We start from the raw sequence: 57,671 nt of genomic DNA, 5'->3' as shown, positions 1-57,671 counted from the left end.
GCCCAGGTTCTGCGCCAGCAGGATGCCGTCCGCGTGCGCGACGATGCCGCCCGATACCGTTGCCGACATCTGGCGGCGGCCACCGCCGGTGTAGCTGTAGCTGCCGCCGACATCGGCGAACGGCGCGCGGTACTGGCCGTTGGCTGAAACCGATGAACTGCCCGTGCTGCGGTCGGCCGTTACCCCATACGAGAAATTGTTGTCCGCTCCGGCAGTGCCATACAGCGTGCTCTGGACGGTGTTGCCGCTGCGCTGGTCGCGTGTCGCGTCCATTCTCATCGAGGGCGAATTGGCTTCCCTGCCCAATGGCATCGACAGCGTGAACATGTACTGCGTGCCTGTGCGGCCGGTCGCCAGATCCCGCTGGCGATGCGCCGAGATGGTGTAGGACATGTTCTTCCAGCGGTTGTTGTAGCCGGAGCTGAAAGTCGTCCCCATGCCGCTGCGGTTCCAGTAATCCTGCGACGTGCCGGTTACAAAGAACGTGCCGCCCCGCTCGCCCAGCGACTGCGAGATGGAAAATTGCAATTGGTTGCGCGTACGCTCCACCAGGCTGAGGCTACCGCTTTTTCCAGCCGCTATCGACTTCATCTCCTGAAGCTCTTGCAGGCGCAGGTAACCGCTGCTGGAATAGCGGAATGCCGCCAGCGCGATGTTGGTGCCGGTCTGCTCCAGGTTTTTGTTGTAATCGAGTTTCAGGCTCTGGCCGGTGCGCGTTTCGCCCTCGGAGATGCGGGCATGCGCACGGGTCAGGTTCAGGGCCACCGCGCCCAGCGGCGTGCTGACGGCGCCGCCGCCCACGACAGCCAGGTAGTCGCGCGCCAGGATCGCCCCGCCCGACAGGGTCAGCCAATTGTCCACGCCGCGCTCATACGTTCCCTGCACGAAGCCGGCTGTGGCGGTGCCCGCATCGTAACTGCGTGTACGGCCGGCCGTAACGCTGTAGCGGTGGGTGCCCGGGCGCAGCAGCTGCGCCACCGACGCGTAAGGCACGTCGAAACTGCTGGAGCTGCCGTCGGCCTCGGTCACGATCACGTTCAGGTTGCCGCCGAATCCGGTCGGATACAGGTCATCGATCTCGAAGCGCCCCGGCGCCACGGTGGTCTCATAGATGATGTTGCCGTTCTGGCGGACCTGGACCCTGGCATTGCTGCGGGCGATGCCGCGCACCACCGGCGCATAGCCGCTCTGCGAATCGGGCAGCATGCGCGGGTCGGAGGAAAGCTGCACGCCGCGGTAGGCGAAACTGTCGAAGAGCTGCCCCGATGTCGCGGAATCGCCGACGGTGAGCAGGCCGCTGAGCGGAACGATACTGCGCTGCGCGTAGCTGCTGATGGTCTGGACGCGGGTCTGCCCGTCGGACTGGCGGGTGACGGCGGAAGTATTGCGGAAACGCCAGTCGCCCAGATTGATGCCGCTATTAAGGTTGAGGTAGTAAGAGGTGTCGCTGCGGCCGCCCCCGGTGGTGCTGAACGTGTTGAAGTGATAGCCCAGCATGGCCGCGTTGACGCCCTTGTCCCACAATTCGGGACTGACATAGCCGCGCGCGGAACGGCGCAGCGCAGCCTGCGGAAGCGAGGCGTTGATGCGCAGGTCCGCGCTGTCGAATCCGGCCACGGCATCCGGCACGACATCGTCCAGGCGCAGGCAGCTTTCCGCGCCCGCCTCCAGTACCGCCGCGCGCGCCTCGGCGGACAGCTTGTCAAAGTCGATTCCCATCGCCTCCAGCAGGCTGCGCGAGAAACACGGGCTGGCCGAATCCGTTCCTTGCTCGGCGCGGAAAACCACATCCTGACGGCCGATCCAGCTGTCGTTGACGTAAATATCGACCCGGTACACCCCCGCCGGCAGCGGATTGGCCTGGCTGAAGCGGCTGACGTCGATCTGCGCATCACCGCTGCCGCGGAAGAAATCCGCTCCGAACTCGACCTGGGCCAGATGGGTCTTCTTCTCCGCATTCGCCGAAACGGCCGGGAGCATGGCCGCCACGCCCAGCATGGCGATGCCCAGCCGCTTCATTCGTCCGGTGACGGATTGCGTCTTCATTTCTTTTTCTTGTCGGAAGTGATGGTTCGGATACCGTTCAAAAGCCGATGCGCGCAAAGGTGCGAAGGGATGCGGCTTGTCCGCTTCAATCAGGAAGTTCGGTTTGCTTTTCGACAGAACCGCCGTAGTCGTTCAGATAGGTGTAACGCACCGTGAACTTGCCCGCCGGCGGCGCCTTCATGTCTTTGAGCTTGAATTCCGCTCCCTTGCCAGGCTCGGCCATGCCGCCCTCCTCGCTTTCGTACAAGGCCTTGCCGTCAGCGCCGGCCAGGGCGAGGCCGATCAGGTTGATGTGGTAAGGCGTGGGATTGTCCAGGCGTACCGCGTAGCCGCCATCGGCATCGCGCTTGAGGCTCCATTGCAGGCGTTCGAAGGCGTCTTCGATCTGCCGCGCCGAGTTCAGCGCCTTGGGGCGGAAGAACACTTTGATGCGGGTGCGGAAAGCCATCTGCATGTAGTTCATCCCGGAATCCGCATTGGGCTTGGGGGCCACTTCCAGCAAGTTGAACCAGAACAGCGACTCGCGATCCTGCGGCAACGGCGTGCCGTTGTAGAGCATACGCACGGTCTGCCCCTTGGCCGGGTCCATGCGAAACATCGGTGGCGTCAGGACGAACGGCGTGCTGATCTTGTCGGGCGATGCGTTCGGATCGCCATCGTCCATCCAGACCTGGATCAGGCCTGGCTCCTTTCCCTCGTTGGTCAGGCGCACCGTCATTTCGCGTTCGTCGGAGGGGAATACGACCCGGGTTCCGCTGATGATGACCGATGCTTGCGCACCTGCCGCCGCTCCCAGCAGCGCCAGGCATACAAACTTGTGCATTGTTTTTTTCATTTCCCTCTCCCTGGTAAAAGAAAAAATCCTCCACCAAGCGCAATAGCGCGGGCAGTCATGCGGATGGCGTTTGGTGGAGGGTGGCGCGCAAGAAGAAGCGGCGCCGGAGACTGGCTTACGGATAAGCGATCGTGAACTGGATCGACGAAGTCACTGCGCCGGCAGAGGCGGCGCCGCCAGTGGCGACATACTGGGCCGCCAGTGGAATGGTGGCAGCGCCGGCAGTGGTCGACGTAACAGGCGTAGTCTGCGCCGAGGGTGTCCCAAGGCGAAACGCGGAGGTGGCATTCGGTCCATCAAGCAACGCGATCTGGATGTTGCTGTTCTCGCGAGCCGTATTTTTCAGGCGGCCGGTCGCCAAATCGACGTTGGTCTGGTCGGCAAAATCCAACCGCACCGATTTCAGCGTATTGCCGCAATTACCCAGCGTCACGTTGAAAGGGGTCAGGCCCGCGACGTCGCCCGCCTGCGACAAGCTGGCGGCATTGACTGGCGACATTCCCACGGTCTGAGTGCCATTGGTGCCGCTGGTCAGCACGCAGGTATTGGCATCCACCCGCCCGGTGAAGCTCAGCGTGCCGTCGGCCGCATGGACAAGCGCCGGCGATACGGCTGCGGCAAAAAGAGAAGCGATAAGGATCTTTTTCATTGTTACTCCGGATGGCTCAATCATTTTTCCGGCCGGCTGCCTTGATCATCTGGCCCGGCCAGGCCGGCTACTTGTTACGGGCTCTCCGCATTCCCATGAAAAACGTCATGCGGAAAGAGACCTTCAATTTCGCGGATTGCATCGCCTGTGCGCCAAGAAACGTCATGCATCCTCTTTTCGGACAAGCTTCCACGAACAAGTTGGATGTTATTGAGCGCGCATATTCGTTGATATAAGAAAAGTCTTAAATAAAAAATCGAAGCAATGCGGCAATGTCGAAGCAAAAAAAAAAAAAACAGCGGATATTTCCGCTGTTTTCTTGGGGAGGATTTGCAGGAGGATTTTCTTCGCCTCAGATCATTCCGGTCGAATAGGCATACTTGATCAAGTCGGCATCCGTGCTCAGCCCCAGCTTGCGCATGGCATTGTTCTTGTGCGTGCTGACCGTGCTGGGCGTGCGCGACAGGCGCTCGCAGATATCGGTCAGGCAATTCCCCTCGACGAACAGGCGCACCACTTCCAGCTCCGACAGCGTCAATTCCTTGGTTTGCGAGAAAGCCTCGCCCTGGGCCCAGCTTACTTCCAGCTCGCCGCGCAGCGAGACCGGGAAATACACCTGCTTGCTGCTCTGCGTGGCCAGGCAGGCGTTGATCAGTTCCTCCGGCTTCTCGCGCTTGTTGATCACCGAAAACACGCCCATGCGATACAGGCGCTTGACCACCGCGCTGTTGCCCATGGCGGTATAGACGATCACCTTGCTCGATGGATGGTCGGACTTGATGCGCTTGATCAGCGAGAAACCGTCCGACTCCTCGCGCTCTTCGTTGGGCATGGTGAAGTCGGTAATGACGATCTCGCAGGGGGAGCGCTTGAGCGCGGTGAGCAACGCTTCTCCGGTTTCCACTTCGAGATCGATGCGCACTTCGGGCAAGCGTTTCAACTCGTTCTTGAGTGCCCCAAGCACGACCGGATGGTCGTCGGCGATGGCTACGTGCAGGACTTTGTTCAAATTCATACTACCCCCATTTCGAATGATTAATCAGGCATGGATGCTTACTGCCCGCGATGGCGCCATCCCCTGGCTCATCGCGCAGCAAACATGTGTCCTCGACTAAACGAAACAAAGCTTGGTTCCCGATAATTTTTCTGCATGGGTGTGCGATTACCGAAATTCCCCTATGAAAAAAACGGATAAAAGAGCTTTGAAAAAATAACGAGAGCCATTTGGAAACGTTAACAAAAAGCAACCTTCCAAAAAATATATTCGCATATACTCTCGGATTAGTTCGATGCCGAAATAGAATCGGTACGAGTCTTCACGTGAAAGCATCGCGCCAAAGAGCAGCGACGACGTGAGCCCATGGGAGGGCAACACTCAGGGAGTAACACCATGCGCAACCATTCCTTTTTCCGCCTCGTCAAGCTCGCGTTCTGCTCGGCCTTCTTCGTTTCCGCCGCCAGCCAGGCGGCCGGGGGCACCATCTACTTCCGCGGCGCCATCGCCGAACCCACCTGCTCGGTCAGCGCGGCACAAGCCGGGTTCGATCGCAATGCCATCAACCTCGCGGCGAAGGCGCAAGACGCGTCCAAGGTGGCAGGCGCGCCCATGCAACTGAAAATGAACTGCAATGCAAACCAGACGATGCAGCTGTCGTTTGACGACAAACCGACGGCAAAGCGTGCCGGTTCCGGTTTCGGCACGGGACTGGAAGGAGTGGAAATCGTATTGAGCCGGGCCGGCAAGGATTTGCGCCCCGGCCAGCCCATTGCGGTAGCCGTGAGCGGGAAACAGGAACGCAACATCGACATTGCCACGGCGCTGCGCCATGCGCTGGGGACTGCCGGCAATGCCAACGGCGGCAAGCTCGATGGCGCCATCCTGGTATCGATGAACTACCAGTAATTAGTCATGCCGTGACCGCCAAAGCCGGGGCCACGCCGGCAAACCGGTCACGGGAAACATCCGCACGCGCGGATCACCAATAATCCTCGGTCACGAACTGCCCGCCACCGGTGCGCCGCAACGGCGTCATGCCGCGCTCGCGCAGGATCTCGCGCACCTCGGTGACCATCTCCGGATTGCCGCACGCCATGAAGCGCGACTGCGCCACATCGATCGCCAGGCCGGTGGCCCGCTCCAGGCCGCCGTCGCGCAGCAGCGTGGTGATGCGCCCTGAAAGCACCGTAGCATCCCCGGGTTCGCGCGTGACCGCCTGCAGGTAATGCAGCCTGGCCGGCAACCCGTCGGCCTGGGCCTGCGCGCGCAGGGCCGCGAACTTGTCGGCATAGGCCAGTTCTTCGCGGTTGCGCACGCAGTGCACCACCACCAGGTCCTGGAATTTTTCCCAGACATCCTTTTGCTGCAGGATCGAGAGATACGGCCCCAGGCCGGTCCCGGTGGCCAGCATCCACAGCTGGCTGCCGTCGGTGAAGCGGTCCGCGGTCATGAAGCCGTAGCTGAGCTTTTCCACCCATACCGGGTCGCCCGGCCGCATGGCGTCGAGGCGGGTGGTGAATTTGCCGCCGGGCACGACGATGGCGTAATACTCCAGGGCGTCTTCGGATTCGGCCGAGGTGATCGAATAGGCGCGCGAGACGATCTCGCCGTCGATCTCCAGCCCGAGCCGCGCGAACTGGCCGGCGGTGAAACGGTAGCCGGCCGGGCGCGTGGTGCGGAAAGTCAGCAGCTTGCCGGTCCAGCGATGCACCGACAGCAGGCGCTCGCAACTGGCTTTTTCCGAATAGACGTCGACACTCACCTGCTTCTCCTTCCACTTGCCCTGGCAACCAAAAAACTAAGAAAAATCTGATAAATAGGGCCGCGCACCGCGAAATCGGCGCGATCCGCTCAAATTCGCCGGGGAGCCGCATTACAATGCTCGCTGGCACACGCCGGAACTATCCGCCCTGCCGTCCGGTCTGGCCTGGAATGTGAAAAAAACGCCAGCGCAGCCACAGGCTGCCATCGTACCCGACTTGCACCGCCCCCGCAGCCGATGGCGCGGCCATCCGCACCAACAGAATATGAAATGACGCAATGAACTGGACCTGCCGCCTGGCCATCGCATGCCTATGCTGCGCCGCCGAGACCGCCAACGCCGCCTACAAGGTGGAAATCGATGCGCCCAAGCCGGTGCAGTCGCTGCTCAAGGAATTCCTCGACCTGTCGCGCTACCAGGAGCGCGACGACATCAGCGACGACCAGTTGAAGTTCATGGTCGACACCGTCGGCGACCAGGTGCGCGACCTGACCTCGACCGAGGGCTATTTCTCGCCGCAGACCAAGGTCGAGGTCGGCAGCGAGCGCAGCGCCGACGGCAAGGAAGAGCTCAAGCGCGTGATCGTCCGCGTCGATCCGGGCGAACGCACCGAAGTCGGCCAGGCAGAGATCACCGCCAGCGGGGCCGTGGCGCAGCAGGACGCATCGCGCGTGGACGCGATCCGGCGCGACTGGCTGCTGCCGGCCGGCCAGCCGTTCCGCCAGGAAGACTGGGATAAGGCCAAGGATGCCGGATTGCAAGCGCTGCAGCAAAAGACCTATGCCGCCGCGCGGATCGCCGATTCGCGCGCCGAGATCGATCCCGACGGCCATCGCGCCGACCTCTCGGTGCATTACGACAGTGGCCCCGCCTTCACGCTGGGGCCGTTGCAGATCACCGGCGCCAAGCGCTACCCGGAAAGCATCATCCGCAACGTCAACCCGCTCAACGTCGGCGAAACCTACGATGCCGACCGCCTGCTGTCGCTGCAGCGGCAGATCCAGAACACGCCCTACTTTTCCAACGCCATCGTCGGCATCGACGACGACCCGGAACATCCCGACATGGCGCCGGTGAAGGTGCAGGTCACCGAGTTCCCGACCCAGCGCGTGCGCGCCGGCGTGGGCTACGGCACCGATACCGGCGCCCAGGTCGAAGGCCGCTATTCGCACTACAACGTGTTCAACAAGGCCTACGTCTTCGACAGCCAGCTGCGGCTGGAACAAAAGCGCCAGTACGGCCTGCTCAGCCTGGCCATGCCGCCGGACGAAAAGGCCTTCGTCAACAGCGTCAACAGTTCCTACGACCGCACCACGCTGGAAGGCATCGACCTGCGCAGCCTGCAGACCGGCATCAAGCGTTCCCGCATCGGCGAGTTCTACGACACCACCTATTCCCTCACCTATTACCGCGACCAGTTGACCCAGGAGAACGGCGCCACGCCGCCGGCCAACACCGTGGTCACGCCCGGCAAGCACCAGGCGCTGGTGCCTGGCTTCGCCTGGGCGCGGCGCAACGTCGACAACCCGATTTTCCCGCGCCACGGCAACCTGCTGGCGCTGGAAGCCGGCTTCGCCGTCAAGGGCGCGATGACCGACCAGAGCTTCGGCCGGCTGTACGGTCGCTTCAAGCAATTCGTGCCGGCCGGCCGGCGCGACCTGATCGTGCTGCGCGCCGAACTGGGCGGCGTGTTCACCGCCGGGCGCGCCTCCGAAGTGCCGGCCTCGCTGCTGTTTCGCACCGGCGGCAACGATTCAGTGCGCGGCTACAGCTACCAGAGCATCGGCAACGAGCAGAACGGCACCGTCTATCCGACCAAGTACCTGGCCGTGGGCAGCACCGAATACCAGCGCTGGTTCACCCAGAACTGGGGCGCCGCGCTGTTCTACGACATCGGCACGGCCGCCGACAACTGGAGCAGCAAGACCTTCTTCAGCGGCGTGGGCGCCGGCGCGCGCTGGCGCAGCCCGGTCGGCACCCTCAACCTGGACCTGGCCTACGGCATCCAGAAACGCCAGATCCGCCCGCACGTCTCGCTGGGCATCGCCTTCTAAGAACAGGTTCTAAGGCGGCCGCGGACATGAACACGAGAAACAAGATTTGAACGGCAAGAACGCATGAGCGACCAGCAAGCATCCCCATCCGCACCGGAGCAACCTACCCCGCCGCCCAAGCGGAGGAAAACGCGCTCCCGCAAGCTCGCGCTGTGGAGCGGCGGCACGCTGGCGGCGGCGCTGCTGCTGGTCGCCGGCGCCGGCCTGTACGCCGTCAAGACCGAAAGCGGCACGCGCCTGGTATGGAACGGCGCGCTGCGGGCGCTGGACGGCAAGCTGTCGGGCCAACTGCTGGGTGGCACCATCGCCGACGGCCTGCGCCTGCGCAAGCTGCACTACCAGGACGCGCAACGCATCCTCGACATCGACCGCATCGATGGCGACTGGCAGCTCGCGCCGCTGCAGCGCAAGTTCAGCGTGCGCTACCTGCGCGTGGGCACGGTCACCCTGAAGCAGCAGCCGTCGCCTTCCGAACCCAGCGCCATGCCGGCTTCGCTGGAGATTCCGCTGGCGCTGGACATCCGCGAAATCGCGCTGGACAAGCTGAGCTTCACCCAAGGCGCCTCCACCACCGAACTCGCCAACTTGCGCCTGCATGGCGACTCCGACGGCCGCCAGCACACGCTGGTGCTCGACAGCCTGGCCACGCCCTTTGGCAACGCCGCCGCGCTGCTGCACCTGGACGGCCGCGCGCCGTTCACCATCAGCGGCGGGCTGGAACTGGCCGGCGAATACAAGAATGACAGCCTGCAAGAGAAATACCAGCTGGCCGCGCAACTGTCGGGCTCGCTGCAAGACCTGGGCATCGCCCTGAAGGCCAGCGGCGACAAGCTCAATGGCAGCGCCGACGTGCAAGCCACGCCATTCGCGCCTGTGCCGCTCAAGAGCGCCAGGATCGACCTGCAGCACATCAACCCGCAAGCCTTCAGCGCCGGCGCCCCGCATGCCGACCTGCGCGTGCGCGCCGACCTGGCGCCGGCGGCCGGCGCCGGCGACGACGCCATGCGCGTGGCCGGCAAGATCGCCATCGACAACGCCAAGCCCGGCAGCCTCGACCGGCAATTGCTGCCGCTGCTGTCGGCCAGCGCCGAGGTCGATCTCGACCTGCAGCGCCAGCGCATCTCCGCGCTGGACATCCGCCTGCCGAAAAATGCGCGCATCGAAGGCGGCGGCGAATTCCGCCCCGGCAGCGACGAGGCAGGCAAGAAGCAGGACATGGCCGGCAGCTTCAACTTCCGCATCGCCGGGCTGGACCTGAACCAGATCCACCGCCAGCTCAAGCCCACGCAACTGTCCGGCCCGCTGGACGTGACGCTAGCGCCCGGCGCCCAGCAGATCAAGCTGGCGCTGGACGACCGCGAACTCAAGCTGCGCGTGGACAGCACCATCCATCCCGAGGACGTGGAACTGCACCAGGCGCAACTGGCCGCCGGCAAGTCGCGCCTGGAAGCGGCCGGCACGCTCAAGACCGTGGGCGCGATGGATTATGCCGTCAAGGGCAAGCTGGTCGATTTCGATCCGACCGCGTGGCTGCATGCGGTAACGCCGCCACCGGCTGCCGGCAGCAAGAAAAAGGCTGCAGCCACCACCTCAAAGCCGGTCCAGGCCAGGATCAACATGGACTTCGACGCCAGCGGCGCCCTCTCGCCGGAACTGAAGCTCAAGCTGGCCTTCGGCATCCGCGACAGCAGCTACGGCGACCTGCCCATGAGCGGCCAGGGCGACATCAACCTGGCCGGCACGCGGCTGCTGCCGAGCAAGGCGAACCTGCAGGTGGCCGGCAATACGCTGAACCTGAACGGCAGCTTCGGCAGCGGCAAGGATGCCCTCACACTGAAGGTCGACGCGCCCCATCTGGAACGCCTGGGCTACGGCCTCGACGGCCTGCTGCGCCTGGACGGCCAGTTGACCGGCACGCAGCAGCGCCCCAACCTGCACGCCACCTACCAGACCGAGAGGCTGGCGTTCGGCCCGCACCATCTGGCACGCCTGTCCGGCCAAGCCGACCTGCGCACCGACCTCGCCGCCGGCGTCGCCTCACCCAACAACAAGCTGGCCTTGCGGGTGGAAGGCGAAGGCTACCGCGGGCCGCAGGCGCAATTGTCGAAACTGGACCTGAACCTCAACGGCACCTGGGGCGACCACACGCTGAACCTGCGCAGCACCGGCAAGGTGATGGACCAAACCCTGGACCTGGACTTCGCCGCGCATGGCAAGGTGACCGAGAAGACCAAAGGAAACTACGGCTGGGCCGGCAGCATCGACCGCCTGCAGAACCAGGGCTTCCCGCGCATCGCCCTGGCCAGCCCGCTGGCGCTGCAAGCCTCGGCCGATGCCGTCGAAGCCGGCGCCACCCGGCTTGAGGTCGACCGCATGGCGCTGGAACTCAAGCACCTGTCCTGGCGCCAGGGACGCATCGCCTCGGCCGGCCAGATCCGCGCGCTGGATATCGGCCGCGTGCTGCAGATCGTGCAGGAATTCACCGGCACGCCGGCACCGCTCAAAACCGACCTGGTGCTGGACAGCGACTGGGACTTCTCGCTGGCGGAAACGGCCGGCGGCTATTTCCAGCTGGCGCGTAAATCGGGCGACATGCGGGTCACCGCCAGCAATGGCGAAGCCGCGCTCGGCCTGTCCGAACTGCGCCTGCGCGCCGACCTGCAAGGCCAGCAGGCGCGCCTGGACGGCCGCGTGAACGCCGCCCGGATCGGCACCCTCGACCTCGGCGGCACGCTCGGCCTGCAGCGCATCGACGGCTTGCTGGCGCTGGCCGACGCCTCACCGCTGAACCTCAAGGCGCGGCTGGAAGTGCCCGAACTCAAGCGCACCGGCGACCTGATCGGGCCGCAAGTCAGCCTGAACGGCAAGCTCGGCGCCGAACTCAACGCCACCGGCACACTCGCCCAGCCGAAGCTGTCGGGCGCCATCAACGGCGACAACCTGGCGGTGACGCAATTCGACCAGGGCATCCAGTTGAAGGACGGCATCGTGCGCATCGTCATGGACAACAACGTGATCGACCTGCGCCAGATCGAATTCCACGGCGGCAAAGGCACGCTGCGCGCCCAGGGCAAGGTGCAGCTGGGCGCGGAGAATCCCGACCTCAATGCCACGATCACCGCCGACCGCCTGGAACTGTTCGCCAGCCCGGATCGCCAACTGATGCTGTCGGGCCAGGGCAAGATCGCCAACGTCAACGAACAGTTGCACATCGACGGCAAGTTCATCGTCGACAAGGCCTTGTTCGACTTGCCCAAGAGCAGCGCGCCCAAGCTGGGCGACGACGTGGTGATCGTGCGCCGCGACGGCAAAACCCGTGCCGGCGCCAGCGCCAGCTCGCAGCAGAAGCTGGAGGCCGCCACCGAAAAGCCGGCCGGCAAGTTCGCGCCGGTGATGGACATCGCAGTCGACCTCGGTTCCGACTTCCGCTTCCGCGGCACCGGCGCCGACCTGCTGCTGCGCGGCGGCATGAACGTGCGCAGCGAACCGCTCTCGCCGCTGCGCGCCACCGGCACCATCAACGTCACCGAGGGTACCTACGAAGCCTTCGGCACCAAGCTCAACATCGAGCGCGGCATCATCAACTTCCAGGGGCCGATCGGCAATCCCAACATCAACATCCTGGCCATGCGGCGCGACCAGGATGTGGAAGCCGGCGTCTCGGTGACCGGCACGGCCAACCGGCCGCGCGTGCAACTGGTGTCCGAGCCTAACGTGCCGGACGATGAAAAGCTGTCATGGATGATGTTCGGCCACGGCACCGACAGTTCCAGCATCGGCCAGCGCAGCGCCAGCAGCCAGGCCTTGGCGCTGGTGGGCAACATGGGCGGCAAGCGCATCGCCAAGGACATCGGCTTGGACCAGTTCTCGATAGGCTCCAGCGAATCGGGCCTGACCGACGAACAGGTAGTCAACCTGGGCAAGGCCATCACCGAGAAGATCACGCTGGGCTACGAGCAGAGCCTGCAAGGCGCGGCCAGCGTGGCCAAGGCGACCTGGCAGATCTCGCGCCGCTGGTCGGTGGTGGCGCGGGCGGGAACGATCAATGGATTGAACGTGTTGTTCAACCTGCGTTACGATTAATACCGATCCCAGCCATAAAAAAACGGCGCCTGGTTGCATTACGCATCAGGCGCCGTTTTTCATATCAGCGGGCTACAACCACCCCGCCCTGCGCAACCTGCGCCACAGCAACGAACAACAGGTAACGATTCCTCCCAGCACCAGCGGAAAACTCCACTGCCAGCTCAAGCCCGGCAGGTTGGCGAAGTTCATGCCATACAGGCTGAACACCATGGTCGGAATAGCCAGGATCGCGCCCCAGCCGGCCAGGGTCTGCACAATCTCGTTCTGGTGGATGGTGATCTGGGCCAGGTTGATCTGCACCGCGGACTCCACCATTTCGCGCAGCCGGTCGCCGGTGTCGATGAAGCGCACCACGTGGTCGTAGATGTCGCGGAAATAGGCCTTGCCGTCCTTGGTGATCAGGCCTTCATGGAAGCGCAGCAACTGGGTGCAGACATCCAGCAGCGGCGAAGCCGCCGAGCGCAGGCGGATCAGCTGGCGCTTCAACTGGTACAACTCCTGCAGGTAGGCCTTGCCGGTGCTGGCTGCGGGATCGAACAGCTGGGCTTCGTACTGGCTGAACTTGGCTTCCAGGTCGTCCATGATCGGGCGGTAGTTGTCGACCACGAAGTCCATGATCGAATACAGCACGAAGCTGGGGCCGCGCACCAGGCGCTCGGGCAGCATCTCGCAATGCTCGCGCACCTTGGCATAGCTGCGCGATGCGCCGTGGCGCACCGTGACCACGAAGCGCGGGCCGGTCATGATGTGGGTTTCGCCGAACTGCACCTCGCCGCCACTCAACTGGGCGGTGTGCAGCACCACGAACAGCGTGTCGCCGTATTCCTCGATCTTGGGGCGCTGGTGCGCGGCGTAGGCGTCTTCCACCGCCAGCTCGTGCAGGCAGAACTCTTCCTTGATCTTGTTCATCAGCTCGACGCTGGGCTCCAGCAATCCGAGCCAGACGAAAGTGCCCTCTTCGGCCAGCACGTCGCTGATTTCATCGAGGGTGATGTCGCGCAGCTTCTTGCCCTTCTTGTAGACCGTGCAGTTGACGATCATCTCGGCATCGATCATGTTGGCATTCCTTTTATTAACTAGCTTTAGCCCAACCCGGCAGGCGCTGCTTGAGCATCTGCGCCATCAGCACGCCGGCCAGCGTAATACCGCCGCCGATGGCATGGTAGCCGTGCAAATGTTCGCCCAACACCAGTACAGCGATGATGACAGTAAAAACCGGCATCAGGTTGACGAACGCCGAGCAGTGGCTGGCGCCGAGATGGCTCACTCCCTTCATCCACAGGAACTGCGAACCAATGGAAGCGGCGATGCCCGCATACAGCAGGATCGGCAGGTTGGCGGCCGTCAGCGGCGAATGGTGGCCGAAAAGGAAACCCGGGAACAGCAGCACCACCGCCATCAGCACCTGCATGTACAGCAGTTGCCAGGTGCGCAGCGGCAAGGCCCAGCGGCGCAGCATCACGCCGTACAGGCAATAGGCGATGGTGGCCAGCAGCATCAGCAGGTCGCCCACCACCACGCCCTGGTCGAACAGCGCCAGCGGGTGGCCGCGGCCGATCAGCACCGCCAGGCCGAACAGCGACAGCACGCCGCCGGCGACCGTGCCCACGGTGGGTGGCTCCGACAGCAACTGGATGCTCAGCAGCAAGGTCAGCAGCGGCATCAGCGAAGCGATGATGCCCATGCTGGTGGCCGAGGACGTGGCGGCGGCGAAATACGCCAGGCTCTGGAACAGCACCATGCCCAGCAGCGCCAGTACCAGGATCTTGCCCAGGTAGGGCTTGATCTGGGCGCGCGCGTTCCAGGTCGGGCGCGCCAGGAACGGCGACATCAGCGCGGCGGCCAGCACCCAGCGATAAAAGGAAATGTCTTCCGGCGCGATCACGCCGGCCGACATCTTGCTGATGACGGTATTGCCTGCCCAGATCAGGACGGCTCCCAGCGGGAACCAGACATATTTGAGTTGCATGGACACTTTCAAAAATGAGCGGCTCAAGCCGACTTGGTTTGTACCCGGCCCGACAATTCCGCGCCGGCATTGGGCGACAGGCGGCGCAGCATCAGGATCGACAGCGACGCCACCGCGCCCACCACCAAAAAGGCCGGCCAGAAATCGGCGGCCACCAGCGTGGCGTGGCCCTGTACTTCATTGGAAACCTGCAGCGCGAAACCGGCCAGCACCACGCCCATGCCGATCGACAATTGCTGCGCCACGCTGGCCATGCTGGTGGCCTGGCTCAGGCGCGGGTTGTCGACATCGGCGTAAGAAATCGCATTGAGGCTGGTGAACTGCAGCGAGCGGAAGCAGCCGCCTACCAATAGCACCAGCAGCATCACGGCATATGGCGTGTGCGGCGTGAACAGCGCAATCGACCACAAGCCCAGGATGCCCAGCGTGCCGTTCACCACCAGCACCGTGCGGAATCCGTAACGCTGGAGGAAACGCGATGCGATGGTTTTCATGAACATGGCGCCGGCCGCCGATGCGCAAGTCAGCAAGCCCGAATGGAACGGCGTATAACCGAAACCCAGCTGCAGCATCAGCGGCAACAGGAACGGAATCGCCCCGATGCCGATGCGGTAGAGCGAACCGCCTAACACGCCCGCCTGCAAGGTCGGGATCTTCAGCAACGTCAGGTCGATCAGCGGCGCCGCGGCACGGCGCGCATGCCACACATAGGCAATCAGGAACAACACGCCCAGCACCACGCAGGCCAGCGATATGTCGCCCGACACCAGATGGCGGCCGGCGGTGGACAAGCCCAGCATCAGCAGCGAGCAACCCAGCGCCGACAGCGCGAAACCGGCCCAGTCCAGCGGCGGCACCTGCTCCTCCTTGAGATCGGGAATGAAGCGCGCAGCCAGGTACAGGCCCAGGATGCTGATGGGAATATTGATGAAGAAAATCCAGCGCCAGTGGAAGTAAGTGGTGATGAAGCCGCCCAGCGGCGGCCCCAGCACCGGTCCGAACAGCGCCGGGATGGTCAGGTAGGACAAGGCCTTGACCAGGTTCACCTTCTCCACGCTGCGCAGGATCACCAGGCGCCCCACCGGCACCATCATGGCGCCGCCGATGCCCTGGAAGAAACGCGCCGCGACGAACTGCGGCAGCGTCGACGACACGCCGCACAGGATCGATCCCAGCATGAACACGCAGATCGCCGAGCGGAAGATGGTGCGCGAACCGAAACGGTCGGCCATCCAGCCGGAAATCGGGATGAACACCGCCAGGCTCACCAGGTAGGAAGTCAGGGCCAGTTTCAGCGAGATCGGATCGACCGCCATGTCCAGCGCCAACGCGGGCAGCGAAGTGGAAATGACGGTGGAATCCATTTGCTCCATGAACAGCGCGCAGGCGACGATCAGCGGAACGATGAAAGTGCGTGGAATGGCCATCGGCGATATTGGCAGTTTGATATGAAAATGTCTTGGCAGCGGCTGGCCCGGCAAGCCGACAAGTATACCTTTTACGCTATGATGCTGCCGGACGCCGCCCATGCGCGGCGCGCGCATCCGCCTTATCCCTGGTTTTGCCATGACTCCTTGTTTCGCCCTGCTCGACGACCACCTGGCCACGCCGGCCGAACCGCGCTCGCGCCTGTACACCGGCCACCTGCGCACGCTGGCCTGCGCCGACGCCGCCGGCTTCCTGGCGCTGCTGGCGGAGATGCAAGAGGCGCTGGCCGCCGGGCAACACGCGCTGGCCCTGTGGGATTACGAACTGGGCGCCGCCATGCAAGGGCTGCCGCATAAGCATGCGGGCGGTCCTCTCGCCAAAGTGATGCTGTTCGCGCATTGCGAGCGTCTCAGCGCCGCGCAAGCCGATGATTGGCTGGCGCAGCAAGAGTCCGACGCAACCACCCCGGCCGGCGTCGCCAACGTAACTGCCAGCGTCGGCGAATCCGAATTCAACGACGCCATCGCCCGCATCCGCGACTACATCGCCGCCGGCGACACCTACCAGGTCAACTACACCTATCGCCTGTGCTTCGACGCCTACGGCGAGCCGCTGGCGCTCTACCGTCGGCTGCGCGCGCGCCAGCCGGTGCCGTATGGCGCGCTGGTGTGCTGCGAAGACGGCAGCGCCGTGCTGTCGTTCTCGCCGGAATTGTTCGTCGCCCATGCCGGCGGCATGCTCAGAGCCAAGCCGATGAAGGGAACCGCACCGGCCGCACCCGCCGCCGATGCGGATGCCGACGCCATCAACGCGCGCCGCGCGCTGGCGCTGGCCTCGGATGAAAAGAACCGCGCCGAGAACCTGATGATCGTCGACCTGCTGCGCAACGACCTGGGCCGCATCGCCGCGCCCGGCTCGGTGCAGGTGCCGCACCTGTTCGACGTGCGGCGCTACGGCCAGGTGCTGCAGATGACCTCGACCATCCGCGCCCGCCTGCGCGCCGATGCCACGCTGGCCGATGCCATCGCCGCGCTCTACCCTTGCGGCTCGATCACCGGCGCCCCCAAGCGCCACACCATGGAAATCATCGACGAACTGGAAAGCACACCGCGCGGCCTCTACACCGGCGCCATCGGCTGGTTCGAAGCGCCGCGCGCGGACGGGCATGCGGTCGGCGACTTCTGCCTGTCTGTGCCGATCCGCACGCTGCAACTGCAGGCGCCGGACGGTGGATTGCGCCGCGGCACATTGGGCGTGGGCGCCGGCATCGTGTACGACAGCGATGCCGCTTCCGAATATGCCGAATGCCAGTTGAAGGCCGGTTTCCTGACCGGCCTCGGCCATGCGTTCAGCCTGTTCGAAACCATATACGCCACGCGTTCGGGATGCCGCCATCTGGAACGGCACCTGCAGCGCCTGCACGCCTCCGCCGCAAGCTTCGGCTTCGCCTTCGATGCCGGGGCGATCCGGGCAGCGCTGGACAAGACCTGCGCGGCATTCGACGATGCGACCGCATATCGCCTGCGGCTGGCGCTGGATGCGCAAGGCGGCATCGCCATCCAGCATGCGCCGCTCGCGCCGCTGGGCGACAGCGTGAAAATCTTCCTCGCTGCTCACGCCACCGACAGCCGCGACCTGTTCCTGCGCCACAAGAGCACCCACCGCGCCGCCTACGACGCGGCGTGGAAAGACGCCGAACAACGCGGCGGTTTCGATATGCTGTTCTTCAATGAAAAGGATGAATTGACCGAGGGCGGGCGCAGCAACGTGTTCGTCAAGCTGGATGGCCGTTGGGTGACGCCGCCGCTGGCGGCAGGCGTACTGCCGGGTGTGATGCGCTCGGTACTGCTGGCCGATCCGGCGTGGGATGCCATCGAGCGCCCGGTCAGCCGCGCCGAATTGCTGCGCGCAGAAGACATCGTGGTGTGCAATGCGCTGCGTGGCGCAATCAGAGCGGAATTGACGCCCTGAGTTCAACGCAGCGCCGCGTTGTCCTTCAAAGCTTTCGCCTTGGCTTCGCTCTGCTGCGCCAGCGGCGCCAGGTCCGCCAGGCTCTTCTCATCCCAGCCCCCGCCCAGGGCGGTCGCCAGCAACACGCTGGCCGCCATGCGGCGGTTCAGGATATCCAGCGCACTGCGTTCGGCCGCCAGCGCCGTGGCCTGCGCGGTGATCACGTTCACATAGCTGACCGTGCCGGCCTTGTACTGGTTGGTCACCAGCACCACCGCCTGGCGCGCCGATTGCAGGGCTTCGTCCTGCACCGCCGCTTCCTGCTCAAGGATGCGCAGCGCGGCCAGGTTATCTTCCACCGCCTGGAAAGCGGTCAGCACAGCCTGCTTGTATTGCGCCACGGTGCCGTCATACGCGGCGATGGCCTGGGCGGTGGCGGCGCGGCGCGCACCGCCGTCGAAGATGCTTTGCGCCAGCTGCGGGCCGAGCGACCACACGCGGCCCGGCAGCGAGAACCAGTCGGCGAAACTCGAACTCTGGTAACCGCCCGACGCCGACAGCGTCAGGCTCGGGAAATACGCCGCCTTGGCTACGCCGATCTTGGCATTGGCCGCGGCCACGCGGCGTTCGGCCGCCGCCACGTCAGGCCGGCGCTCCAGCAGCATCGACGGCACGCCCTGCGGGATCGGCGGCGCCACCGCGGCCAGCGGCGCCGGCGGCAACGAGAAGGTGGACGGCGTCTTGCCCACCAGCAGCGCGATGGCATGCTCAAGCTGGGCGCGCGACACGCCGTTGTCCAGCGCCTGCGCCTGCGCCGACTTCAACTGGCTCTGGGCCTGGATCACATCCGACTTGGCGACCGTGCCGGCGGCGTATTGGTTTTGCGTGAGCTGGTAGGAACGCTGGTAGGCGGCGACGGTTTCGTCGAACAGCTTCTGCTGGGCATCCAGCACGCGCAATTGCAGATAGTCCTGCGCCAGGGCCGCCTGCGCCGACAGGCGCGCCGCCGCGAGATCCGCGGCGCTGGCCTGGGCGCTGGCCTGGCTGGCCTCGACGCTGCGCCGCACACTGCCCCAGACATCGGCCTCCCACGACGCGTTCAGCGCAAAGGAGTAGGTGTTGCGCACGCCGGCGCTGCCAGTCGACGAAGATGAACTGCCGGATCTGGAACGCGTGGCCGAAGCCGATGCGTCCAGCGTCGGCGAATAGGCGGCGCGCGCGCTCTGCACCAGGGCCATGGCGCTGCGGAAATTGGCTTCGGCCAGCGCCAGGTTCTGGTTGGAGATGTCGACCTGCTCCACCAGCGCATTCAACTGCGCATCCCCGAACATTTCCCACCACTTGCCGTCGGCCGACAGTTCGCGCGGCTGGGCCGGCTTCCAGTTCTGGCCTTCCTTGAAGACGGCCGGCGCATTGCCCAGTTGCTCATCCATCTGCGGCCGCACATAGTCGGGGCCAACCGAGCAGGCGGCCAGCGCGAAGGATGCGGCCAATGCCAGCAGCAGCGGTTTCGGGTTCAGTCGTTGCGGTTTCATTCTTTTCTCCGTGGCGGCCATGCTCATGCCGCCGATGTTTCAGTGCCGCCCTTGTTCCTGCCGAACTTGCGGTAGGTCCAGGCGCGCAGGCGTTCCATGTACAGGTAGACCACCGGCGTGGTGTAGAGCGTGAGCAGCTGGCTCACCACCAGGCCGCCGACGATGGAAATGCCCAGCGGCTGGCGCAGCTCGGCGCCGTCGCCGTGGCCCATCGCCAGCGGGATCGCGCCCAGCAGCGCCGCCATGGTGGTCATCATGATCGGGCGGAAGCGCAGCTTGCAGGCCTCGAAGATGGCGTCGCGCGGCGACAGGCCGCGGTTGCGCTCGGCGTCGAGCGCGAAGTCGATCATCATGATGGCGTTCTTCTTGACGATGCCGATCAAGAGGATCACGCCGATCAGCGCGATCAGGCTGAAGTCGGTGCCGGTGATCATCAGCGCCAGCAAGGCCCCCACGCCCGCCGACGGCAGGGTCGAGATGATGGTGATCGGATGGATCAGGCTTTCGTACAGGATGCCCAGCACGATGTACACCGCCAGCAAGGCGGTCAGGATCAGGAAGGGCTGGCTCGACATCGAGGACTGGAACGCATTGGCCGTGCCGGCGAAGGTGCCGTGCACGCCGGTCGGTACGCCCAGCGCCGCCATGGCGCGCTCGATCGCCTCCGTGGCCTGCGACAGCGAGACGCCCTCGGCCAGGTTGAACGACAGCGTGGAAGCCACGAACTGCCCTTCATGGCTGACCGACAGCGCGGTGGTGGTCGGCTCGAAACGGGAAAAAGCGGCCAGCGGGACCTGGCGTGAAGGCGCGGTGGAGATGGTCTGCGCCAGGCCGCTGTTGGCATTCAACTTGCCGGAAGCCGACAGCGCCGGCGGCGTCGACAAGGTCGAGGTGGTCGGCGACAGGTTGGAAGAACCGGCCAGGCTGACGTAGGTGTCGCGCAGGATCTCGGGGCTTTGCCAGTATTGCGGCGCGGCCTCCATCACCACGTGGTACTGGTTCATGCCGCTGTAGATGGTCGAGATCTGGCGCTGCCCGAACAGGTCGGACAGCGTCGAGTCGATCAGCTGCGGCGTGACGCCGGCGCGCATCGCGGTTTCGCGGTCGATGGTCAGCGTGGTTTGCAGGCCGTTGTCCTGCTGGTCGGTACTGACGTCTTCCAGCTCCTTCAGGTTCGACAGCGCCAGCCGGATCTTGGGCTCCCACGTGCGCAGCAAGGCCACATCGTCCGACTTCAGCGAATACTCGTACTGCGAGTCGCTCTGCCGCGCGCCGATGCGGATGTCCTGCACCGGCACCAGGAACACCCGGGCGCCGGCCACCTTGGCGGTCTTCATGCGCAGGCGGCCGATCACCTTGTCGGCCGACTCCTTGCGTTCGGCCAGCGGCTTCAAGGTGATGAACATGTTGCCGCCGTTGCGCCGCTGGCCGCCGGTGAAGGCCACCACGTCGGCCACGGCGGGGTCTTGCTTGACGATGTCGATGAATTCGTTGAGCTTGACCTTCATCGCCTGGAAGGAGATCGCCTGGTCGCCGCGGATGCCGCCGATCAGGCGGCCGGTGTCCTGCTGCGGGAAGAAGCCCTTGGGGATGGCCTTGTACAGGTAGATGTTCAGGGCGATGGTGCCCAGCAGGATCAGCATCATCAGCGGCGCCGCGCGCAAGGCCCAGGCCAGCGAACGCTGATAGCCCAGCAGCATGTCGTTGAAGATGTGTTCGGTCTGGCCGACGATCTTCTGCCAGAGGGGATGGCGCCGCTGCCGTTCCCGGCGCTTTTCCTCGTCCGAACGCGGGTCGTGGCGCAGCAGCGCCGCGCACATCATCGGCGTGGTGGTCAGCGACACCACCAGCGAGACCAGGATCGCCACCGACAAGGTGATCGCGAATTCGCGGAACAGCCGGCCGACAATGCCCTCCATCAGCAGGATGGGAATGAACACGGCGATCAGCGAAATGCTCATCGACAGCACAGTGAAGCCGACTTCGCGCGCACCCAGCATGGCCGCCTTGACCGGTTTCATGCCGGCTTCGATGTGGCGCGAGATGTTTTCCAGCACCACGATGGCATCGTCCACCACGAAACCGGTAGCGATCGTCAGCGCCATCAGCGACAGGTTGTCCAGGCTGAAGCCGGCCAGGTACATGATGCCGAAGGTACCGATCAGCGAAACGGGAACGGCGACGGCCGGGATCAGCGTGGCGCGCGCGTTGCGCAGGAACAGGAACACCACCATGATCACCAGCGCCACCGACAGCATCAGGGTGAACTCGGTTTCCTTGAGCGAGGCGCGGATGGTGGGAGTGCGGTCCATCACCACCTTCATGTCGATGGCGGCGGGAATCGATGCCTGCAACTGCGGCAAGAGCTGCTTGACGCTGTCGACGGTGTCGATGATGTTGGCGCCGGGCTGGCGGTTGATGATCACCAGCACCGACGGCTTGCCGTTGGCGGAACCGGCGTTGCGCACGTCGGCCACCGAGTCGCGCACCTCGGCCACGTCGGACACCCGCACCGGCGTACCGTTGCGGTAGGACACGATCAGCGGCGCGTATTCGGCGGCGGTCTTGGCCTGGTCGTTGGCGTAGATCTGCCAGTTGCGCGCGCCGTCTTCCAGGATGCCCTTGGGCCGGTTGGCGTTGGTGGCGGCCACCGCGGTGCGCACGTCGGCGCTGCCGATGCCGTACTTGTTCAGGGCCTTCGGGTTGAGCTCGATGCGCACCGCCGGCTGCGAGCTGCCGCCCACGCTGACCTGCCCCACCCCGCGCACCTGCGACAGCTTCTGCGCCACGATGCTGTCGGCGGCGTCGTACATCTGGCCCTGGGTCATGGTGTCCGAAGTCATCGCCAGGATCATGATCGGGGCGTCGGCCGGGTTCACCTTGCGGTAGGTCGGGTTGCTCGGCATGCCGGTCGGCAGCAGGTTGCGCGCCGCATTCAAGGCCGCCTGCACGTCGCGCGCGGCACCGTCGATGTCGCGGTTGAGGTCGAACTGCAGCGTGATGCGGGTCGAGTTCTGCGAACTGGTGGACGTCATTTCGGTGACGCCCGCGATCGCCCCCATGGCCCGTTCCAACGGCGTAGCCACGGTGGCGGCCATGGTTTCCGGGCTGGCGCCGGGCAGCGAGGCCGAGATCGAGATGGTCGGGTAGTCCACCTGCGGCAGCGGCGACACCGGCAGCAGGCGGAACGCCACCATGCCGGCCAGGGCGATGCCGATGGTCAGCAAGGTCGTGGCGATCGGCCGCTGGATGAAGGGCAGCGAAATATTCATGGCATCACACCGCCGGCGGCAGCGATGAGGCTTGGCCGTCGTGGCCATCGTGACCATCGCCGTCGGCGTTCTTCCGGCCGAAACGCTGGCGCATGCGGCGCGCCAGGCTGTCGAAGCCGAGGTAGATCACCGGCGTGGTGAACAGCGTCAGCACCTGCGACACCAGCAGGCCGCCGACCATGGTGATGCCCAGCGGCTGGCGCAGCTCGGAACCGACGCCGCTGCCCAGCATCAGCGGCAGCGCTCCCAGCAAGGCCGCCATGGTGGTCATCAGGATCGGGCGGAAGCGCAGCAGGCAGGCCTGGTAGATCGCCTCGCGCGGGCTCTTTCCCTCGTGCCGTTCGGCTTCCAGCGCGAAGTCGATCATCATGATGGCGTTCTTCTTGACGATGCCGATCAGCAGGATGATGCCGATGATGCCGATGATGCCCAGGTCGCTGCGCGAGATCATCAACGACAGCAGCGCCCCCACGCCGGCCGAAGGCAGCGTCGAGAGAATGGTGATCGGGTGGATGTAGCTTTCGTACAGCACGCCCAGCACGATATACATGGTCACCACCGCCGCCAGGATCAGCCACAGCGTATTGGACAGCGAAGCCTGGAACGCCAGCGCCGCGCCCTGGAAATTGGTCACGGTAGAGGCCGGCATGCCGATCTCTTCCTCGGCCGCCTTGATCGCCTTGACCGCCTCGCCCAGCGAAGCGCCCGGCGCCAGGTTGAACGAGATGGTCGCGGCCGGGAACTGGCCGATGTGGTTGACCACCAGCGGCGCGGTGCGCTCGGTGACGGTGGCGATCGACGACAGCGGCACCTGCTTGCCGGCCGAGGTCACCAGATAGATGCTGTCCAAGGCCTGCGGGCCGCGCTGGAACTCCGGCTTGACCTCCATCACCACGCGGTACTGGTTCGACTGCGTGTAGATGGTGGAAATCAGGCGCTGGCCGAAGGCGTTGTACAGCGCGTTGTCGATGGCGGCGGTGGTGATGCCCAGGCGCGAGGCGGCGTCGCGGTCGATCTGGATATAGGCCTGCAAACCCTTGTCCTGCAGGTTGGTAGCGACATCGGCCAGTTCCGGCACCTGCTGCAGGCGCTCGACCAGCTTCGGCACCCAGGTGCTCAACTCGTCGGGATCGGCGTCTTCCAGCGTGAACTGGTATTGCGTGCGAGATACGCTGTCTTCGATGGTCAGATCCTGCACCGGCTGCATGTAGAGCGTTACACCCGGCACTTGCTGGGCCAGCTTGGGCTGCAGGCGGCGGATCACGTCGGCCGCGGACAGGTTGCGCTCCTCGCGCGGTTTCAGGTTGATCAGCATGCGGCCGCTGTTCAAGGTGGCGTTGGTGCCGTCCACGCCGATGAAGGAGGACAGGCTCTCCACCGCCGGGTCTTCCAGCACCACCTTGGCCAGGGCTTGCTGCTTCTCGCCCATGGCGCCGAAGGAAACCGATTGCGAGGCTTCGGAAATGCCCTGGATCACGCCGGTATCCTGCAGCGGGAAGAAGCCCTTGGGGATGAACACGTACAGCAGCACCGTCAGCGCCAGCGTGCCCACGGCCACCAGCAGCGTCAGGCGCTGGCGGTTCAGCACCCATTCCAGCATCACGCCGTAGCGGGCGATCACGCGGTCGAAGAACAGCTGGCTCTTGTGATAGAACCAGCCCTGCTCTTCTTCCGGCTGGTGGCGCAGCAGGCGCGCGCACATCATCGGCGTGAGGGTCAGCGACACCACCGCCGAGATCAGGATCGACACCGCCAGCGTGACGGCGAATTCGTGGAACAGCCGCCCCACCACGTCGCCCATGAACAACAGCGGAATCAGCACCGCGATCAGCGAGAAGGTCAGCGAGATGATGGTGAAGCCGATCTGCTCCGCGCCCTTCAGGGCCGCCTGCATCGGCTGCATGCCCTCCTCGATGTAGCGCGAGATGTTCTCGATCATGACGATGGCGTCGTCGACCACGAAACCGGTGGCAATCGTCAGCGCCATCAGCGTCAGGTTGTTGATCGAGAAGCCGGCCAGGTACATCACCGCGAAAGTGCCCACCAGCGACAGCGGCACCGCCACGCTGGGAATGATGGTGGCCGGGATATTGCGCAGGAATACGAAGATCACCATCACCACCAGCGCCACCGCCAGCAGCAGCTCGAACTGCACGTCCGCCACCGAGGCGCGGATGGTGGTGGTGCGGTCGGTCAGGATCTGCACGTCGATCGCGCCGGGCAGGCTGGCCTGCAGCTGCGGCAGGATCTTCTTGATGCTGTCGACCACCGCGATCACGTTGGCGCCGGGCTGGCGCTGGATGTTGACGATCACCGCCGGCTGGGTGTTGGCCCAGGCGCCCAGGCGCACGTTCTCGGCGCCGTCGACCACGTCGGCCACATCGGAGACGCGGATCGGCGCGCCGTTCTTGTAGGCGATGATCAGGTTGCGGTATTCGTCTGCCGAACGCAACTGGTCGTTGGCGTCGATGGTGGAGGCGCGCGTGGGGCCGTCGAAACTACCCTTGGCCTGGTTGACGTTGGCGTTGCCGATGGCGGTGCGGATGTCGTCCAGGTTCAGGCCCAGCGCAGCGATGGCGCGCGGGTTCAACTGCATGCGCACGGCCGGGCGCTGGCCGCCCGACAGGCTGACCAGGCCGACCCCGGAGAGCTGCGAAATCTTTTGCGCCAGGCGGGTGTCGATCAGGTCCTGAACCTTGGGCAGCGGGATGGTCTTGGAGGTGACCGCCAGCGTGATGATGGGCGTATCGGCCGGGTTGACCTTGCTGTAGACCGGCGGCATCGGCAGGTCGGACGGCAGCAGGTTGCCGCCGGCATTGATGGCCGCCTGCACTTCCTGCTCGGCGATGTCGAGGTTGAGGTCGAGGTTGAACTGCAGCGTGATCACCGAGGCGCCGCCCGAACTGGTGGACGACATCTGCTTCAAGCCCGGCATCTGGCCGAACTGGCGCTCCAGCGGCGCGGTGACCGAGGACGTCATCACATCCGGGCTGGCGCCGGGATAGAGCGTGGTGACCTGAATGGTCGGGTAATCGACCTCGGGCAAGGCCGACAGCGGCAATTGCCGGTAGGCGACGATGCCCACCAGCAGGATCGCCAGCATCAACAGCGATGTGGCGACCGGCCGCAGGATGAACTGGCGGGATGGATTCATGCGTGCGCCTTATTTGCTGCCGTTGTTGCCGTTGCCCGCACTGCCGCCGGCGGCTTCGCGCTGGCGGCGCAATTCCATCATCTTCTGGCGGCGCTGGTCTTCGGGCAGCTTCTTGATCTCTTCGCCGAATTCGCCGGCATCGATGCGCTTGTTGAGTTCGGCCCAGCGCTTCTGGCGCTCTTCCGGCGACATCTCGCCTGCCCCGCCCTGCTTGCCGGCAGCGGCGTCGCCGGACGGCTGGCCGCCCTGGCCGCGTTTGCCGGAGCGGCGCGGGTTGTCGGCACCGAGCTTGTTGGCCGGATCGTCGGCGCCGCCGCGCACCACGGCTTCCACCTTGGCGCCTTCGCGCAGGCGGTCGATGCCGTCGACCACCACGGTCTCGCCGGCGGCGACGCCGTCGGTGATGGCCGTGACGTCGCCCTGCACCGCGCCGGTCTTGATGTTGCGCACGGTGACGGTGTTGTCGTCCTTGACCACGTAGACGAACAGGCCCTTGGCGCCGCGCTGGATCGCCGCGGTCGGGATCACGGTGGCGCCTTCTTCGGTGTTGAGCAGCAGGCGGATGTTGACGAACTGGCTGGGGAACAGCGCGTAATCGGTATTGGGGAATTGCGCCTTGAGCTTGACCGTGCCGGTGGTGGCATCGACCACGTTATCGATGGTCAGCAGCACGCCGTCGGCCAGTTTCTTCTTCTGCTCGCGGTCCCAGGCTTCGGCGGGCAGCTTGCGGCCGCTTTGCAGCTGGCGCAGCACGTTCGGGATATTGTCTTCCGGAATGCTGAAGATGGCGGTGATCGGCTGCAGCTGGGTGATGATCACCAGGCCATTGGTGTCGCCGGTGGTGATGTTGTTGCCGACATCGGCCTGGCGCAAGCCGAGACGGCCGCTGATCGGCGCGGTCACGCGGGAGAACGACAATTGCAGCCTGGCGCTGGCCAGCGCGCCTTCGTCGGCCTTGACCGTGCCTTCATATTGCTTGACCAGGGCGGCCTGGGTATCGACCTGCTGGCTGGCGATGGAGTCCTGCGCCAGCAGGGTCTGGTAGCGCTTCAGGTCCAGCCGGGCCGAATTGAGCAAGGCGCGGTCGCGCGCAAGCTGGCCTTCGGCCTGGGTGACGGCGACCTGGAAGGTGCGCGGGTCGATCTCGGCCAGCAGGTCGCCGGCCTTGACCAGTTGGCCTTCCTTGTAATGCAGCTTCTGCAATTGCCCGTCCACGCGGGCGCGCACGGTGGCCGTGGCGGTCGGCGTGACCGAACCCAGGCCGTTGAGGTAGACGTCGACGTTCTGCACCTTGGCCTGGGCCACGCCCACCGGCATGGTCTGGGCGCCGAAGCCGCCGCCCAAGCCGCCATTACGCCGCGCCCCCGGCCCGCCTGGGCCGCCCGGTCCCGGACGCCCGCCCGCGCCCATTCCCATGGCGGCCATCTGCTGCGCATCGGCCTTCTTCTTGGACCAGTACTTGTAGCCGCCGCCGGCGGCCAGCGCCAGCACGATGACCCAGAACCACCAGCGCCGCAGGACGCTGCCGCGGGATGGCGAAGACGGGTTCGGATTGGAGGGGGGTTGCTGCCCGGAATTTGCTGTGTTTGTCATGTGATGAAACCAAGCTGCTGATCGCGAAGAAAAGGTCCGGCCGAAGCGCCCATCCGGGTGCTCCGGCTTGAAAGTCGCAAAGGACACGGGATGAAGGCCTGTGTCTGACCCAACCGGGCCTTCATCCGATGTGCTCCGCTACGCTGGATCCGTCGCGCGGATCGCCAGAACATTGCATTCCCGGCAATGCGCGAGGATATCATCCGCCCGCCATGCCCGACCATGGCGGGAGGCTCGCAGTGTACCCAGCAAACCGCCTGCGCGCCACGGGCAACAGGTGTAAAAAATACCGCCCAATAGCCGGCCTGAATGCAAAAGCCTTGCGGTGGACGCCGCAAGGCTTTTGCCGGGGATGCCGGGACCAGCCGCATCCTTACTTGGCGGCCGGAGCGGAGGCGTCGGGCGCAGGCTTGTCGCCATGCGGCGGCCCCTTGCGGTCATGGCGCATATGCTCGAAGCGATGGCGCTCCATCTTGGCGAATTCGGCGTCGAAGGTCTTTTGCTGCTCCGGCGACAGGCCGGCATAGAACTCCTTGGTCGCCGCCACGCGCTGTTCGGCGAAGGCTTCGCGCTTGCGCATGAATTCCAGCTTCTTGTCCAGGCGCTCCGGCGTGGTCATCCTGGCGAACTCCTCCTTGCTCGGACGCGCCGCCTGGTCGAACGGGGCCGGCTTGGTCTTGTCCAGGAACAGCTTCCAGGCGGCTTCCTGGGAAGCGGTGATCTTCAGCTTGTCATGCAGTTCAGCCTGGCGCTTGGCGCGCATCTGCTCGAACCGTGCGATTTGTTCGGCGCTGGGAACTCGACCGTGCGGGCCTTCCGGCGACGGAACCTGGGCGAATGCCGCCACGGTCACGGCGCTGATGCTCACGGCGGCGATGCCGGCCAGGATGCGGGTCTTGAGTTTGAACATGATTTATTCCTTTCGCTGTGTCGTGCTGTCTTTGCACGGTTCCCATTAAACCGGCGGCGTGTATCGCCAGTTTTTCCCCTGTCCCGTCATTTGTATCGTTTTGTATATGCGGGCAGGCCGTCGAGTATCGTTTTGTGTCTTGCCCAACCCTTGTTAAGAGGCGATACAAATCCCCCCTCTTCGGGCTTAACAACTTCGGCATAATGCGATGCATGGATACAAATACTCACATCCTCATCGTCGACGACGACCGCGAGATCCGCACCCTGCTGGCCGAATACCTGGCCGGCAACGGCCTGCGCACGCTGACCGCCACCAATGGCGCGGAGATGCGCAAGACGCTGGAAGAATCCCGGGTCGACCTGATCGTGCTCGACCTGACGCTGCCCGGCGAGGACGGGCTGACCCTGTGCCGCAACCTGCGCGCCGCCTCCAACATCCCCGTGATCATGCTGACCGCGCGCGGCGAGCCGCTGGACCGCATCCTCGGGCTGGAAATGGGCGCCGACGACTACCTGGCCAAACCCTTCGAGCCGCGCGAACTGTTCGCGCGCATCCGCAGCGTGCTGCGCCGCACGCAGGCGCTACCGCCCAACATGGCGCAGCCGGATGCGGCGGCCATGCGCTTCGCCAACTGGACGCTGGACCTGACGGCGCGCCACCTGGTGGACCGGGATGGCGTGGTGGTGGCGCTGTCGGGCGCCGAGTTCCGCTTGCTCAAGGTATTCCTCGACCATCCGAACCGGGTGCTCAACCGCGACCAGCTATTGGAACTGACCCAGGGCCGCGAGTCGGACCCGTTCGACCGCTCGGTGGATATCCAGATCAGCCGCCTGCGCCAGAAGCTGGGCGACGACGCCCGCACGCCGGCGATCATCAAGACCGTGCGCAACGAAGGCTATGTGCTGGCCACAACCGTGACGGCGGAAACCGCCGGCCGCGCGCAATGAGGGATTTATGAAGGATTTCGCAAGCTCCATCGGCAACCGCATCTTCGTGCTGCTGCTGGCCGGCATCGTGGTGGCCATCGCCGCCACCACCTGGCTGGCCTCCAACGAGCGCAAGAGTTCGCTGCGCGAACTGCGCTACCAGCACCTGGCAGAGCGCATCGAGCAGCTCGTGCAAGCGGTCGACGATATCCCGGCCGAGCAACGCGCCATCGTCCTGCAGGCCGCTGCCAATTTCGGCTTCGAAGCGAATATCGTGGGCGACATGAACGACGCGGCCGGCGCCAATGCCAGCAGCGGCCCGGTGATCGACCTCCTGCAGGCGCGGCTGGGCACAGAGCGCAAGATCGCGGTGCAGCGCGAGACCGAATGCGCCTCGCCCTACCGCGACGGGCGCCTGGCCGAAGCCCCGCGCCGGGAAACCTGCCGCGTGGTATACGTGAGCCTGCACGACCACAGCCTGCTGCGGCTGCGCCTGCACCAGCCGGGCGAACCACCGGTCCTGCGCGGACGCGGCGCGCCATACGGCCTGCAATACATCGCGCTGTTCCTGCTGCTCATCGCCATGCTGGCCTATCTGGTGGCGCGCATGGCCACCCGCCCGATCCGCAAGCTGGCGCAGGCCGCGGCGGAGCTGGGGCGCGACATCGACCATCCGCCGCTGCCGGAAACCGGCCCCACCGAGATCCGCCAGGCGGCGCACGCCTTCAATGCCATGCAGGCGCGCATCCGGCGCCAGATCCAGCACCGCACGCATATGCTGGCGGCCATCACGCACGATCTGCAGACGCCGCTGACGCGCATGCGGCTGCGGCTGGAAAAGGTGGCCGATCCCGAATTGCAGCAAAAGCTGATCGACGACCTGGGCGTGATGCACGGCATGGTGCGCGAAGGCCTGGACCTGGCGCGCAGCATGGATTCGTCGGAAAAAATCCAGGCGCTGGATATCGACTCACTGCTCGACAGCGTCTGCGCCGATGCCGCCGATGCCGGGCAGGATGTGGAGCTGGAAGGCAATACCCGCGCCTTCGTCATGGCCCAGCCGGGCGCGTTGCGTCGCTGCCTGACCAACCTGATCGACAATGCCTGCAAATACGGCCAACTGGCGCGCGTGAGCATTGCACTGGAACAGCAGCGCGTGGCGATCCGCATCCGCGACCGGGGCCCCGGCATCCCGGAGTCGGAACTGGAATCGGTATTCGAACCCTTCTACCGCCTGGAGGTATCGCGCTCGCGCGATACCGGCGGCACCGGGCTGGGACTGACCATCGCGCTCAATATCGCCGAGAACCACCAGGGTTCGCTGAAGCTGCGCAACCTGCCTGAAGGCGGGCTGGAAGTACTGCTGGAACTGCCGGCGATGCCGGCCGGCAAACCCCGCGCAAGCTGATACGACGCCACGGCAGCGGCAAAAGAAAAGGCGCATCCCTTGCAAGGGGATGCGCCTTTTTTACTGGCAGCGATCGATACCGCGGATATCAGCCGAAGTAGTTCAGGCCCAGCGCCGCATTGACTTCCGACATGGTCTGCGCCGCCACCGCGCTGGCGCGCTCGGTGCCGCGCTTCAACATGGCCAGCACTTCGCCGCGGTCCTTGGCGTAATGCTCGCGGCGGGTGCGGATCGGCTCCAGCATCTCTTGCAGGATGCCTTCCAGGCGGCGCTTGACCACGCTGTCACCGAGGCCGCCGCGGGTGTAATGGGCCTTCAGTTCTTCCACCGCGGCGCGGTCGGGATCGAAGGCGTCGAGGAACATGAACACCACGTTGCCTTCGACCTGGCCCGGATCGTCCACGCGCAGGTGGTTGGGGTCGGTGTACATGCGATGCACGGCCTGCTTGATCTCGGCCGGGGTCGCGCCCAGCGCGATCGAGTTGCCCAGCGACTTGCTCATCTTGGCCTTACCGTCGATGCCGGGCAGGCGCGCCGTTTCCGACAGCACTTCCTTGCACTCGACCAGCACGTCGCGGCCGACGGTGGCATTGAATTTGCGCACCAGCTCGTTGGTCTGCTCGATCATCGGCAACTGGTCGCCGCCCACCGGCACCAGCTGGCCCTTGAAGGCGGTGATGTCGGCGGCCTGGCTGACCGGATAGGTCAGGAAGCCGGCCGGGATGTCGCGCTCGAAGCCGCGCAGGCGGATCTCTTCCTTGATGGTGGGGTTGCGCTCCAGGCGCGACACCGTCACCAGGTTCAGCAGCACCATCGACAGTTCGTACAGCTCGCGCACCTGCGACTGGATGAAGATGGTCGACTTTTCCGGGTCGATGCCGACGGCGAGGTAATCCAACGCCACTTCCAGCACGTTGTCGGTGACCTTCTGGTGGCGGCCGACGTTGTCGGTCATGGCCTGGGTGTCGGCCAGCAACAGGAACTGGTTGGCGGTTTCCTGCAGCGCCACGCGCGACTTGAGCGAGCCGATGTAATGGCCGAGGTGCAGCGGGCCGGTGGGACGGTCGCCGGTGAGGACGGTGGGGCGTGCGGCTGGAGCGTTGGATGCGGGTGTGTTCGAAGACATGGACATTCCTGATCTGGTCGATTATCTGGAATGCCGCCGGTTCCGAAGCGTAAAAACAATGCCGCCGGAACCGGCGGCATCACATTGTCAAACTGTAACTGTGTGAAAACGGGCCGCCCGGGTCAGGCGCGCCACCAATGCTGGGTTTTCGGGAGTTGGATACGGAAAAGCATGGCAGCGAGTATAGCATTGCCGGCCGCCGATGTTGCGCCGCACCGCCCGCCGAAGCCGAAAAAAGCCGGCTTCGGCGGCAACCGGGATGACGCGCAGGCTTATCCCCCGCCCCGCCGCTACGTTTGCCTCACGCGCGCTGCGAATCCAGTTGCTCGTCGTTGCGGGCCACTTCCTGGGCCTTGGCATAGCTTTCGATCAGCAGCTGGTACGGCGGGAACACCGAACTGTAGGCTTCGGCCCATTGCAGCGCATCTTCGCGGTTCCAGGTCTTTTGCACCTCGGAACAGACGGCGGCCGTGTCCATCGGCACCACGCCAGCCTGCACCACGCGCGCCAGGGTGATCTCCTGCGCCATCTTCGAGTAGGTGCCGGAGGCATCGATCACGGCAAACACCTGGTAGCCCGCATGCACCGCGGCGATACTCGGGAACGCCATGCATACGCTGGTGATGGTGCCGGCGATGATGAGCTGCTTGCGGCCGGTGGCCTTGACCGCGGCCACGAATTCGGGGTTGTCCCAGGCGTTGATCTCGCCCTTGCGCGCCACATACTGCGCATGCGGAGCGTATTTATGGATTTCGGGAATGAGCGGACCGTTCGGGCCTTGCGGCACCGAAGCCGTGGTGATGACCGGGATCTTCGCCAGCGTCGCGATCTTGGCCAGGGTGGTGGCGTTGGCGCGCAGTTCGGTCATCGGCATGTCCTTGACGGTCTGGAACAGGCCGCTCTGGTGGTCGATCAGCAGCATCGCCGCATCGTCCGGGTTGATGATGGGGCGTACGCCGTTGAAATTGGCCGGGATATTGGATGTGCTCATGGTGTGCTCCTTTTGAAATGGAAAAAATGCTCCTCGATGGCGGCAGGCCCGATGCGGCAATGGGCCTGCCGGCTGCTTACTCGACGGTTTCCTGCCGCTGTCCGGCCGCAGGCGTTGCCGGCGCGATGCGCCCGAATTGACCGCCGTTGAAATCGTCAATCGCCTGGCGGATCTCGGCTTCGCTGTTCATCACGAACGGGCCGTAACCCACCACCGGCTCATCGATCGGTTCACCGGACAGCCACAGCAGCGTGGCATCGTTGTTGGCTTCGATTTCTACGTCGCTGCCAGCGCGGTCGAAATGCACCAGTTGCCCTTCGCGGGCGACGTCGTTGCCGTTGACCAGCACCGTGCCGTGCAGCACGACCATCGCCAGCGAATGGCCCGCCTTCGCCTCGAAGCGGGCAATGCCGCCCTGGCGGATGCGCACGTCCCACACGTCCATCGGCGTGAAGGTTTGCGCCGGGCCGCGCCGGCCGCCGAACTCGCCGGCGATCACGCGGACCCGGCCGGCGCCCTCAGGCAGCTCCACCGACGGAATCTGCGCATCCAGCAACGTCTGGTAGCGCGGCGACGCCATCTTGTCCCGGGCCGGGAGGTTCACCCACAGTTGCACCATTTCGATGGTGCCGCCGCGTTCGGTGAAGGCCTTGGAGTGGAACTCCTCATGCAGGATGCCGCCGCCGGCGGTCATCCATTGCACGTCGCCGGGGCCGATGCGCCCGCCTGCGCCGGTAGAGTCCCGGTGCTCCAATTCACCCTGGTAGACGATGGTCACCGTTTCGAAGCCCCGGTGCGGATGCTGGCCGACGCCGCGAGGACGCACGGCGGGCTCGAAACGGGTCGGGGCGGCATGGTCTAGCAGCAGGAACGGGCTCAGGTGCCGACCCAGGCCGTCGTAGCCGAACAGCGAACGCACCGGGAATCCGTCGCCAACCCAGTGTTGGCGGGGGGCGCTATAGATGCCGAGGATCTTCTTCATGCTCATCTCCTGATAAGCCACGCAACATGCTGTGGCGTCATGAGCAGAATAGGATTGAAACGATCCAGGCGGTAGATGCTAATATTTGCCATCAGTGTCCTATTTAAAGAACGATAAAGCCATGCGCGACCTGAATGACCTCTACTACTACGTGCAGGTGGTGGAACACGGCGGCTTTTCCCCGGCGGGGCGCGCCCTGGGCGTGCCCAAATCCAAGCTGAGCCGGCGCATCGCCTTGCTGGAGGAACGCCTCGGCGCGCGCCTGATCCAGCGCTCGACCCGGCGCTTCGCCGTTACCGAGATCGGCCAGACCTACTACAGCCATTGCAAGGCGATGCTGGTGGAAGCCGAGGCTGCCGACGAATCAGTGGCCCGCATCCATGCCGAACCGCGCGGCATCGTGCGCATGACCTGCCCGGTGGCGCTGCTGGATGCGCGCATTGCCGGGATGGTGGCGGCCTTCATGGTGGCCTACCCTGGCGTGGAGATCCATCTGGAGGAAACCAACCGGCGCGTGGATGTGGTGGGCGAAGGCATCGACGTCGCCATCCGGGTGCGCCCGGGGCCGATCGAGGACAGCGACCTGGTGATGCGCGTGCTGGCCGAGCGCGGACAATGCCTGGTGGCTTGCCCCGACCTGCTGGCCAACGGCATTCCGACGATGCCTGCCGACCTGGCCGGCCTGCCCAGCATGGGACTGGGCCTGCCCCAGCAGGAACACGTCTGGAACCTGATCGGGCCCGATGGCGCCGAGGCCGCCGTGCGCCACCATCCGCGCCTGATCACGCGCGGCATGCTGGCCTTGCGGACCGCCGCCGTGGCCGGCGTGGGCGTCGTGCAGTTGCCCTCGATGATGGTGCAGGAGCAGATTGCCCGCGGCGAACTGATTCATGTGATTCCCGGCTGGGCGCCGCGGCGCGAGATCATCCATGCCGTGTTCGCTTCGCGCCGGGGCTTGTTGCCGGCGGTACGGGCACTGGTGGATTTTCTGGCGGCGCAATTCCAGGCGCTGGATGAGGATTGAGCCGCTTGGACCTGCTTCAGCCATAAAAAAACCGCATCCGATGGATGCGGTTTTTCGTTATAGGGACATGGTTCAATACGCGCCCGGCGGCGGCCCGTAGTACACCGGCGGAGGGCCGTAGTATCCCGGAGGAGGCGGCGGCGCGTAGTAGTAGCGGCGCGGATAATAGGTATAGGTGGTGACCTGGCGCTGGCTCTCGACCTGGTTGCCCTTGCTGTACATGCATTGGGTATAGGTCATGTCGTAGCGCTGCTGCATCGAATAGTTGCCGCCGGCGGCCGCATTGCTGCCGGCGGCGCTGCCGACCAGCAAACCGCCGCCTGCGCCGATGGCCGCACCGGCCCCGGCATTGCCCGACGCCGCGCCGACCAATGCGCCGGCCACAGCGCCCACCGCGGTGCCTACGGCCGCGCTGTTGGTCACGCTGTTCTGGGTCTGCTGCGCCTGGCCACCGATGGCATCCTGCGCATATTGCTGGCACTGCGCCTGGTCGGCGCGGAACTGTTCATAGCTCTTGCCCTTGCCGGGCATGGCCATGACCGAAGGACCGGTCGGCACGCTGACGCAGCCGCCGAGCGCCAGCAAGGCGCCGATGGCGGTGGCCGCCGTGGCGGTCTTGTAAATGGTTTTCACGATATGTCCTCGCTGTGTCCTGGGCCGCTGCCGGCATCGCGGCAGCGCCATCTCCGGCCGCATGCTTATTGCGGCGGCGGTGCCCCTGGCGTGTCAGGGGTATTGGGCACCACCCTCATCCAGTTGCTGGGGCAGCTCTGGACATAGGGGTAGTAAGCCCTCGATTCCGGGCAGTAGTACCAGAAATCCTGGCGCGGCTGCTCGACATAAACCGGCGGCGGCGCGCGCTCGATGTAGACCGGCGGCGGATAGTAGATCGGGGGCGGCACCCAGACCGGACCGCCGATCACCACGCCGCCGTAAAAGCGCGGATGCGCGTAAGTCGCCGCGCTGGCCATCAGGCCCGCCACGGCAAGCACGCCGCATATTCCGATTGCCGCCAGTTTTTTCATTTTTGCCTCTGGGAATATCCCTGTTCCAACCGCATGCGGCGCTCGCCAAAATCCGCCAAATCCCTCGCCGGCACTGGCGATACGCGCATCCATCTCATGCAATCAATATACGCCGCGGCTCGCCGGAAAACCTCGGTTGTTTCAATTCGTAACCCAAATCAATATTGCTATACACAAGGGCGCAAGGCCTTTGCAATCAAGGGATCCGCGGCAATGGCCAAGGTTGGCCGCAAGAAAGAAAACGGGGCATGGAGCTTGCGCCCATGCCCCGCCATCCCATGCCTGCCGGCCGGAAAAATCAGCCCGGATGCGTCATCTCTTCCGGCTTGATCCATTCGGCAAACTGCTGTTCGGTCACATAGCCCAGCGCCAGCGCGGCTTCCTTTAGCGTGGTGCCGTCGTGGTGCGCCTGCTTGGCGATCTTGGCGGCCTTGTCGTAGCCGATGTGCGGCGCCAGCGCGGTCACCAGCATCAGCGAACGTTCCATCAGGTCGGCGATGCGCTCGCGGTTGGCTTCGATGCCGCGCGCGCAATGCTCCTCGAAGCTGGCCATGCCGTCGGCCAGCAGGCGCACGCTTTGCAGGAAGTTATGGATGATCACCGGCTTGAAGACGTTCAGTTCGAAGTTGCCGGAGGCGCCGCCGATATTGAGCGCGACGTCGTTGCCGAACACCTGCGCACACAGCATGGTCAGCGCTTCGCATTGGGTCGGGTTGACCTTGCCCGGCATGATGGAGCTGCCCGGTTCGTTTTCCGGGATGGTTATCTCGCCCAGGCCCGAACGCGGGCCGGAAGCCAGCCAGCGCACGTCGTTGGCGATCTTCATCAGGGCCGCCGCCAGCGTCTTCAGGCCGCCGTGGGCCGCCACCAGCGCATCGTGGCCGGCCAGCGCGGCGAACTTGTTGGGCGCGGTCTTGAACGGGAAACCGAAATGCCTGGCCAACTCCGCCGCCACGCGCTCGCCGAATGCCGGATGGGCATTCAGGCCGGTGCCGACCGCGGTGCCGCCGGCAGCCAGTTCGGACAAGCCGCTGAGGGTGGCGATGATGCCCGTTTCGGCATGCGCCAGTTGCGCGACGTAGCCGGAGAATTCCTGGCCCAGGGTCAGCGGGGTCGCGTCCTGCAGGTGGGTGCGGCCGATCTTGACGACGTCGGCGAACTTGTCGGCTTTTTCCTGCAGGGTGGCGCGCAGCTTGTGCAGCGCGGGGATCAGGTGCGCCGCCACGGCCATGCAGGCGGCCACGTGCATGGCCGTCGGGAAGATGTCGTTGGAAGACTGGCTGCGGTTGACGTCGTCGTTGGGATGGATCAGGCGCTCTTCGCCGCGCACGCCGCCCAGAATTTCGGAAGCGCGGTTGGCCAGCACCTCATTCATGTTCATGTTGCTCTGGGTGCCGGAGCCGGTCTGCCAGACCGACAGCGGGAATTCCAGCGGATGCTGGCCGGCGATGACCTCGTCGGCGGCGGCGATGATGGCGTCGGCCTTCTTGCCGTCCAGCTTGCCAAGGTCGCGGTTGACGGTGGCACAGGCGCGCTTGACGGCCGCCAGCGCGACGATCAGTTCGGCCGGCATGCGTTCGGTGGAAATATGGAAGTGGTGCAGCGAGCGTTCGGTCTGCGCACCCCACAGCCTGTCGTCCGGGACTTCGATCAGGCCGAAGGTATCGCGCTCCATGCGGTGTTTCATGATGCTTCTTCTCCGTAAGTATGGGGAACCGCTCGGGGGAGGCGGAGGAATTCCATTTCCCGATACAGGTTCCGAGGACCGGAAACGGCCCGATAACCCCGTACAGCTCTGGCTGAGTCCTGCCGGCTGAGCGATAAGAGATGCTGAAACCGATGCCGTGCGGCATGGCCGGCGCGGCATACGACAACTTGGTTAGTGTAGCCGCTGGCGGGATCGCCTGCAGGACAGGAAGCAGGCAATGGGGAAGCTGGTGCTGCGATGCGGCAGGGGCGGTCAGCCCTTGTCGCGCGAGGAAGGTTCGGGCAAGACACAGGCGTCGATCACCTGCAGGTCGTTGTCCTTGGCGAAATTGGCGACGAAGTGGTAGGCCAGCGGATCGAGTTCGCGCAGCGCCTGGTTGACCACCACGGAACGGATGCCGTTGATCATCGTCGGCAGCACGTAGGGAGAATATTTCAGGTGGGCATTGCGGCCGCCCGAGCCCTCTGGGCGAAAGCACGACATCACGCCGCACAGCCGTTCCGCCCAATCGCTGGGGCGGAATTGCCTGCCATCCGAGGTTTGCCCGAGGATGATGAATTCTTGCGACGGCGCGTTGGAGGGTTTGATGGGATCAGCCATGCTTGCAGTTCTTCTAAAGCGCTTGCAACCGAATGCCCCGGTCCTGTTGGGACTTGGGCTCTGATTTCCGAGGTGCCTTCGCAATCGATGCGTGGGTGCCTGCGGTTATGTATTATATCTTATAGAAGACTTGGGTTCTACGGTCTTCCACCCTGGCCTCCCCGCCTCCTGTGGCCAGAACCTGCCATCTTAACCGACTACAACTTTCATCCAGCTTGCATCAGGCGCAAAAACAAGTTGCCGCCTCTGCGGCCACGGAACCGGAAGCATGGAATCGAAAGTATACCGGGATGCGCAATGGCGCGTTCCCAAAAAAACAAGCGGGCCTGAGCCCGCTTGTTTTCCTGCAGGATGGTCAGCCCATCCACACCGCCACCGACAGCAGCAGCAACAGGAACATCCATAGCAACAAGGCGCGCCAGACCAGGCCGACGGTGCTTTGCAGGGTGCGCGGGGATGGCGTGTCGCCCGGCAGGCCGTCGCTCTCTTCCGGCAGGGTGTCGACCGTGGCCGCATCGGCCGGCAGGACGATGCCGGCCGCGGTTTCCTTGGGCGTGCCGAATCGCACGCCCATCGCGCCGCCGCCCGCGGCCAGGATGATGCCGGCCGCCTCGTCGTCCCAGCGGCTGGCGAAATTGCGCCAGGCGTAGATCGCATCCTCGAAGTTGCCGACCACGGCGAAGGCGGCTGCGGTCATGCGCGCCGGAATCCAGTCGATCCAGTAGAAGGCGCGCGCGGCGAAGCGGCCGAAGGCCTCGTACTTCATGTGATCGGGCTCGTTCCAGGCGCGCGCCAGGTATTCGGAAACGCGGTACATCACCGCCAGCGCCGGGCCGACCGGCATCAGGAACCAGAAGAACACGCCGAACACGTGGCGGTGCGTGGTGATCAGCGCGCGCTCGGAAGCGATGCGGGAGATCTCGCTGACATCCATGTCGGAAGTGTCCTGCTTGATCCATTCGGCCAGCAAGGCGCGCGCCGTCATTTCGTCGCCGCTGTTCAATGCCAGCTGGATCGAGGTGAAATAGTGGCTGTAGTGGCGGAAACCCAGCGTCAGGTAGACGATCAGCACGTTCCAGGCGAACGCCGCCACCGGGCTGATGTGCACGCACAGCCAATAGATCAGCGCGACAGGCACGGTCAGCGCGCCGACCATCACCGCCCAGCCGAGCCGGCCGTGGTGCGCGTGGCCGGCATTGAACCAGCCCTCTATGCTGCCGGCGAAAGACTTGATCGATGCATAAATCGGGTTATCCGCACGCAGTGGTTTGAGTTGTTCGATTAACAGCGCAAAGAGAATGGAGAGGAATGTCATCAAGCAGCCTTAGGGGTCTCTGTAGCCAGTACGATAGCGCAGTGCATGATGGGAATCAAACAATTGATTCACCGGGGGAACTTAATCGATAAGCAAGTGCCGCGCGTGAGCGGCTCAACCGCGCAAAAAATGAAACAGGTTGCGCAGCATCCCGGCCGTGGCGCCCCAGATGAAATAGTGCCGGTAAGGCATGGTGTAGAAGCTGCGGCGGCCCACCGGCGGCGGCAGGTCGACCGAACGGCGCTCGTGGTTGGCGCCATCCATCAGGAAGGCCAGCGGCACCTCGAAGATCTCGGCCACCTCGCGCGGGTCGGCCACGGTGTCGAAGGGCGGTTCGATCAGGCCGGCCACGGGCGTGACGCGGTAGCCGGTGCCGGTCAGGTAATCCGGCAGGGAACCGATCACCTCGACATGGCGGCGCGCCAGGCCGATTTCCTCTTCGGTCTCGCGCAGCGCGGTATCGATGGCCGAACTGTCGAAGTCTTCACGGCGCCCGCCGGGGAAGCTGATCTGGCCGGCATGGTCCTTGAGGTCGTCGGTACGCTGGGTGAACAGCACCGTCAGTCCTTCCGGACGCAGCACGATAGGCATCAGCACCGCGGCTTGCCGGAAACGCCCCTGTGCCTCGGCCATGCGCACTATCTGGTCGCCGCTGTGCTCCGGTTCCCAGCGGGGCGGATCGGCGAAGCGGCGGCGCAGCCAGTCGGCGTTCAGGCGCGCAGGTTCCAGCGCGCCCTCGCCGGCGACGGCATCCACGGGAAGAATGGCGGGATCGAAACTGGCCACGGCGTACTCGGCTTAACGTCTGGAACTGGAGATGGAGCGGAAATGAAAAAGGGGCGTCGCGAGACACCCCTTTTCCTGAAGCATATGCATGCCGGAAATTACTCAGCAGCCTTTGCAGCGCGGCTGGGCAGCTTTTCCTTGATGCGAGCCGACTTGCCCGAACGCTCACGCAGGTAGTACAGCTTGGCGCGGCGAACGTCACCGCGACGCTTGACTTCGATCGAAGCGATCAGCGGCGAGTACAGTTGGAAAGTACGCTCGACGCCTTCACCGGACGAAATCTTGCGAACGATGAAGTTGGAATTCAGGCCACGGTTGCGACGTGCGATCACGACGCCTTCGTAGGCCTGGGCGCGCTTGCGGGTGCCTTCAACCACGTTGACGTTCACGACCACGGTGTCGCCGGGGGCGAATTCGGGGATGTTCTTGGCGAGACGCGCGATCTCTTCTTGCTCGAGTTTCTGGATCAGATCCATTTTTTGCTCCTGTAACCATCTTGCCGGCGCTGGTGCCTTGCGGCCTATCTTGTTGCCCGGTAGAGGATGGGGTTTCAATCACAGCGGCCGAACCGCTGCACGTTGCCGCCGGCGAACCGGCGGGTACTGCTGGTACAACTTCTTTACTGCAAACCGCTCAAAAACTTTTCATCGGCCCGGCTCAGCAGGCCGTTTTCGCGCGCCCTCACGATCAGGTCGGGGCGCTTGGCCTGGGTCGCCTCCAGCGCGCGCTGGCGACGCCATTTCTGGATCTCGGCATGGTGGCCGCCCAGCAGGATCGCCGGCACCGCCTCGCCTTCGTACTCTTCCGGCCGCGTATAGTGCGGACAGTCGAGCAAGCCGTTGACGAAACTGTCTTCCACCGCCGAGGCGCCATCGTTGAGCGCACCCGGCAGCAGCCGGATCACCGCATCCATCAGCGCCATCGCCGGCAATTCGCCGCCGGAGAGGACGAAATCGCCGATGCTGATTTCCTCATCCACGCATTTGTCGAGCAGGCGCTGGTCGATCGCTTCGTAGCGTCCGCACAGCAGCACCACACCCGGCTCCTGCGACAGGCCGACCACGCGTTCGTGGGTCAGCGGCGCGCCTTGCGGCGACAGGTAAACCACGCGCGGCGCAGCCAGGCCCAGGTCCTGCTGGCGCTGCTTGGCGGCGCCGATGGCGGCCTGCAGCGGCTTGGCTAGCATCACCATGCCGGGACCGCCGCCATAAGGGCGATCGTCCACGGTACGGTGGTTGTCGGTGGTGAAATCGCGCGGATTCCACAGCGACAGGCCCCAGCGCTTCTGCTCCAGCGCCCGGCGGGTAATGCCGGACTGCGTCAGCGCCGCGAACATCTCGGGAAACAGAGTGACGACATCGAACTGCATCACGCCTCCATTTCCATGAAACCTTGTTTGATCCCGGCAACGCCGGAAATGAAAAAACTGACCGCAGTCAGTAATCCAGTCCCCAGTCGACGATGATCTTCTTTTCTTGCTGCTGTACCGTCTTGACGAACTGGTCGACAAACGGGATCAGCAATTCAGGCGCGCCAGCCGGCTTCCCTTTGGCGTCGTCCTGCCCGGCTTCCTGCACCGGCACCGCCACGCGCAGGATCGGATGGGCGCCGTTGTCCATCAGGTCGGACACCACGCCCAGTTGTTCGCCCTGCAGGTTTTCCACCGAGGCGCCGATCAGGTCGACCCAGTAGAATTCGCCGTCATCCAGCACAGGGAAGTGCTTGCGGGAGATGTGAACCACATTTCCCTTGAGCGCTTCGGCGGCATTGCGGTCAGCCACGCCGGTCAGGCGCGCGACCACATCGCCGCTATGCCCCTTGGACTGCATGACTTCGACATCCTGCTTGGGCAGGCCGGATTTCTCCAGCCACCAGGTTTTCGCATTCAGCAAAGCATCCGCTTCGGCCGAATAGGGACGCACGCGAACCCAGCCCTGAATGCCATAGGCTCCCGTCACATGGCCGACGGTCACGAGATCGTCGGGTGCCGAGAAACCTGGCTGAGCTGGCTTATTCACTAATACTCACTAATGCGCCACATCTGGCCTGCTTCCACGCGCCATCAAGTCGGCGCACTGGAAAACAGGCTGGACAAACTTAATTAGGCAGCAGCCTTCTTGCCGGCGTCGGCAACCAGGCGAGCAACGGTCGGCGACAGTTGTGCGCCAACGCCTTGCCAGTGAGCCAGGCGGTCGGCAGCGATACGCACGACTTCTTCCTTGCCCGATGCGACCGGGTTGTAGAAGCCGATACGCTCGATGAAACGACCATCGCGGCGATTGCGCGAATCAGTTGCAACGATGTTGTAGAAGGGGCGCTTCTTGGCGCCGCCACGAGCTAAACGAATAACGACCATAATGGTTCCAGTAAGAATACGGACACGGAAAAGCCGCAAATTATAACGGACTTCCCCACCTCACGGCAACCTGATTACCGCTTTTGTGTGCCTAACCAACGCAGAAACCCGATAAAACATGGTGATTCTGATGCCAAATTACATCAGGGCAAGGCTCAAATCCGCAGATTCCGTTCAGGCGATATAGAAATGACAAGCAAGCCGCCCGCGCCGATCCGCTATACTTGCCCGCTATTAACACGACAATAACGCCGCCGGCCACGCCGCCGCGGATACAACGAGACAAGATGAGCAATCCCTCCCCGCACAAGAACAAAACCCTGGCCACCCTGATCGCCGCCGTACTGGGCGGCATCGGACTGCACCGCTTCTATCTTTATGGTGTACGCGACCGCTTCGGCTGGCTGCATATCCTTTCGATCCCGCTCTCGCTGGCGCTGATGGCGGCCAATCCTCAGGCGCCGCAATTGTTCACCGCCCTGCCCTTCGTGCTGTCCATCCTGTGCGGCTGCCTGGAAGCACTGGTGATCGGCCTGACCCCGGACGACAAATGGGATCTCCGGCATAACGCCGCCAGCGGTAAGCAATCGGAATCGCACTGGATCCTGGCGGTGATCATCGTCCTGACCGTGGGGCTGGGCGCGATGGGCCTGATCGCCCTGCTCGCGCGCAGCTTCGACCTGCTGTTCACCGGCGGCGCGTTCGGCTGACATCGGCGCCATATAAAGACAAAGCCCGGAAGGCCTGCTACGGCCTTCCGGGCTTTTTTACGGCTTCCCGATCAGAGTCGGGCCTTGCTCAGAACTGCTCTTCGGTCAGCGCCAGCACCGACTGCGCGCCTTCGACGATGGCGGTGCGGTAAGCCAGCGCCTGCGGCAGGATCTGATCGGCGAAGAAGCGGGCGGTCGCCAGCTTGGCCTCGTAGAACTTGGCATCGCCCTCGCCCGCCTTCAGCCTGGCAGCGGCGATCTCCGCTGCGCGCGCCATCTGCCAGCCGCCCAGCACCACGCCGGCCATCTTCAGGTAGGTGACGCTGCCGGCGAATACCGCCTTGATGTCGCCCTTGATGTTGGCGACCACATAGTCGACCACCTCTTCCAGCGCGCCGGCCGCTTCGTTCAGGCGCAGGCCGATGGCGCGCAGTTGCGCATCGCCTTCCAGCCCGCTTGCGGTCTTGCGCACCTGGGCGATGATGCCCTTGGCGACCGCGCCGCCGTCGCGCGCGGTCTTGCGGCCGACCAGGTCGTTGGCCTGGATCGCGGTGGTGCCTTCGTAGATCGACAGGATGCGCGCATCGCGGTAGTACTGCGCGGCGCCGGTCTCTTCAATGAAGCCCATGCCGCCGTGCACCTGCACGCCGGTCGAGGTGACATCGATGGCCAGTTCGGTCGACCAGCCCTTGACGATCGGCACCAGGTATTCATAGAAGGCCTGGTTGGCTTTGCGGGTGGCCTCGTCCGGATGGAAGTGGGCGGCGTCCGAGGTGGCGGCGGCCACATAGGCCAGCGCGCGCGCGCCTTCGATCTGGGCCCGCATCGACATCAGCATGCGGCGCACGTCCGGCTGGTGGATGATGGTGACCGCACCGGCGGAACCGCTCAGGTCGCGCGACTGCACGCGTTCCTTGGCATAGGCCACGGCCTTCTGGTAGGCGCGCTCGGAGACTGACAAGCCCTGGATGCCGACGCCGAAGCGCGCGGCGTTCATCATGATGAACATGTATTCCAGGCCGCGGTTCTCTTCGCCCACCAGCGTGCCGATGGCGCCGCCGTGGTCGCCGAACTGCAGCACCGCGGTCGGGCTGGCCTTGATGCCCAGCTTGTGTTCGATCGAGACGCACTGCACGTCGTTGCGCGCGCCCAGCGAGCCGTCGGCGTTGACCAGGAACTTGGGCACGATGAACAGCGAGATGCCCTTCACCCCTTCCGGCGCATTCGGCGTGCGCGCCAGCACCAGGTGCACGATGTTCTCCGCCATGTCGTGCTCGCCGTAGGTGATGAAGATCTTGGTGCCGAACAGCTTGTAGGTGCCGTCGCCTTCCGGCACGGCGCGCGTGCGCACCAGCGCCAGGTCGGAGCCGGCTTGCGGCTCGGTCAAGTTCATCGTGCCGGTCCACTTGCCGGAGATGAAGTTGGCGATGTAGGTTTCCTGCTGTTCCTTGGTGCCGGCGGTCAGCAACGCTTCGATAGTGCCGTCGGTCAGCAGCGGGCACAGCGCGAAGGACAGGTTGGCCGAGTTCAGCATCTCGATGCAGGGCGTCGCCAGCAGCTTGGGCAAGCCCTGGCCGCCGAATTCGGCCGGATGCTGCAAGCCTTGCCAGCCGGCTTCGCCGAACTGCTTGAAGGCTTCCTTGAAGCCGGCGCTGGTGGTGACTTTGCCGTCGGTCCAGTAGCTTGGTTCCTTGTCGCCGGAATGGTTCAGCGGCGCCACCACCTCGCCACAGAACTTGGCGTTCTCTTCCAGGATGGCCTCGGCCGTTTCCGGCGTGGCGTCTTCGCAGCCCGGCAAGGCATTGACCTCGGCCAGGCCGGCCAACTCGTTCATGACGAACAGCATATCCTTCAATGGCGCGGTATAACTCATCTCCAACCTCCTGAGTGAAACGTTCTGCGTCGTTTCTTGCTTGCGAAAAAATGCCTCCAACGACGAAACGTCGCCGGATGAAAATACCCCGGCGTAAGCCGGGGCAAAAACTACCGTGGATCCTGCCTGGGTCAGCCCAGTTGCTTGACCAGTTCCGGCACGACTTCGAACAGGTCGCCGACGATGCCGTAGTCGGCCACCGAGAAGATCGGCGCCTCTTCATCCTTGTTGATCGCCACGATCACCTTGGAGTCCTTCATGCCGGCCAGGTGCTGGATCGCGCCGGAGATGCCGACGGCGATGTAGAGCTGCGGCGCGACGATCTTGCCGGTCTGGCCGACCTGCCAGTCGTTGGGCACGTAGCCGGCGTCCACCGCGGCACGCGAGGCGCCCATGGCGGCGTTGAGCTTGTCGGCCAGCGGTTCCAGGATCTTGAAGCTTTCCGACGAGCCCATGCCGCGGCCGCCCGAGACAATGATCTTGGCGGCGGTCAGTTCCGGACGGTCGGACTTGGCGACCTCGCGGCCGACGAAGCTGGACTTGCCCGAATCGGCCACGGCCGGGATGCTTTCCACGGCAGCCGAACCGCCTTGCGCGGCCTGGTCGAAACCGGTGGTGCGCACGGTGATGACCTTGATCGGATCGAGCGATTGCACGGTGGCGATGGCGTTGCCGGCGTAGATCGGGCGCTCGAAGGTATCGGGCGAGTCGACCTTGGTGATGTCGGAGATCTGTGCCACGTCCAGCTTGGCGGCCACGCGCGGCAGGATGTTCTTGCCGTAGGCGGTGGCGGGCGCCAGGATGTGGCTGTAGTCCTTGGCGATGGCCAGGACTTGTTCGGCGACGTTCTCGGCCAGGCCGTCGGCGAACTGCGCGCCGTCGGCCAGCAGGACCTTGGCCACGCCCGCGACTTGCGCGGCGGCGTCGGCGACTGCCTTGGCGTTGGAGCCTGCGACCAGGACATGGACATCGCCGCCGGCCTGCGCCGCTGCGGTGATGGTGTTGAGGGTGCTGCCCTTGAGGCTGGCGTTGTCGTGTTCTGCGATGACGAGTGCGGTCATGTTCATTACCCTCTTAGATAACTTTGGCTTCGTTCTTCAGCTTGGCAACCAGCGTCGCCACGTCCGGCACCTTCACGCCGGCGCTGCGCTTGGGTGGCTCGGCGACCTTCAGGGTCTTCACGCGCGGCGCCACGTCCACGCCCAGCTCCTCGGGCTTGACGGTATCCAGTTGCTTCTTCTTGGCCTTCATGATGTTGGGCAGCGTCACATAGCGCGGCTCGTTCAGGCGCAGGTCGGTGGTGATGATGGCCGGCAGGGTCAGCGCCAGGGTTTCCAGGCCGCCGTCCACTTCGCGGGTCACGCTGACCTTGCCGTCTTCCAGCACCACCTTCGAGGCGAAGGTGGCTTGCGGCCAGCCCAGCAGCGCCGCCAGCATCTGGCCGGTCTGGTTGCAGTCGTCGTCGATGGCCTGCTTGCCCAGGATGATCAGTTGCGGCTGTTCCTTCTCGGCCAGCGCCTTGAGGATCTTGGCAACGGCCAGCGGCTGCAGCTCGACGTCGGCGCCGACTTCGGCCAGGATGCCGCGGTCGGCGCCGATGGCCATCGCGGTGCGCAGGGTTTCCTGGCACTGGGTCACGCCGGCGGACACGGCGATCACTTCGGTCACCTTGCCGCCTTCCTTCAGGCGCACGGCTTCTTCCACCGCGATTTCGTCAAACGGGTTCATCGACATCTTGACGTTGGCGATATCCACACCGCTGCCGTCGCTCTTGACGCGCACCTTGACGTTGTAATCCACGACGCGCTTGACTGGTACTAATACTTTCATCGCATGGCCCTTGAAAAAAGGAATTGACGTAAACGTAAACTTTTGCGGAATTATAAAAGCAAAACGAAGCGCCCACCGAAATTTAGCACGATCGTTCTTTTTAATGTTCGCAGCATACACATTAATTTCTGCGAACGGAAGGGGGAAATATCGTCGCCGGCGAAAAAACTTCACGGCCGCCTGTGGCGCGGGCCCTGCCGGACGATGCCGCCCGGCAACCCATAGGAAACCTCAGGACGCCAGATGCGGCACCGGCTCGCCGCGCAAGCCGGCGACCAGGTTGGCCACGGCCAGCTCGGCCATCGCCATGCGCGTCTCATGCGTGGCCGAACCGATATGCGGCAAGGCCACCACGTTGGGCAGTTTCAACAGCGGGGAATCCGCCGGCAGAGGCTCGACTTCGAACACGTCGAGGCCGGCGGCATAGATGGTCTTGTCTTGCAAAGCCTTGATCAAGGCTGCCTCATCGACGATACGGCCGCGCGAGGCATTGATAAAGATGGCGCTGCGCTTCATCAGCCCGAACTCGCGGGCGCCGAACATCTTCTCGGTCTGCGGCGTCAGCGGCAGCATCAGGCAGACGAAGTCGGCTTGCGCCAGCAACTCGTCCTTGCCAAGGAAGGTTGCGTCCAGCTCGCGCTCGGCCTCGGGATTGGGACGGTTGTTGTTGTACAGGATCTTCATGCCGAAGCCGTGGCGGGCGCGGCGTGCCACCGCGCTGCCGATGCGCCCCATGCCGATCAGGCCCAGCGTCTTGCCGTGCACGTTGACGCCGTAGTGCGCCTCGCCGATGCTGCCCTTCCAGTTGCCGGCCTTGACGAACTCGGCCAGCTCCACCACGCGGCGCGCGCTGGCCAGGATCAGGGAAAAGATGGTGTCGGCGGTGGCTTCGGTCAGCACGCCCGGCGTGTGCGCCAGCATCAGGCCGCGCCGCTTGAAGTAGTCGAGGTCGAAATTGTCGATGCCGACCGAGACGGTGGAAGCGATCTTCAGTTCAGGCGCGCCGTCCAGCATCTCGTTGGTAATCGGCAGGCTGGCGCCGATCATGCCGTGGGCGGTCTTGAGCGCTTCCAGGAACGCGGCGCGGTTGCCGTCGTTGACGCGCTCGAACAGGGTCACATCGAATTCAGCGCGCAGTTGCTCCATCAGATGTTCCGGCAATTTCTTGTACACCACCACGCGCTGTTTCATCATTCGTCCTGTCTTGTTGAAAAATTGATCCTAGCTGGCGGCTTCCAGCTCGGCCCGGGTCGGCAAGCCTTCCATGTCGCCCACCACCTGGATGGCGAAGGCGCCGATGCGGTTGCCGCGCATCACCGCCTGCTCGACCGGGAGGCCTTCCAGCATGCCGCTGATGACGCCGACCGCGAAGCCGTCGCCGGCGCCCACGGTATCGACCACTTCCCTGACCTTCACGCCCGGCACGATGCCCTCGTCCCTGGCATTGCGCCAATAGGCGCCCTCGGCGCCGAGCTTGATCACTACCAGCGAGACGCCGTGGTCGAGGTAGAACCCGGCGATGTCGCGGGCCTCAGTGTAGCCGGTCAGGATCTTTCCTTCAGACAGGCCGGGCAACACCCAGTCGGCCTTGAAGGCCAGCGCGTTCAATTGCTTGGCCATCACCTCCTGCGACGGCCACAGCATCGGGCGCAGGTTGGGATCGAAGGAGATGGTCTTGCCGCGCGCGCGCATGAAATCCAGCGCATGGTGCGCGAATTCCATCGTGCTGGCCGACAGGGCCGGAGCGATGCCGGTGGCATGCAGGTGGCGCGCATTGCCGAAATAGCTTTCATCGAAGTCGGCTACCGACAAATGGCTGGCGGCCGAACCCTTGCGGTAGTACTCGATGGCCGGGTCGGCCCCGTCCACCGCCTTGGCCTTCAGCTGGATCGCCGTACGGAATTCCATGTCGGTGATGACGCGGCTGACGTCGACGTTTTCCTGCGCCACACGCTTGCGGATGAAACGCCCGAACGAATCGTTGCCCACGCGGCTGGCCCAGCCCACCTTCACACCCAGCCGCGCCAGACCGATGGCGACGTTGGTCTCGGCGCCGGCCAGGCGCCGCGTGTACTTTTCCACATCCTCGAACGCGCCGACCTCGTCGGCCACCAGCAAGGCCAGGGCCTCGCCGTACGTCACCACATCCAGTTGCACCGGGTTCGCACTCATCGTTGTCTTTCCATCAAACCGAGGCCAACAGCGCCACATAGCGCCGCGTGACCTCTTCCAGGTCGCTGCCGACCAGCGGGAACTCGATGGCCCGCTGGATCCCCTTGGGGAAATACGACAGTAATTGGTGCCAATACGCGTCCTGCGCCTCCAGCGGCACCGCCTTCAACTTTCCCTGGTCGTCGCGCACGCCCTTGCAATGCACGTAGCGCACATGCGGCGCCAGCGTGCGCGCCGCCAGCTCGGGATCGATGCCCTGCCAGCGCCAGTTGCCCATGTCGAACGTCATGCCGAAGGAATAGCCGTTGCCGGTGCACAGCGCGAGGAAGCTGACGATCGGCTCCAGCCGGCCGCCCTGCTCCGTCTGGTCGTTCTCCAACAGCACCTCGACCGGCGCGGTCGACAGGTAGCGCAGCAGCGCCTGCAGGTCGCTGGCAGCCGAAAAATGGCCGAGCGAGACCTTCAGGTAACGCGCCCCCACCTGCTCCGCTTCGCCCATGGCCAGTTCGATGGCCGCCCGGTCGAACTTGCCGTCGGCGCCGAACAGCTCGAACGGCGCCGAATAGACCGAGAACAGCTTGCGCTGGGCGATCAGCGCGCCCAGCGCCGCCAGATCCTGCGGGCCGTCGAACAGCTCGCGGCGGATCTCCAGCCCGGCAGCCCCGCTCGCGGCCACCATCGGCACCAGGTCGGCATGGCCGACGCGGCGCACCAGGTCGGCGCCATAAGCGGAGGCGGCAACCAGGACCGGGGTCATTTGATCGAACCCGCGCCGATGAACTGCTTGGCTTCCGGCGTCTGCGGATCGGCGAAGAACTCCTTCGACGGCCGCGCTTCCCACACCTTGCCCTGGTGCATGAACACGGTCAGGTCGGCCACCCGGCGCGCGAACTCCATTTCGTGCGTGACCAGCAGCATGGTCATGCCGCCGCGCGCCAGCTCTTCCATCACCTTCAGCACTTCGGCCGTCAGTTCCGGGTCCAGCGCCGAGGTCACTTCGTCGAACAGCATCACCTGCGGTTCCATCGCCAGCGAACGGGCGATCGCCACGCGCTGCTGCTGGCCGCCCGACAACTGCTCGGGATAGGCGTCGCGCTTGTGCTCCAGGCCGACCTGCTTGAGCACCTTGATGGCGGTCTCGCGGGTGGTCTCGGTGGCGATCTTCTTGACGATGCGCGGCGAGAGCATGATGTTCTCTTCCACCGTCAGGTGCGGGAACAGGTTGTAGTGCTGGAACACCATGCCCACATCCTTGCGCAGCTCGATCAGGTGTTCGTGCTTGTTGGTCAGCTTGTGCCCGGCCACGGTGATGCTGCCGCTGTCGATGGTCTCCAGGCCGTTGATGCAGCGGAGCATGGTGCTCTTGCCGGAACCCGAACGGCCGATGATCGCCACCACCTGGCCGCGTTCAACCGACAGCGAGATGCCGTTGAGGACCTGGTTGCTGCCGAAGCTCTTGGCGATATTGTCAATCTCAACGATGGGCATGTAATTTCCTCTCTAAGGCGAAGCTGAACCGCGACAGCGGATAGCAGAAGATAAAGTAGATGGCGGCCACGATCGGGAACACCAGGAACGGCTGGAAGGTCGCGTTGCTGACCAGCTTGCCCGCTTGCGTCAGTTCCACCAGGCCGATGATGGAAGCGATCGACGTGTTCTTGACGATCTGCACCAGGAAACCCACGGTCGGCGGCAGCGAGATGCGCACCGCCTGCGGCAGGATCACGTAGCGCAGTTGCTGCCAGCGGGTCATGGCCAGCGCGGTGGAGGCTTCCCACTGCTGCACCGGCACGGCTTCGATGCAACCGCGCCAGATCTCGCCGAGGTAGGCGCTGGAATAGATCGTCATGGCGATCGTCGCCGCCACCATCGGCGGCAGCTTGAGGCCGTAGATCGCCAGTCCGTAGAACGACAGGAACAGGATGATCAGCACCGGCGTGCCCTGGATGATCTGGATATAGATCGCGGACAAGGTGCGCAGCGCCTGGATATGCGAGGTGCGCATCAATGCCACGATGAAGCCCGCGGCCCCGCCCACGACGAAGGCCAGCGCGGAGAGCAGCAGCGTCCATTGCGCCGCTTCCAGCAGGAACAGGAACTGGTCGAAAGAAAACTCGGCAATCATTACATCCTCCTCGGACGGGGCACGCCAAGCCGGCGGCGGCGTTTGAAGACAACCAGGCCGATCAGCCAGAAGCCCAGGCGGAACAGCAGTGCCAGCAAGATGTACAGCACCATCACCACCAGGTAGATCTCGAAGCTGCGGAAGGTCTCGGCGTCAAGCAGGTTGGCGGTGGCCGTCAGCTCTTCGGCGGAAATCGCCGACACCACGCTGGAGGCCAGCATCATCAGCGTGAACTGGCTGGCCAGGGCCGGATAGACCTTTTCCAGCGCGGGCGTGAGCACCACGTGGCGGATCACCTGCCAGCGCGTCATGGCCAGCGCATGCGCCGCCTCAATCTGCGAAGGATGGATCGCCATCATGCCGGCCCTCACGATCTCGGTCGAATAGGCGCCGAGGTTGACCGTCATCGCCACCAGCGCGGCGATGTTGGCATCGACCTGCACGCCGGCGGCGGGCAAGCCGAAGAAAATGATGAACAGCTGGACCAGGAACGGCGTGCTGCGGATCAGCTCCACATAGGAAGTTACCGCGAAGCGGGCCGGCGCCGAACCGTGGATGCTCACGATCGCCCCGAATATCCCCACCGCCAAACCGCAGATCATCGACAGCGCGCTCAACCGGATGGTAAGCAGCGCGCCCATCAGCAACTGGTCAAGATGCTGGAAGATGAACGCGAACTGAAAGTCATAATGCATTGTGTACTCCTTGCCTGGCGCCGCCGCCGCCCCTGCACAAGCAGGGGAGCGGCAGCGTTGCGTGCGTTGGCAACCGTATTAAAGACACCGGGTGTCCCCGCCTGGGCAGGGACGACGCTTCTTCGCAACCAGATGCCTCAGAACACTGGCAGGTTCGGCAGCGGGCCGACCCACTTGCGCGAGATCGCATCCAGCTCGCCGTTCACCTTGACGTAGTAGATGAAGTTGTTGAGCCATTCATGCAGTTCGTAGGAACCCTTGCGCACGGTCATCGAGTTCGGCTGTACCGAGTACGGGAACTTGACTTCGATCTTGCCCTGACCGCGGGTCTTGACGATTTCGTTGGCCATGGTGTTGGGGATCGAGATCGCGTCGACCTGGTTCGACAGCAGGGCCTGGGTCACGGTGGAGTCATCCTCGAAACGCACCAGCACGGTGCCCGGAGGCGCCAGGCGGGTCAGTGCGGTGTCGTTGGTGCTGCCGCGCGAGACGCCGACTTTCTTCTTCACCAGATCGTCCAGCTTCTTGAACTTGGAACCGACCGGGCCGACGATGGACAGCTCGAAGCCGCTGTAGGGCATGGTGAACAACACCGCCTTGGCGCGCTCGGGCGTCGGCGCCAGCGTCGCCGCCAGCATGTCGACCTTGCCCGACTCCAGCGCCGGGATACGGGCCGGCGGCACCAGCGGAACGATTTCCACCGGCAGGCCGAGGTACTTGCCGATCAGGTTGGCCACATCGACGTCGTAGCCGATCGGGGTGCCCTTGGCGTCGACGCTGCCGAACGGCGGCGTGCCGCTGACCACGCCGATGGTGATCTTGCCCTTCTTGGTCAGCTCGGCGATGCTTTGCGCGCTGGCGCTGCTGGCGCTGCCGATGGCGCAGCTGGCCACCAGCGCCAGCGCCATGAATTTGGTATTCAGTAATTTTTTAATCATGCTCACGATTCATCTCCTTATCATCGCCGCCGGCCACCCGCGGGTCCGCGAATGTGATGCCGGCGAAGACCCTCATCAACAAAGGCTTGCGCCCACTTTTTTACTGCGTCAAAAAAATCCCTCAGAAAACCGGCAGCTCAGGCAAGGGAGAGCCGGTCCATTTCCTGGCGATGGCATCCAGCTCGCCGTTGACCTTCACGTAATAGATGAAATTGTTGAGCCATTCGTGCAGCTCATAGGAACCCTTGCGTACGGTCATCGAATTGGGCTGCACCGAATAGGCGAACTTGAGCTCGATCTTGCCGGCGCCGCGCGTCTTGATGATTTCATGCGCCATCGTGCTGGGGATCGAGATCGAATCCACCTGGTTGCTGAGCAGGGCCTGGGTCACGGTCGAATCGTCTTCGAAACGGACCAGCACGGTACCCGGGGGCGCCAGGCGGGTCAGCGCCGTATCGCTGGTGCCGCCGCGGTTGACGGCGATTTTTTTCTTGTCCAGGTCGGACAGCGACTTGAACTTGGAACCGACCGGCGCCACCACCGCCAGTTCGAAGGCGCTGTAGGGCATGGTGAACAGCACCGACTTGGCGCGTTCAGGCGTCGGCGCCAGCGTCGCGGCCAGCATGTCGACCTTGCCCGACTCCAGCGCCGGAATGCGGGCCGGCGGCGTCAGCGGCACGATTTCCACCGGCAGGCCGATATAGCGGCCGATCAGGTTGGCGACATCGACGTCGTAGCCGATCGGCGTGCCCTTGGCATCGACGCTGCCGAACGGCGGCGTGCCGCTGACCACGCCGATGGTGATCTTGCCTTTCTTGGTCAGCTCGGCAATGCTCTGCGCGCTCGCCTGCGCCGATGCCAGCGCGGCGCAACCGGCCAGCATTACCGCGAGGAATCTGGTGTAAATCAATCCTTTGATACGCATGGTGCTTGTCTCCTGGTAGTCACTGCTCTGCTGTCGCGGCAGTATTTTTGTCAAAATCCTGCAGCCTGTACGACTGCGGCATTTCTTTTCTTCAAGCTACACCAACATTCCGGCCCCGCGCCCTCTCGGTATCGGTTCCAGAAAACCTGCGCACTTACCCCGCCGCCTGGCCGGCCGCGACCGGCGCGGTCGAACCGCGCCTGACCAGCCGCCCGTCCAACAGGATTTCCCTGCGTCCCGAACGTTCGCCATTGATGCGGACCAGCAGCCGCTCGATAGCCGTGAAACCGATTTCATAAGTAGGCTGCTCGATGGTGCTGATACCGGCGCCCACCAGCGGCGACCAGGCAAGCTCATCGAAGCACAGCAAGCCGACGTCGTCCGGAAAACGCAGCTTCATGCTCTGCAGCGCCAGCGCGATCTGCAGCGACACCATGCCGTTGCCGGCCAGGATGGCGATGCGCCCGCCGCTGCCGCTGCGACGCCGCAAGAATTCATGCAGCACCGTCGCCGTATGTCCCGGCTGGTCGATATGCACCTCCAGCGTCTCGCCATGGCAATCCGGCCGCTGGTTCATCGCCTGCAAAAAGCCCGCCTGGCGCCCCTGGCGCGAACTCACGCCATACAGCGGCTGCACCACCAGCGCGATATCGGTATAGCCCTGCTCTAGCAGATGGCGCGTCGCCAGTTGCGCGGCGCCGACGTTGTCCAGGCCGACCAGGTCGAAATCGCAGCCTTCGACGCGGCGGTCCAGCAGCACCACCGGAAACGCGGCCTGCCCCAGCTCCTTGAGCGGCGTCACGTTGCGGCCTTGCGTATTGAACAGCAGGCCTTCCACGCTGTAGGAATGCAACGCCGCCAGCGATTGCTTCTCGCGCTGCTCATCGTTGCCGGTATTGCACAGCATCAGGGTGTAGCCGTATTTCTGGCACGCGGCTTCGGCGCCATGCAGCACCGCCACCGAATAGGGATTAAGGATGTCCGCCACCAGCATGCCGATCAGCCGGGTGCGCCCGCCTTTGAGGCCGCGCGCCATCTGGCTGGGCTGGTAACCCAGGCGCGCGATGGTCTTGCCGATCTGGTCGCGCAGGCGCTCCGACAGCGCGTCGAACTCGCCGCCGAGAAACCTGGATACGCTGGTTTTCGACACCCCGGCCTCACGCGCGACCTGCGCGATCGTGACCCGCTCGGTGCCGGTCTTTATGCTTTGTCTCACTCTTTATTGCCCGCCAAATCAGGGATCGTTATCGGTCGATTTGTACTTCCCGGTTCCGGGCTGCTCATTTATTTGAATCTTTTGGAACCGGTTCCAAGATAGCAGCGCAAAAATCGTTTGGCAAACTAATTTGAGATGAAAAATTTGATGCGAAATGATGAAGCGCCGTCACTTCGGATATTGGCGACGATAGGCGGAATCTGGAAATCCCCGCTAGAAATGGCGGCTTGGGAAGGGACGATGCTGCACTGCGGATTTACTTCACGAATAGCGTAAACCTTATCCGGAGCAAGATGGATTACAAAAGTTTATTGCACCGCACATTAAGGAGACATTTCAGATAATACGATTTTCATTCAATAAAAATATGGCCCCATCCCCCGTAGCACTCTTGCCAATTTAACCAAGAGACTTCGACTCCTTTTGCCGCCCCAGCGCCGACTATGCCATTGCCCGCAACCATGCCAGCAAATCCGCCTGCGGACTATCCGGCGGCAAAGGCTGCGGCGACAACAGGCAGTAGCGCGAGCCGTCCTCGACAAAACCCAGCGGCGCGGCCAGCACGCCGCTGTCCAGATCGTCGCGCACCAGATGCCATGGGCCGATGGCCACGCCCAGTCCCGCCACGGCAGCCTGCAAGCTGAAATAAAAGTGATCGAAAGTCTGCGCCGGCCCATCCGGTACGGGCTGGCTCGCGGCCTCCGCCCACTCCCGCCAGGCCCCCGACCGAGTACGCGTATGCAAACGCGGTGCGCCGGGCTTGAGCGCACTACCCGCCCTGGTCGCGGAGAACCAGTCGGCGGCCTTGTCGGGACGGCAGACCGGGCCCACCTTCTCCGCGAACAAGGGTTCCACATGGCAGCCCTCGGGCCAGGGGAAATCGTCGCGGCGGATGGCCAGGTCCATACCGCTGGCAAAGGAAAACGGGCCGCCACCGGCGACCAAATGCAGGTCGAATCCCGGATGCCGGCCCTGAAAGTCCGGCCAGCGTGGAATCAGCCAGCGCATCAGCAACGTCGGCTCGCACGACAACACCCAGCGCCGCCCCTGGCGGGCGCTGGCACGCAGCTCAGCGACGGCCTGACGCATCAGCCCCATGCCATTGCCGACGGCCCGCGCCAACGTGCGGCCGGCATCAGTCAGGAACACGCGCCGGCTGCGCCGCTCGAACAGCGCCACCCCCAACTCGTCTTCCAGCAGGCGCACGGCGCGGCTGACCGCGCCGTGGGTCAGATGCAACTCGACCGCCGCCCGGCTGAAATTCTCCAGCCGGGCGGCGGCCTCAAAGCAGCGCAGAGCCAGCAGTGAAGGCAGGCGCTCATCATCCGATGGTGAACTAGACTCACAGATTACGTCAGAAAACATCGTTATTCATCGAGGAAGATTGACATTAACATCTTCCAAATTCGTTGATTTTTGACAGGATACGCCATGACAGAACTAATAGCTGTAATCACCATTACTTTACTGGCCGTTATCAGCCCTGGCCCGGATTTCGCGATGGTTACCCGCAACAGCCTGATGCTGTCACGCCGTGCCGGCGTACTGACGGCCTTGGGCATTGGCCTGGGCGTACTGGTCCACGTCACCTATACGCTGGTGGGCATGGGCCTGCTGATCCAGCAATCGCTCTGGCTATTCAACAGCATCAAGCTAGTCGGCGCTGTCTATCTGGTCTATCTCGGTGTGAAGATGCTGCGGTCCAAGCCCGCCGGTACGCTGGCCGACAGCGCCGTGGCGCCACTGTCGGATGCGGCAGCCTTGCGCATCGGCCTCCTGACCAATGCGCTGAACCCGAAAACGACGGTGTTCATCGTCAGCCTGTTCATGCAGGTGGTGAGGCCCGACACGCCGTTGGCAATGCAGATCGGCTATGGCGCTTTTATTTCGGTGGCGCACATGGCTTGGTTCAGCCTGGTGGCCGTGTGCTTCTCGACTGGCGCCGTGCGTGACCGGCTGCTGGCCGTGCGCCATTGGATCGACCGCGCCTTTGGCGGCTTGCTGGTCGGCTTCGGCGTCTTGCTGGCGGTGGCGCGGGGATCGCACTGAAGACCGGCGCGCGGCAGCATGGTCTTCCTGAGAAATCCAAAGATATTTGAACCGTCCGGCTTTACGGGACCAGTTCAGTTACGGGCTCGGGGCCTGGGACCAGGCACAACGCTCATACAGTCAACTGCCGCATATGCTTGCTCACCGCCTCCAGCACGATCGGATCGACTCCCTGCCCCTGCGTCTGCTCGATATGCTCAAGAAATGCCTTGCGCATGCGCGGCTCCCAGAAGCGCTTCAGGTGCGTCGCCAGATCCGCCACTGCCTGTTCATGGTCTGGCATGGTGGAAAAAAAGGCGCCGATCTGGTTGGCCATCTTGACCAGGTGCTCTGTGTTCATGTCTGTCTCCTGCTGTCCTTGTCGTCCCTGAAAACCTCGCGGCTCAGCGCATGCGGTGCGGCCTTGCGTACACCACATGCCCCTGCTTGCGCACAAAGCCTAGCAGCGTGACATCGGTTTCCTCCGCCAGCCTGATCGCCAGCGCGGTGGGCGCCGAGATGGCCGCGATGAAGCCGATGCCCACCGTCGCCGCTTTCTGCACCATTTCATAGCTGGCACGGCTGGTGATGATGAGCGCGCCCCTGGCGAAGTCCGTCCGCGCTTCGGCCAGCGCGCCGATCAGCTTGTCCAGGGCATTGTGGCGGCCC

General features: G+C 64.3%; 50 protein-coding genes (2 of these 50 running past the window's edge). 9 read left to right on the top strand and 41 right to left on the bottom strand.

Going from position 1 to position 57,671, the window contains the following annotated elements; translation table 11 throughout:
- The 4 genes from J7548_RS16650 to J7548_RS16635 form a co-directional block, all read right to left on the bottom strand.
- Positions 1-2,046 carry the 5' portion of a fimbria/pilus outer membrane usher protein gene (locus tag J7548_RS16650; protein WP_290976520.1) on the bottom strand. Its footprint begins 582 nt before the window's first position, so 2,046 of the gene's 2,628 nt are visible here — the first part of the coding sequence; it begins with the start codon at positions 2,044-2,046; its stop codon lies beyond the left edge, outside the window.
- 85 nt (positions 2,047-2,131) lie between these two features.
- Positions 2,132-2,869, bottom strand: a complete 738-nt coding sequence (locus tag J7548_RS16645; RefSeq protein ID WP_290976518.1) for a fimbria/pilus periplasmic chaperone — start codon at positions 2,867-2,869, stop codon at positions 2,132-2,134.
- A 127-nt stretch (positions 2,870-2,996) separates the two neighbouring features.
- Complete coding sequence (locus J7548_RS16640; protein ID WP_290976515.1) at positions 2,997-3,530, bottom strand: fimbrial protein; 534 nt, start codon at positions 3,528-3,530, stop codon at positions 2,997-2,999.
- A 352-nt stretch (positions 3,531-3,882) separates the two neighbouring features.
- Positions 3,883-4,545: a response regulator transcription factor gene (locus tag J7548_RS16635; RefSeq protein ID WP_290976513.1), complete on the bottom strand. Its 663-nt coding sequence runs from the start codon at positions 4,543-4,545 to the stop codon at positions 3,883-3,885.
- A gap of 375 nt (positions 4,546-4,920) precedes the next feature.
- Here J7548_RS16635 and J7548_RS16630 point away from each other — a divergent pair, with 375 nt between their 5' ends.
- Positions 4,921-5,433, top strand: a complete 513-nt coding sequence (locus J7548_RS16630) for a hypothetical protein (protein WP_290976510.1) — start codon at positions 4,921-4,923, stop codon at positions 5,431-5,433.
- A gap of 73 nt (positions 5,434-5,506) precedes the next feature.
- Here the strand turns inward: J7548_RS16630 and J7548_RS16625 are convergent, their stop codons facing one another.
- On the bottom strand, positions 5,507-6,289 hold the full coding sequence (locus J7548_RS16625; RefSeq protein WP_290976507.1) for a ferredoxin--NADP reductase: 783 nt from the start codon (positions 6,287-6,289) through the stop codon (positions 5,507-5,509).
- 278 nt (positions 6,290-6,567) lie between these two features.
- On the opposite strand from J7548_RS16625, the gene J7548_RS16620 reads away from it, so the two are divergent.
- Positions 6,568-8,343: an autotransporter assembly complex family protein gene (locus tag J7548_RS16620; protein ID WP_290976504.1), complete on the top strand. Its 1,776-nt coding sequence runs from the start codon at positions 6,568-6,570 to the stop codon at positions 8,341-8,343.
- Between the two features lie 63 nt (positions 8,344-8,406).
- Positions 8,407-12,426 (top strand): translocation/assembly module TamB domain-containing protein, encoded by a 4,020-nt coding sequence (locus J7548_RS16615; protein WP_290976501.1) that lies wholly within the window; start codon positions 8,407-8,409, stop codon positions 12,424-12,426.
- Between the two features lie 72 nt (positions 12,427-12,498).
- Here the strand turns inward: J7548_RS16615 and J7548_RS16610 are convergent, their stop codons facing one another.
- The 3 genes from J7548_RS16610 to J7548_RS16600 are packed head-to-tail and all read right to left on the bottom strand — an operon-like array spanning position 12,499 to position 15,825.
- Positions 12,499-13,485, bottom strand: coding sequence for a magnesium and cobalt transport protein CorA (locus J7548_RS16610; RefSeq protein ID WP_290976499.1), 987 nt, complete (start codon positions 13,483-13,485; stop codon positions 12,499-12,501).
- Positions 13,486-13,501: 16 nt separating this feature from the next.
- Entirely contained in the window at positions 13,502-14,398 is an 897-nt protein-coding gene (locus J7548_RS16605; protein ID WP_290976496.1) for a DMT family transporter, read from the bottom strand.
- A gap of 23 nt (positions 14,399-14,421) precedes the next feature.
- Entirely contained in the window at positions 14,422-15,825 is a 1,404-nt protein-coding gene (locus J7548_RS16600) for a DHA2 family efflux MFS transporter permease subunit (protein ID WP_290976493.1), read from the bottom strand.
- 139 nt (positions 15,826-15,964) lie between these two features.
- On the opposite strand from J7548_RS16600, the gene pabB reads away from it, so the two are divergent.
- Positions 15,965-17,797: an aminodeoxychorismate synthase component I gene (gene pabB, locus J7548_RS16595; protein ID WP_290976490.1), complete on the top strand. Its 1,833-nt coding sequence runs from the start codon at positions 15,965-15,967 to the stop codon at positions 17,795-17,797.
- Between the two features lie 2 nt (positions 17,798-17,799).
- On the opposite strand, the gene J7548_RS16590 is transcribed toward pabB, so the two are convergent.
- The 5 genes from J7548_RS16590 to J7548_RS16570 all read right to left on the bottom strand — a co-directional run bounded on the left by J7548_RS16590 (position 17,800) and on the right by J7548_RS16570 (position 28,240).
- Positions 17,800-19,311, bottom strand: a complete 1,512-nt coding sequence (locus tag J7548_RS16590; RefSeq protein ID WP_290976487.1) for an efflux transporter outer membrane subunit — start codon at positions 19,309-19,311, stop codon at positions 17,800-17,802.
- 23 nt (positions 19,312-19,334) lie between these two features.
- Complete coding sequence (locus J7548_RS16585; protein ID WP_290976485.1) at positions 19,335-22,583, bottom strand: efflux RND transporter permease subunit; 3,249 nt, start codon at positions 22,581-22,583, stop codon at positions 19,335-19,337.
- 4 nt (positions 22,584-22,587) lie between these two features.
- Positions 22,588-25,737: an MdtB/MuxB family multidrug efflux RND transporter permease subunit gene (locus J7548_RS16580; protein ID WP_290976482.1), complete on the bottom strand. Its 3,150-nt coding sequence runs from the start codon at positions 25,735-25,737 to the stop codon at positions 22,588-22,590.
- A 9-nt stretch (positions 25,738-25,746) separates the two neighbouring features.
- Positions 25,747-27,330 carry an MdtA/MuxA family multidrug efflux RND transporter periplasmic adaptor subunit gene (locus tag J7548_RS16575; protein WP_290976479.1) on the bottom strand — a complete coding sequence of 528 codons (1,584 nt, stop codon included), beginning with the start codon at positions 27,328-27,330 and terminating at the stop codon, positions 25,747-25,749.
- Between the two features lie 373 nt (positions 27,331-27,703).
- On the bottom strand, positions 27,704-28,240 hold the full coding sequence (locus J7548_RS16570) for a Spy/CpxP family protein refolding chaperone (RefSeq protein ID WP_290976476.1): 537 nt from the start codon (positions 28,238-28,240) through the stop codon (positions 27,704-27,706).
- A 212-nt stretch (positions 28,241-28,452) separates the two neighbouring features.
- Here J7548_RS16570 and J7548_RS16565 point away from each other — a divergent pair, with 212 nt between their 5' ends.
- Both J7548_RS16565 and J7548_RS16560 read left to right on the top strand, forming a co-directional pair.
- Positions 28,453-29,190 carry a response regulator gene (locus tag J7548_RS16565; protein WP_290976473.1) on the top strand — a complete coding sequence of 246 codons (738 nt, stop codon included), beginning with the start codon at positions 28,453-28,455 and terminating at the stop codon, positions 29,188-29,190.
- Positions 29,191-29,197: 7 nt separating this feature from the next.
- Positions 29,198-30,577 (top strand): ATP-binding protein, encoded by a 1,380-nt coding sequence (locus J7548_RS16560; RefSeq protein ID WP_290976470.1) that lies wholly within the window; start codon positions 29,198-29,200, stop codon positions 30,575-30,577.
- A gap of 88 nt (positions 30,578-30,665) precedes the next feature.
- On the opposite strand, the gene trpS is transcribed toward J7548_RS16560, so the two are convergent.
- The 3 genes from trpS to J7548_RS16545 all read right to left on the bottom strand — a co-directional run bounded on the left by trpS (position 30,666) and on the right by J7548_RS16545 (position 33,676).
- On the bottom strand, positions 30,666-31,703 hold the full coding sequence (trpS, locus tag J7548_RS16555) for a tryptophan--tRNA ligase (RefSeq protein WP_290976467.1): 1,038 nt from the start codon (positions 31,701-31,703) through the stop codon (positions 30,666-30,668).
- A 301-nt stretch (positions 31,704-32,004) separates the two neighbouring features.
- Positions 32,005-32,694, bottom strand: a complete 690-nt coding sequence (locus J7548_RS16550) for an isochorismatase family protein (RefSeq protein ID WP_290976464.1) — start codon at positions 32,692-32,694, stop codon at positions 32,005-32,007.
- Positions 32,695-32,770: 76 nt separating this feature from the next.
- A complete protein-coding gene (locus tag J7548_RS16545) occupies positions 32,771-33,676 on the bottom strand; it encodes a pirin family protein (RefSeq protein WP_290976461.1) in 906 nt (301 codons plus the stop codon).
- A 121-nt stretch (positions 33,677-33,797) separates the two neighbouring features.
- On the opposite strand from J7548_RS16545, the gene J7548_RS16540 reads away from it, so the two are divergent.
- A complete protein-coding gene (locus tag J7548_RS16540) occupies positions 33,798-34,700 on the top strand; it encodes a LysR family transcriptional regulator (protein ID WP_290976458.1) in 903 nt (300 codons plus the stop codon).
- Between the two features lie 72 nt (positions 34,701-34,772).
- Here J7548_RS16540 and J7548_RS16535 read toward each other — a convergent pair whose 3' ends face one another.
- The 10 genes from J7548_RS16535 to rpsP all read right to left on the bottom strand — a co-directional run bounded on the left by J7548_RS16535 (position 34,773) and on the right by rpsP (position 42,490).
- The gene (locus J7548_RS16535) at positions 34,773-35,333 is read right to left on the bottom strand and encodes a glycine zipper family protein (protein WP_290976455.1); all 561 of its coding nucleotides are present in this window, start codon (positions 35,331-35,333) and stop codon (positions 34,773-34,775) included.
- 65 nt (positions 35,334-35,398) lie between these two features.
- Positions 35,399-35,725 carry a hypothetical protein gene (locus J7548_RS16530; protein WP_290976452.1) on the bottom strand — a complete coding sequence of 109 codons (327 nt, stop codon included), beginning with the start codon at positions 35,723-35,725 and terminating at the stop codon, positions 35,399-35,401.
- A gap of 298 nt (positions 35,726-36,023) precedes the next feature.
- Positions 36,024-37,412, bottom strand: a complete 1,389-nt coding sequence (gene fumC, locus J7548_RS16525) for a class II fumarate hydratase (RefSeq protein WP_290976449.1) — start codon at positions 37,410-37,412, stop codon at positions 36,024-36,026.
- A gap of 273 nt (positions 37,413-37,685) precedes the next feature.
- Positions 37,686-38,033, bottom strand: coding sequence for a DUF3579 domain-containing protein (locus J7548_RS16520; protein ID WP_290976446.1), 348 nt, complete (start codon positions 38,031-38,033; stop codon positions 37,686-37,688).
- A gap of 355 nt (positions 38,034-38,388) precedes the next feature.
- The gene (locus J7548_RS16515) at positions 38,389-39,348 is read right to left on the bottom strand and encodes a CobD/CbiB family protein (protein WP_290976443.1); all 960 of its coding nucleotides are present in this window, start codon (positions 39,346-39,348) and stop codon (positions 38,389-38,391) included.
- Between the two features lie 114 nt (positions 39,349-39,462).
- On the bottom strand, positions 39,463-40,134 hold the full coding sequence (locus tag J7548_RS16510; RefSeq protein WP_290976441.1) for a CoA pyrophosphatase: 672 nt from the start codon (positions 40,132-40,134) through the stop codon (positions 39,463-39,465).
- A 98-nt stretch (positions 40,135-40,232) separates the two neighbouring features.
- The gene (gene rplS / locus J7548_RS16505) at positions 40,233-40,610 is read right to left on the bottom strand and encodes a 50S ribosomal protein L19 (RefSeq protein WP_290976438.1); all 378 of its coding nucleotides are present in this window, start codon (positions 40,608-40,610) and stop codon (positions 40,233-40,235) included.
- A gap of 143 nt (positions 40,611-40,753) precedes the next feature.
- Positions 40,754-41,503, bottom strand: coding sequence for a tRNA (guanosine(37)-N1)-methyltransferase TrmD (trmD, locus tag J7548_RS16500; RefSeq protein WP_290976689.1), 750 nt, complete (start codon positions 41,501-41,503; stop codon positions 40,754-40,756).
- Positions 41,504-41,570: 67 nt separating this feature from the next.
- Positions 41,571-42,152 carry a ribosome maturation factor RimM gene (rimM, locus tag J7548_RS16495; protein ID WP_290976436.1) on the bottom strand — a complete coding sequence of 194 codons (582 nt, stop codon included), beginning with the start codon at positions 42,150-42,152 and terminating at the stop codon, positions 41,571-41,573.
- An 83-nt stretch (positions 42,153-42,235) separates the two neighbouring features.
- Positions 42,236-42,490 carry a 30S ribosomal protein S16 gene (gene rpsP, locus J7548_RS16490; RefSeq protein ID WP_141913335.1) on the bottom strand — a complete coding sequence of 85 codons (255 nt, stop codon included), beginning with the start codon at positions 42,488-42,490 and terminating at the stop codon, positions 42,236-42,238.
- A gap of 287 nt (positions 42,491-42,777) precedes the next feature.
- Here rpsP and J7548_RS16485 point away from each other — a divergent pair, with 287 nt between their 5' ends.
- Positions 42,778-43,200 (top strand): NINE protein, encoded by a 423-nt coding sequence (locus J7548_RS16485; protein WP_290976428.1) that lies wholly within the window; start codon positions 42,778-42,780, stop codon positions 43,198-43,200.
- A gap of 88 nt (positions 43,201-43,288) precedes the next feature.
- Here the strand turns inward: J7548_RS16485 and J7548_RS16480 are convergent, their stop codons facing one another.
- The 13 genes from J7548_RS16480 to J7548_RS16420 all read right to left on the bottom strand — a co-directional run bounded on the left by J7548_RS16480 (position 43,289) and on the right by J7548_RS16420 (position 56,339).
- Positions 43,289-45,073, bottom strand: a complete 1,785-nt coding sequence (locus J7548_RS16480; protein ID WP_290976425.1) for an acyl-CoA dehydrogenase — start codon at positions 45,071-45,073, stop codon at positions 43,289-43,291.
- 131 nt (positions 45,074-45,204) lie between these two features.
- Entirely contained in the window at positions 45,205-46,134 is a 930-nt protein-coding gene (locus tag J7548_RS16475) for an FAD-binding protein (RefSeq protein WP_290976422.1), read from the bottom strand.
- A gap of 13 nt (positions 46,135-46,147) precedes the next feature.
- Positions 46,148-46,903 carry an electron transfer flavoprotein subunit beta/FixA family protein gene (locus tag J7548_RS16470; RefSeq protein ID WP_290976419.1) on the bottom strand — a complete coding sequence of 252 codons (756 nt, stop codon included), beginning with the start codon at positions 46,901-46,903 and terminating at the stop codon, positions 46,148-46,150.
- 231 nt (positions 46,904-47,134) lie between these two features.
- Positions 47,135-48,094 (bottom strand): D-glycerate dehydrogenase, encoded by a 960-nt coding sequence (locus J7548_RS16465; protein WP_290976685.1) that lies wholly within the window; start codon positions 48,092-48,094, stop codon positions 47,135-47,137.
- A 30-nt stretch (positions 48,095-48,124) separates the two neighbouring features.
- Positions 48,125-49,075 (bottom strand): sugar kinase, encoded by a 951-nt coding sequence (locus J7548_RS16460; protein WP_290976416.1) that lies wholly within the window; start codon positions 49,073-49,075, stop codon positions 48,125-48,127.
- A gap of 13 nt (positions 49,076-49,088) precedes the next feature.
- Positions 49,089-49,832 carry a sugar phosphate isomerase gene (locus J7548_RS16455; protein WP_290976414.1) on the bottom strand — a complete coding sequence of 248 codons (744 nt, stop codon included), beginning with the start codon at positions 49,830-49,832 and terminating at the stop codon, positions 49,089-49,091.
- Positions 49,829-50,563 carry an amino acid ABC transporter ATP-binding protein gene (locus J7548_RS16450; RefSeq protein WP_290976412.1) on the bottom strand — a complete coding sequence of 245 codons (735 nt, stop codon included), beginning with the start codon at positions 50,561-50,563 and terminating at the stop codon, positions 49,829-49,831. Before J7548_RS16450 ends, J7548_RS16455 begins: the two co-directional genes overlap by 4 nt.
- Positions 50,550-51,200: an amino acid ABC transporter permease gene (locus tag J7548_RS16445; protein WP_290976409.1), complete on the bottom strand. Its 651-nt coding sequence runs from the start codon at positions 51,198-51,200 to the stop codon at positions 50,550-50,552. Before J7548_RS16445 ends, J7548_RS16450 begins: the two co-directional genes overlap by 14 nt.
- Entirely contained in the window at positions 51,200-51,895 is a 696-nt protein-coding gene (locus J7548_RS16440) for an amino acid ABC transporter permease (RefSeq protein WP_290976406.1), read from the bottom strand. The genes J7548_RS16445 and J7548_RS16440 overlap by 1 nt, the downstream gene beginning before the upstream one ends.
- A gap of 137 nt (positions 51,896-52,032) precedes the next feature.
- Complete coding sequence (locus J7548_RS16435; RefSeq protein ID WP_290976682.1) at positions 52,033-52,833, bottom strand: transporter substrate-binding domain-containing protein; 801 nt, start codon at positions 52,831-52,833, stop codon at positions 52,033-52,035.
- A 121-nt stretch (positions 52,834-52,954) separates the two neighbouring features.
- Complete coding sequence (locus J7548_RS16430) at positions 52,955-53,758, bottom strand: transporter substrate-binding domain-containing protein (RefSeq protein WP_290976403.1); 804 nt, start codon at positions 53,756-53,758, stop codon at positions 52,955-52,957.
- A gap of 154 nt (positions 53,759-53,912) precedes the next feature.
- Complete coding sequence (locus J7548_RS16425) at positions 53,913-54,974, bottom strand: LacI family DNA-binding transcriptional regulator (protein WP_290976400.1); 1,062 nt, start codon at positions 54,972-54,974, stop codon at positions 53,913-53,915.
- Positions 54,975-55,415: 441 nt separating this feature from the next.
- Positions 55,416-56,339: a LysR family transcriptional regulator gene (locus tag J7548_RS16420; protein WP_290976397.1), complete on the bottom strand. Its 924-nt coding sequence runs from the start codon at positions 56,337-56,339 to the stop codon at positions 55,416-55,418.
- 66 nt (positions 56,340-56,405) lie between these two features.
- Between J7548_RS16420 and J7548_RS16415 the strand changes: the two genes are divergently transcribed.
- A complete protein-coding gene (locus J7548_RS16415) occupies positions 56,406-57,023 on the top strand; it encodes a LysE family transporter (protein ID WP_290976394.1) in 618 nt (205 codons plus the stop codon).
- A 112-nt stretch (positions 57,024-57,135) separates the two neighbouring features.
- Here the strand turns inward: J7548_RS16415 and J7548_RS16410 are convergent, their stop codons facing one another.
- Positions 57,136-57,363 (bottom strand): formate dehydrogenase subunit delta, encoded by a 228-nt coding sequence (locus tag J7548_RS16410; protein ID WP_290976391.1) that lies wholly within the window; start codon positions 57,361-57,363, stop codon positions 57,136-57,138.
- Positions 57,364-57,406: 43 nt separating this feature from the next.
- Positions 57,407-57,671 carry the 3' end of a formate dehydrogenase accessory sulfurtransferase FdhD gene (fdhD, locus tag J7548_RS16405; protein WP_290976388.1) on the bottom strand. The gene runs 581 nt beyond the window's last position, so the window shows 265 of its 846 coding nt (coding positions 582-846); its start codon lies off the right edge, out of view; the stop codon is at positions 57,407-57,409.

It is taken from the genome of Herbaspirillum sp., from assembly GCF_017744395.1.
In the GTDB taxonomy this organism is placed as follows: domain Bacteria; phylum Pseudomonadota; class Gammaproteobacteria; order Burkholderiales; family Burkholderiaceae_D; genus Herbaspirillum.
This window is presented reverse-complemented; position numbering and strand designations above follow the sequence as displayed.

Coding starts and splice junctions, on each gene's coding strand:
- J7548_RS16540 (WP_290976458.1), top strand. CDS start 33,798: ATGCGCGACCTGAATGACCTCTACTACTACGTGCAGGTGGTGGAACAC.
- J7548_RS16460 (WP_290976416.1), bottom strand. CDS start 49,075: ATGAGTGCGAACCCGGTGCAACTGGATGTGGTGACGTACGGCGAGGCC.
- J7548_RS16580 (WP_290976482.1), bottom strand. CDS start 25,737: ATGAATCCATCCCGCCAGTTCATCCTGCGGCCGGTCGCCACATCGCTG.
- J7548_RS16430 (WP_290976403.1), bottom strand. CDS start 53,758: ATGCGTATCAAAGGATTGATTTACACCAGATTCCTCGCGGTAATGCTG.
- J7548_RS16630 (WP_290976510.1), top strand. CDS start 4,921: ATGCGCAACCATTCCTTTTTCCGCCTCGTCAAGCTCGCGTTCTGCTCG.
- J7548_RS16450 (WP_290976412.1), bottom strand. CDS start 50,563: ATGCCCATCGTTGAGATTGACAATATCGCCAAGAGCTTCGGCAGCAAC.
- J7548_RS16470 (WP_290976419.1), bottom strand. CDS start 46,903: ATGAAAGTATTAGTACCAGTCAAGCGCGTCGTGGATTACAACGTCAAG.
- J7548_RS16485 (WP_290976428.1), top strand. CDS start 42,778: ATGAGCAATCCCTCCCCGCACAAGAACAAAACCCTGGCCACCCTGATC.
- J7548_RS16410 (WP_290976391.1), bottom strand. CDS start 57,363: ATGAACACAGAGCACCTGGTCAAGATGGCCAACCAGATCGGCGCCTTT.
- J7548_RS16620 (WP_290976504.1), top strand. CDS start 6,568: ATGAACTGGACCTGCCGCCTGGCCATCGCATGCCTATGCTGCGCCGCC.
- J7548_RS16515 (WP_290976443.1), bottom strand. CDS start 39,348: ATGACATTCCTCTCCATTCTCTTTGCGCTGTTAATCGAACAACTCAAA.
- J7548_RS16640 (WP_290976515.1), bottom strand. CDS start 3,530: ATGAAAAAGATCCTTATCGCTTCTCTTTTTGCCGCAGCCGTATCGCCG.
- J7548_RS16480 (WP_290976425.1), bottom strand. CDS start 45,073: ATGAGTTATACCGCGCCATTGAAGGATATGCTGTTCGTCATGAACGAG.
- J7548_RS16570 (WP_290976476.1), bottom strand. CDS start 28,240: ATGTTCAAACTCAAGACCCGCATCCTGGCCGGCATCGCCGCCGTGAGC.
- trmD (WP_290976689.1), bottom strand. CDS start 41,503: ATGCAGTTCGATGTCGTCACTCTGTTTCCCGAGATGTTCGCGGCGCTG.
- J7548_RS16615 (WP_290976501.1), top strand. CDS start 8,407: ATGAGCGACCAGCAAGCATCCCCATCCGCACCGGAGCAACCTACCCCG.
- J7548_RS16420 (WP_290976397.1), bottom strand. CDS start 56,339: ATGTTTTCTGACGTAATCTGTGAGTCTAGTTCACCATCGGATGATGAG.
- J7548_RS16475 (WP_290976422.1), bottom strand. CDS start 46,134: ATGACCGCACTCGTCATCGCAGAACACGACAACGCCAGCCTCAAGGGC.
- J7548_RS16550 (WP_290976464.1), bottom strand. CDS start 32,694: ATGAGCACATCCAATATCCCGGCCAATTTCAACGGCGTACGCCCCATC.
- J7548_RS16465 (WP_290976685.1), bottom strand. CDS start 48,094: ATGAAACAGCGCGTGGTGGTGTACAAGAAATTGCCGGAACATCTGATG.
- J7548_RS16435 (WP_290976682.1), bottom strand. CDS start 52,833: ATGATTAAAAAATTACTGAATACCAAATTCATGGCGCTGGCGCTGGTG.
- J7548_RS16520 (WP_290976446.1), bottom strand. CDS start 38,033: ATGGCTGATCCCATCAAACCCTCCAACGCGCCGTCGCAAGAATTCATC.
- J7548_RS16645 (WP_290976518.1), bottom strand. CDS start 2,869: ATGCACAAGTTTGTATGCCTGGCGCTGCTGGGAGCGGCGGCAGGTGCG.
- rpsP (WP_141913335.1), bottom strand. CDS start 42,490: ATGGTCGTTATTCGTTTAGCTCGTGGCGGCGCCAAGAAGCGCCCCTTC.
- J7548_RS16605 (WP_290976496.1), bottom strand. CDS start 14,398: ATGCAACTCAAATATGTCTGGTTCCCGCTGGGAGCCGTCCTGATCTGG.
- J7548_RS16545 (WP_290976461.1), bottom strand. CDS start 33,676: ATGAAGAAGATCCTCGGCATCTATAGCGCCCCCCGCCAACACTGGGTT.
- J7548_RS16575 (WP_290976479.1), bottom strand. CDS start 27,330: ATGACAAACACAGCAAATTCCGGGCAGCAACCCCCCTCCAATCCGAAC.
- J7548_RS16455 (WP_290976414.1), bottom strand. CDS start 49,832: ATGACCCCGGTCCTGGTTGCCGCCTCCGCTTATGGCGCCGACCTGGTG.
- J7548_RS16530 (WP_290976452.1), bottom strand. CDS start 35,725: ATGAAAAAACTGGCGGCAATCGGAATATGCGGCGTGCTTGCCGTGGCG.
- trpS (WP_290976467.1), bottom strand. CDS start 31,703: ATGTCTTCGAACACACCCGCATCCAACGCTCCAGCCGCACGCCCCACC.
- rplS (WP_290976438.1), bottom strand. CDS start 40,610: ATGGATCTGATCCAGAAACTCGAGCAAGAAGAGATCGCGCGTCTCGCC.
- J7548_RS16600 (WP_290976493.1), bottom strand. CDS start 15,825: ATGGCCATTCCACGCACTTTCATCGTTCCGCTGATCGTCGCCTGCGCG.
- fumC (WP_290976449.1), bottom strand. CDS start 37,412: ATGAAACACCGCATGGAGCGCGATACCTTCGGCCTGATCGAAGTCCCG.
- J7548_RS16590 (WP_290976487.1), bottom strand. CDS start 19,311: ATGAAACCGCAACGACTGAACCCGAAACCGCTGCTGCTGGCATTGGCC.
- J7548_RS16560 (WP_290976470.1), top strand. CDS start 29,198: ATGAAGGATTTCGCAAGCTCCATCGGCAACCGCATCTTCGTGCTGCTG.
- J7548_RS16445 (WP_290976409.1), bottom strand. CDS start 51,200: ATGATTGCCGAGTTTTCTTTCGACCAGTTCCTGTTCCTGCTGGAAGCG.
- J7548_RS16440 (WP_290976406.1), bottom strand. CDS start 51,895: ATGCATTATGACTTTCAGTTCGCGTTCATCTTCCAGCATCTTGACCAG.
- pabB (WP_290976490.1), top strand. CDS start 15,965: ATGACTCCTTGTTTCGCCCTGCTCGACGACCACCTGGCCACGCCGGCC.
- J7548_RS16415 (WP_290976394.1), top strand. CDS start 56,406: ATGACAGAACTAATAGCTGTAATCACCATTACTTTACTGGCCGTTATC.
- J7548_RS16585 (WP_290976485.1), bottom strand. CDS start 22,583: ATGAATATTTCGCTGCCCTTCATCCAGCGGCCGATCGCCACGACCTTG.
- J7548_RS16610 (WP_290976499.1), bottom strand. CDS start 13,485: ATGATCGATGCCGAGATGATCGTCAACTGCACGGTCTACAAGAAGGGC.
- J7548_RS16635 (WP_290976513.1), bottom strand. CDS start 4,545: ATGAATTTGAACAAAGTCCTGCACGTAGCCATCGCCGACGACCATCCG.
- J7548_RS16565 (WP_290976473.1), top strand. CDS start 28,453: ATGGATACAAATACTCACATCCTCATCGTCGACGACGACCGCGAGATC.